Below are 55,032 nucleotides of genomic sequence, written 5' to 3'. Positions count from 1 at the left end.
CGGCGTCACGACCCGGTTCGTGGACACCCTCGACGTGGACGCCTACGAGGCGGCCATCGACGACGACACCGCGTTCGTCCACCTCGAAACCATCGGCAACCCGGCGCTCGTGACGCCCGACATCGAGGCCATCGCGGAGGTCGCCCACGACCACGGGACGCCGCTGTTCGTCGACAACACGTTCGCGACGCCCTACCTCTGCAACCCCATCGAACACGGCGCTGACCTCGTCTGGGAGTCGACGACGAAGTGGATTCACGGGGCCGGCACGACCATCGGCGGCATCCTCGTCGACGGCGGCAGCTTCCCGTGGGACGAGTACGCCGACGACTACCCCGAAATCGCCAAGCCGAACCCGGCGTACCACGGCGTCAACTTCGACGAGACGTTCGGCCCCGCCGGCTTCACCTACGCCGCCATCGCCCGCGGCCTGCGCGACCTCGGCAACGCCCAGTCGCCGTTCGACGCGTGGCAGACGCTCGAAAAGCTCGAATCGCTCCCGCTTCGGATGCACGCCCACTGCGAGAACGCGCAGGCCGTCGCGGAGTTCTTAGACGACCACGAGAAGGTGTCGTGGGTGAACTACCCCGGCCTCGACTCCCACGAGACCCACGAGGAGGCGTCGAAGTACCTCGACGGCGGCTACGGCGGCATGATTACCTTCGGCCTCACCGACGGCTACGAGGCCGCCAAGGGCACCGTCAACAACGTCGAACTCGCGTCGCTCCTCGCCAACGTCGGCGACGCGAAGACGCTCGTCATCCACCCGGCGTCCACGACGCACCAGCAACTCACCGACGACGAGCAGGCCGCCGCGGGCGTCACGCCCGACATGGTCCGCCTGTCTGTCGGCATCGAGGACGTAGACGACATCGTCGACGACCTCGACCAGGCGATTCGCGCCGCGTCGAACTGAGCGGGCTTCGGCGTCGCCCGAGCGACCGACCGCCGTCACTTTTGTGCCTGCGCCAGTAGGTAACTCCGTGGTAGAAGCACTCCTCTTCGTCGGTCTCCTGGTGGCAGTGTTCGTCGGGTTCAACATCGGCGGCTCGTCCACGGGGGTCGCGTTCGGCCCCGCGGTCGGGAGCGACGTTCTCGGGAAACTCGCCGCCGCGGCCCTGATGACCGGGTTCGCGCTCCTCGGTGGGTGGACCCTCGGCCGAGAAGTCGTCGCCAAGATGGGCGGCGAAATCGTCCCGCAAAGCGAGTTCACCCTCGCGGCGAGCGTCGCCGTCCTCTTTTTCGTCGGCCTCGCGCTGTTGGTCTCGAACACCTTCGGCGTCCCCGCCTCCACGTCGATGACGGCGGTCGGGGCCATCGCGGGTCTCGGCCTCGCCCACGGGTCGCTCGACGCCGGCGTGATGCTCGAAATCATCTCGTGGTGGATCGTCGCGCCCGTCATCGCCTTCTGGATATGCGCGGTCATCGGGCGATACGTCTACCCCTACCTCGACGCGTGGCTCAAACTCGACCGAAGCCCCGGCGCGCTCGTCGCGCTCGACCGCGACGGCGGCTTCCCGCGGCCGCGACTCGGCCCGAACACGACCTACCGCGAGTTCGGCAGCACCGTCCTCGTCGTCGTCGTCGCCTGTTACATGGCGTTCTCCGCGGGCGCGTCGAACGTCGCCAACGCGGTCGCCCCGCTCGTCGGCAACGGCGCGCTCGAGATGAACACGGGCATCCTCGTCGCCGGCGGCGCTATCGGCCTCGGCGCGTTCACCATCGCTCGCCGGACGCTCGACACCGTCGGCAACGACCTCACGCAACTGCCCATCCTCGCGGCGCTCATCGTCGAGACGGTGAGCGCGTCGCTCATCTCCTTCCTGTCGGCTATCGGTATCCCCGCCAGCCTCGCCGTGAGCGCGACGATGTGCATCGTCGGCCTCGGCTGGGGTCGGGCGACTCGAACCGTCACGCTCGGTGAGGCCCTGAGCGGCGGCGAGTCCCCGCAGGTGTCGGTCAACGCGCTCACCGTCGAGCGAGAGGACGAGGTGCCGAAGATGGGCGAGGAAGCGCCGGACGAACTCTCTGCGCAGGACCTGTTCGACCCCGGCACGACCGGGCGCGTCATCTTCTTCTGGATGCTCACGCCCTCGCTTTCGGCCATCGCGTCGTACGCGCTGTTCTCCGCCGGCATTGTCTGACCCGTGCACCCGTCGCACCCGTCATTCTGCAACCATCACGGTCAAAAATGTAATAAACGGGCGGTCGCCGCCGGAACGCGGGCCGAATTCGGCGCACGGAACAGCAAAGTCTAATGGGGTGGCCTTCGAATCCTCTGTCGATGCCCACGGTAACCTACCTCAACTACGAAGTTCTCGACGACAACGGCTGGGACCTCGACGACGACGACCTCTTCGAAGAGGCGGCTGACGCCGGTCTCGACGCCGAAGACTACGGTGAGATGGAAGTGAACCAGGGCGAGTACATCCTGGAAGCCGCCGAGGCGCAGGGCTACGACTGGCCCTTCAGCTGCCGCGCAGGTGCCTGTGCGAACTGTGCAGCCATCGTGAAGGAGGGCGAAATCGACATGGACATGCAGCAGATTCTCTCCGACGAGGAAGTCAACGAGAAGAACGTCCGCCTCACCTGCATCGGTTCGCCTATCGAGGACGAGGTCAAGATCGTCTACAACGCGAAGCACCTCGACTACCTGCAGAACCGCGTCATCTAAGGCGCTCACCCGCACATTTCTTTCGACGCGCCGACCCGTGACCGGTGGGTCCGCCATTTATCCGCGCAGTGAGCCGCGAGCCGACAGCGATTTGTCCCGCGGCGCGGTCGCTCCACCCGTGTCGAGGTTCGCGACCGCCGTCCGTGCGTTTCGACCCGACCGCTCGCTCCCCAGCGAAGCATCCGAACTCGGTCGAATCGGGCTGTTTCTCGCCTGTCTCGCAGTCGCGAGCGCGGCCAGCTACTGGGTGTCGCTCAGACTTCTCGGCGTCCCGGTAGTCGGCGCGCTCGCGTCGCCGAACGTCGCCGGCCTCGCGGTTCCGACGCTCGTCTACGCGCGCTATCGCGGTGTCCCGCCGTCGTTCGGTCTCCCCGAGCGCTCCCGCATCACCGACGCGCCGGCGGCGGCTCTCGCGCCGGGACTCGCCGTCGTCGCCGCGAGCGCACTCCTCGCGGTCGGCTTCGACGCCTCGCTCGCCGCGCTCGTCGGGTGGACGTACCACCCCGAGGCGTCAGTTGGAGCGGCGGCAGCACGGGCCGCCGAAGACGTGGTTCTCTCCGGTCTCGGCTTCGGGTTCCTCGTCGCGGCCGTGTTCGACCTCGCCTCGTCGCGGGTCGGACTCGCGCCCGCTCGGGCGGCCGTCGCTGCGGCCGCGCTCGCGACGTTCTTTCAGTCGGTGCTTCGGGACGCCGCCTTCACGCTGGTCGTCTTCCCGAAACCGTGGCGCGTCACCGTCCTCGGCCTGCTCCTCGTCGCGACCGTCTGCGGCTGTGTCGCGGTCGGCGTGACGTACCGAAGCGCGGCCGAGCGCTCGCTTCGGCCCGTCTCGCGACCGACGCTCGCCCCCGTGTTCGCCTTCGGACTGCTCGGCCTCGTTGTCTTCGGGACCGTCTTCGTCGACGTTCCCGGCGGCGTCGAACACGTCCTGTGGGCGCTCGCGTTCGGACTCGCCGCCGTCGGCTACCAGCGCTCGCGGTCGGTGTGGGTCCCCGCGGCCGCGCTGGCGCTGTTTTCGATTTCGGTTCGGCTCGTCGGCTTCGTCGAACTCGCGGCGTTCTGACCCGCCGCCGGGGTCGGTTTCAGGATTGATACCCGTCCCGAACACCTAACTCCCCTGCCCCCAGTCTCCGGGTATGTTCGGTATCGGCACGCTCCCCGACCTCCTGCGGTTGGCGGTACTCCCCGTCCTCGCGTGGACCGCGGTACGCGACGTTCGCACGCGGCGCGTCCCCAACGTCGTCTGGTATCCGCTGGCCGCGCTGGGTATCGCTCTGCTCGCGTGGGAACTGCTCGGCCACTTTCCGCCCGAGACCGTCTTCGACCGGCTCTACCTGATTCGCGTCGGCGTGAGCGTCTGTCTCGTCGTCCCGCTTTCGTATCTGTTCTGGCGGCTCGGCGGCTTCGGCGGCGCGGACGCGAAGGCGCTCATGGTGTTCGCCATCCTGCTCCCGACGTTCCCCAGCTACACCCTCGCCGGGACGGAGTTCCCGCTGGCCACCACCCGCCTCGGCGTCTTCTCGATGACGGTTCTCACGAACACGGTCATCGTCGGCCTCGCCTACCCGCTTTACCTTGCCGCCCGGAACCTCGCGGACGGCGAGTTCGAGTTCCCCATCTCGTTCGTCGGCCGCCGCGTCTCCGTGTCGTCGCTCCCGACGGCCCACGGCCGCCTGTTCGAGTCGCCCGAGGGCGTCACGCGGAACGGCCTCGACCTCGACGCGCTCCGGATGTACCTCCGCTGGCGCGGCCTGACGCTCGCGGACCTGCGTTCGAACCCGGAGGACCTCCGCGACCCCGACGGCATCGGCGAGACGTTCGACCCGACCGACGGCGCGGTCCACCGCGCGGCCACCGACGGCGGCGCGTCGGCGGATTTCGACGGCGACGGCGAGACCGCGGACGCCGCCGGCGGAGACGCCCCCGGAGACGACGGCCGCGAAGCCGACTCTGGCGGGTCGTTCGACGACCCGTGGGGCGCGGCCCAGTTCCTCGACAGCATCGAGGGCAGCGCCTACGGCACGTCGCCGGAGAAACTCCGCGGCGGACTGGACCTCGTGACGACCCGCGAGTCGGTGTGGATTTCGCCGGGCATCCCGTTTCTCGTCCCCATGTTCGTCGGCCTCGTCGTCGCGTTCGTCTACGGCGACGTGCTCTTCGGCGTCCTCGGCGCGCTCGGTATCGTCTGAGTCGCTGCGGAGTCGGCGTCGGGCGCGCCTTCCGCGCGGCGACGCACAAGAGATAACCCCCGCCGCCGCGTGGCCCGAATCATGACCGTCGATGTCGACTTCGGCGAGGACGGCCTCGTCCCCGCCGTGGCGCAGGACGCCGACTCCGGAGAGGTGCTCATGCTGGCGTACGTCTCGCCGGAGGCGCTCGACCGAACCGTCGAGACGGGCCGGGCGCACTACTACTCGCGGAGCCGCGACGAACTCTGGGAGAAGGGGGCTTCGAGCGGCCACACACAGGAGGTTCGGGAGATCCGCGTCGACTGCGACGCCGACACCCTGCTGTATCTCGTCGACCAGAACGTCGGCGCGTGCCACACCGGCCACCGGTCGTGTTTCTACCGCACCGTCGAGGGCGACCACGTCGGCGAGCGCGTCTTCGACCCCGACGCGGTCTACGACGACGAGTGACCGATGCGAGCCGACCGATGACGACACCGACCGGCGCGGCGACCACGGCGACCCGTGGCGACCGACCCATGACCGCGGTCGCGGGCCGATGGTGAACGTCAGTCCGATTTCGCTGGTCGCCATCGTCGTGGGGCTGAGCTGTTTCGCCCTCGGCGGCCGACTGCTCAAGAGCGCCGCGGCCGCCCGCCGGGTCGCCCGCTCGGACGACCCGGAGTTCGTCCTCGACCCGACCCGCGAGGACCCGCCGGACGACGACCTCGACGGCGACGACCTCGAACGCGGCTTCATGCTTCTGGTGTTCGGGGCGCTGGCGCTTTTGTTCGCGGCGATTAGCCTGTGAGCGGCGCGCGAAAAGAGATTCTTTTTCGTCGGTTCTGTCGCCGAGTTACAGCGTCGCGACCGCGCTTCGGAGCGCGTCGGCGGCGTCTTCGGCGAGTTCGGTCGCGCGCTCCTCGGAGCGGCCTTCGGCGTAGACGCGGACTTTCGGCTCGGTCCCGGAGGGGCGGACGAGCACCCACGCGTCGCCGTAGTCGAGGCGGTAGCCGTCGGTCGTGTTCGGGGTCGCGTCGGCCGATTCGGCGTAGTCGGCGGCGGCGTTGAGCATCGCCGTCAACTCGGCTTCCTCGTCGTATTCGAGGTTGATGCGGACGTTGTAGTAGTCCTCGTAGGGCGCGACGAGTTCGCTCGCGGGGCGCTCGGCGACGAGTTCGAGGAACTTCGCCGCGATGTACGCGCCGTCGCGGACGAGGCGGTAGTTGGGGTAGAACACTCCTCCGTTCCCCTCGCCCGCGACGGGGACGTTCCGACCCTCGCGCCAGAGCTCGCGGATGCGGGTGATGAGGTTCGTCGCGCCGATGGGCGTGAGTTCGAGGTCGGCACCGACCTCCTCGCAGACGTCGACGAGGCGCTGGGAGACGTTCACGGCGGAGACGGTCGCGTCGCCCGGTTCGAGGGCGGCGGCCGCGAGGGCGGCCAGCGACGCCTCGCCGGAGATGCACTCGCCGCGCTCGTTCACGAAGACGGCCCGGTCGGCGTCGCCGTCGTGGGCGATTCCCACGTCGGCGTCGGTCGCGCGGACGAGGCGTTCGAGGTCGCGGAGGTTCTCGGGGACCGGCTCGGACTGGCGACCGGGGAAGTGGCCGTCGGGCTGGGCGTTGACCGTGCGGACCTCGCAGCCGAGTTCGCGGAGGAAGTCGGGCGTGACGAGCGACCCGGCGCCGTGGCCGGGGTCGAGCGCGACCGTGAGGTTCGCGGCGGCGATTTTCTCGCGGTCGACGTTGGCGAGGAGGTCCTCGCGGTAGTCGTCGTTCGCGGTCTCGACCGACCGGACGCTCCCGACGGCGTCCCACTCGGTCACGTCGAACTCCTCGGCGAGGATGTGGTCTTCGATGCGCTCTAGCTCCTCGACGGCGAGTTCGACGCCGTCGTCGCCGACGAGTTTGACGCCGTTGAACTCCGGGGGGTTGTGCGAGGCCGTGATGACGACGCCCGGAACGGCCTGATTCTCGCAGTAGCGGACCGCCGCGGGGGTGGGGACGACGCCGAGGTCGTCCACGTCGACGCCGACGCTCGCCAGCCCGGACTCGGCGGCGTTGACGAACATCTCGCCCGTGGTTCGGGTGTCCCGTGCGATGGCGACCCGGCCGGTGTTCCAGACCGTGCCGGCGGCCTTGGCGACGCGGAGGACGAACTCCGGGGTGAGGCTCTCACCCACCACGCCGCGGGTGCCGCTGGAACCGAAGAGTTTCATTGAGTGTGTGTGAACCCCGGCGCGACAAAGCCGTTCCGAACTGTTGGTTCGCTCGTTACGTTCCTCGGTGAACCCGGGTCGCCGTATCCGGTGCGTTTACGCACGCCGCTCGCCCACGGTGACGTATGTTCCCGGAGTTCGAAGTCGTCCCCGCGGTCGACATGCAAGACGGCGAAGTCGTCCAGCTCGTGCAGGGCGAACGCGGCACCGAAAAGAGCTACGGCGACCCGGTCGAGGCCGCCCGCCGCTGGGTCGACGCCGGCGCGGAGACGCTCCACCTCGTCGACCTCGACGGCGCGTTCGAGGGCGAGCGGAAGAACGCCCCGGCGGTGGACGCCGTCCTCGACGCGGTCGACGTGCCGCTCCAACTCGGCGGCGGCATCCGCACCGCCGACGACGCCCGCGACCTCTTGGACCGCGGCGTCGACCGCGTCATCCTCGGCACCGCGGCCGTCGAGAACCCCGATATCGTCGCCGAACTCGCCGCCGACTACCCCGACGGCGTGATGGTCAGCCTCGACGCGAAAGACGGCGAAGTCGTCGTCTCCGGCTGGACCGAGGGCACCGGCCTCGACCCCGCCGAGGCGGCCGCCCGCTACGAGGAACTCGGCGCGGCGGCCATCCTCTTCACCGACGTGGACGTGGAGGGGCAGCTCGAAGGCGTCCACCTCGAGACGACCTCGGCCGTCGTCGACGCGGTCGACATCCCGGTCGTCGCCTCCGGCGGCGTCGCCTCGCTCGACGACGTGCGCGCGCTCCGCGAGGCGGGCGCGGCGGCGACCGTCGTCGGCACCGCGCTCTACGAGGGTCGATTCACGCTCGAAGAAGCGATGGAGGCGTAGTCGCGTCGCCGGCACGCCGAGGCGTGGTCGGGACGCCGCGCGCCGCTACGCGTCGAGATACGCGGCGACGGCCGCGGCGAGGCTCTCGACGGTCCCGTAGACGCCGACGGCGACGAACAGCGCGCCGATAATCGCCGTCACGGGGCACGAGGTCGCCAGGAACGGCCCGGCGAGGACGAGCATACTGACCGTCACCACGTCGCGTTTCGGACTGGCGGTCGCTCCGCGGCCCATCAGTCGCCCGCCCCCTGACGGGTCGACACTTTTCGCGTCGGTTCGCTCTCTATCACTTCAGACGCCCCCGCCGAGCACGACCGCGCTGACCGCGAGCGTCACCAGCGCGACGCCGAACGCGACAGCGACCCCGGACCGCGCGGTGAGCAGGAGTCCCCCGACGCAGATGGTGTACCCCACCACCAGCGCTCCCTTTCGCTGCATACTCCACCGTACGCGTCCGAACGCATGAACGCCCGTCAGACGCGCGTCTGACGCGTCGGCGGGGTGGCCCCGGTCGCTCGACGACGAGAATCCCTATATGCGCGGCCCGCCTCGAACGCGACATGAGCGACGCCGACCGACGCGCGGCCGTCTCCCGCGAGACGGCCGAGACGACCATCGACGTGACGCTGGCCATCGACGGCGACGGCGACGCGGTCGTCGACACCGGTATCGGATTTTTCGACCACATGCTGGAGGCCTTCGCCAAACACGGCCTGTTCGACCTGACGGTCCAGTGCGACGGCGACCTCCACATCGACGACCACCACACCGTCGAGGACGTGGCCATCGTCCTCGGCGAGGCGTTCACCGAAGCGCTCGGTGACAAGCGCGGCATCGTCCGCTACGCCGACCGCAAAGTCCCGCTCGACGAGGCCGTCGCCTCCGTCGTCGTCGACGTGTCGGGCCGCCCCTTCTTCGAGTTCTCGGGCGACTTTTCCCAACCGTACGTCGGCGAGTTCACCAGCCACATGGCCGAACACTTCGCCATGTCGCTGGCGATGAACGCCGGCCTCACGCTCCACGCGGGCGTCGAGGGCGACAACGCCCACCACGAGGTTGAGGCGCTGTTCAAGGCGCTCGCGCGCTCGCTCGACGACGCGACCCGCGTGGACCCGCGGCGCTCCGACACGCCGAGCACGAAAGGAAAACTGTAATCGCCGCCTGCTCCCTGATTCAGCGCGTTCGACCGCTCAGGGCCGCCGGAGCGTCCCCGAGTCGTCGACGAGCAGCCCGCGTTCGATTGCGTAGTCGAAGATGTCGGCCACCTCGTCGTCGTCGAGGTCGTACGCGCCGGACGCCAACGCCTCGACCTCCGCCCGCTCGACGGGGAACTCGCGGTTCTGGAGGATGCGGATGACCTTCCGGAACTTCGGCGGCTCCTCACCCCGGCCGGACTCGCCGTCGGGTCGGGGCTGCTCGTCGGCCGCCGACGCGGAGGGCTCGTTCTCGGTTTCGGTCTTGGCCTCGGCTTCGGTTTCGACCTCGGCTTCGTCGTCCACGCCGTCGTTGTCGTTCGCGTCGTCCCCCGGAGAACCAGCGTCGTCGCCCTCGTCGGGCGAGTCGTGGTCCGCCGGCTCCGGCGGCGTCGGCGCGGGGTCGACCGCGTTCACGTCGACGGAGGCGGCCTCGCCGCCCGACCCGCTCGTGGTTCGCTCCGGTGCCGCGGACGCGCCGGTCTCGGCCCGCGCGTCGTCGGCCACGTCCACGTCGGCGTCGACGCCGAGTCGGGAGAGAAGCGGCGCGATGACCTCGCTGAGGGTCTCCTCGCAGTGCTCGCAGAGGACGACGCGCCGCTGGTCGTCGGCCGGCGTCAACGCCGGCGGGAGTACCTCGAACACGCCGACGGCGTCGGTCCCACAGAAATCGCAGGTGCGTAGTTCGCGCATGGACGACCGGTCTCCGCGCCGACGGTTAAACCCATTCCCCGGACGCGGCGTCGGCGGCCCGCCGGCGGGGTCGCCGCCGAATCCCTCGGCCGCGGCGTCGCCGGTGACGGACCACTTAATGCATCCGCCCGCAAATCCCCCGACCAACGAATGTTCGACGAGATTATGGAGAAGTTCGAGGGCAGCCCGAGCCAGCAGGCTGTCATTCGGCTTCTCTTGGAACGGGGCTTTTCCGTCAACGACCAGGGACGGGTCGTCTCGGGCGGCATTGAGATACCGAACACCGGAATCGCCCGCGAGGCCGAGGTCGACCGGCGGGTCGTCGACTCGACGACCGACGCCATCCTCGACGACGAGGAGCTTCGACGAATCTTCCAGAACATCTCGTCGATTCCGAGCCTGATGGACCTCGCGCCGGTGCTCGACCTCTCCGTGCTCACCGTCGAGGTGGCCGACGCCGACGAGCCCGGCATCGTCGCCACCGTCACCTCGAAACTCGCTGACGCGGACATCTCGATTCGCCAGACGATAAGCGAGGACCCCGAGTTCACCGACGACCCGAAGCTCTACATCATCACCGACGAGCCGATTCCCGGCGACCTGCTCAACGACCTGTCGAACCTCGGCTTCGTCCGCCGAATCACCATCGCTTGAGCCCGCCCGTCGGCACCGCGGATATTCTGTCAACACGGCAATAAGATTCTTGTAACCTCCCGCGGTAGTTTTTCGCATGGTGTCCATGCGCAGTTGCATGTGCTGTGGTGAGCCGATTTCCGAGACGCGCCACCTCTGCGGCGTCTGCATCCAAAACGGGTGTACGTCGTACGCGGACGCCTGCGGCCAGTAGCGCGTCGATTCCGGTTCGAATCCCCGTCGCCGTCGCCGTCGCTCCCCGTTGGTCGCGTCGCTTGCCCTCCTCGCCGCCCGCGTCGGCGCGCCGACGACACGGTGCGAACGCTTTTCCACGCCGCGACGCCAACTCGGTGGCATGACCGACGCCTATCGAACCGTCGCCGGCCGGGGCGACGCCCGCTTCGAGGTCAACGGCTCGGAGTTCATCGGCTACGTCTCCCCCGCGGAGACGGTCGAGGAGGCGGAGGCGTTCGTCACCGAAATCGAGGAGCGCCACCCCGACGCGACCCACAACGTCCCCGCTTACCGGGTACCCGCGGGGTCGGCCTCGTCGTCGGTCCCCGGCGAGGGGAGCGTCATGCTCCGCGAGTACCAGAGCGACGACGGCGAGCCGAGCGGCTCGTCGGGGAAACCGGCGCTCAACGTCCTCGTCCAGCAGGACGTGCGCAACGTCGCCGCCGTCGTGACGCGCTACTACGGCGGCACCAACCTCGGCGTCGGCGGCCTCGCCCGCGCGTACTCCCGGGCCGTGAAAGAAGCGCTCGACGCGGCGGGCGTCGTCGAGGAGATTCCCCACGAGCGGTTCACCGTAACCGTCGAGTACGACGACTCGGGGAGCGTTCGCGGGCTGTTAGAAAGCGCGGGCGTCGAGTTCGAGGCCGCCTACGAGGCCGACGTGTCCTTCGAGGTTCGCGTCCCCGTCGAGGACGGCCCGGAGCTCCGCGACCGCATCCGGAGCGCGACCAGCGGCCGCGCGAACATCGAGTAGCACGGCCGTCGGTCCGATTCGACGACCCTCGGCGCGTCGGCGCTCTCTCCGTTTCCTTTTCGCCCCCGACCCGCGAGCCCGCGGGGCTTCGACCCGAAACGAAGGGGTTCGCGGACTCGGGTGTCGACCCCGCCGCACCCCTTGTAACAGTCTCTCACAGTAGTCTACGGGGGTTCGGTTCGGGACGTTCGACTCGAACGAAAACCCGCCGAGGGGAATCGTTTCTCGACCCGAAAAGAGGGGGTCTGCGAGGTCGTGGGAGACACGCCCCCGACCCGACGCCGTCAGTCGACGATTATCTCGGAATCCGTCGAGTCGTCCGACGACCGCTTGGGCGACATCTGTTCTTCGTACTGGGTGATCCAGTCCGCGAAACAGGTCGGACAGAGCCGCTGGTCGTCCACGGTCGAGCCGTCGACCTGTAACTGGACCGCACGAGCGAGGGCGTCTTCGACCGCTCGTCCACAGCCGTCGCACGGGTCGCTCATCGTCGGCACCCTCCGGCGGCGCGAGGTTCGTCCATGCGTCGGAGGTGCGCGGGCGGTAACTTAGTCGTTACCCGAATCCGGGCCGGCGGTCGTCGCGACCGCCCGCGAGCCGTGACGCGACGAGGCGGGGCGAGGCGGGACGAGACGAGACGAGACGAGACCGAGTTACGTCGTGCGGAACGCGCGGTCGCCGGCGTCGCCCAGACCGGGGACGATGTAGCCGTCGTCGTCGAGGTAGTCGTCGATGGCGACCGTCAGCAGGTCGACCTCCGGGAACTCGTTGTCGACGCGGAGCAGGCCGTCGGGCGCGGAGACGGCCGAGAGGACGAACAGCTTTTCGGGGTCGACGCCGGCGTTTTCGAGGATGTGGTCGAGGACCGAGCACATCGTCGAGCCGGTGGCGAGCATCGGGTCCGCCACGATGACGGTGTCTTTCTCCGTGATTTCGGGGAGCTTCACGTAGTCGATGGTGATGGGGAAGCCGCCGTCGTCGTCCATCCCCGCCTCCTCGTCGCGGCCGGCGGAGATGACGCCCTGCTTCGCCCGCGGGAACGCCTTGAGCAGCCCTTCCACGAACGGCGTCGCGGCGCGGAGCACGTTGATGATGACGACGTTGTCGAGCCCTTTCACGCGCTCGCCGGTCGTCTCCGCGAGCGGGGTCTGGATGGTGACGTACTCGGTCTCCATCGCGCCGTCGATTATCTCGTAGCCACAGATGCGGCCGAGTTTGACGAGGCCTTTCCGGAAGGCGACCTGCGTCGTCTCCACGTCCCGGAGGCGCGAGAGCGTGTCCTTCGCCAGCGCGTGCGTGATGAGGTACGCGTCGTCTCGGTCTTCGATGGGCATCTTACTGAGAAGGCGGTTTCCCGAAGGACATAAATGCGGCTATCGGCCGCCAGCGGTCGCCTGCGGGTAGTTCACGCGGAGAATGGGTCGGTGACCCATCCCGCGGTTTCAGTTCGTCACGAGGTACGTGACCGCCGTGAGCACGAGCGCCGCCGACGCGACGTTGACGACCGAGAAGGCCGCGAGGTCGAGGTACGACAGGCCGTAGACGACCACCGCCGCGAACACGGTCGAGAGGACGAGGTTCATCACGAACAGCACCCGCGGGTCGCCCTCGCCCCACTCTATCTCCTCGCCGCGCTTCTCGTCGTCGCCGCCGGCCCGCTCCGACTCGCCGCTCATCGTCGGCCCTCCGGGACCGCGCCCGCGGTCGGAACCGACTCGCGTTCCCGGGTCGGCTCCGCGAGTGCGACTTCCTCGCCGGGGTCGGTCGGGAAGTCGCCGGCGTCCGCGGACGCGCCGGGGTCGAGCAGGTGGGCGTCGAGCGCGGCCGCGAGTGCGTCTTCGTCCATCTCGCGGCCGATGAACACCAGTTCGGTCCGCCTGTCGCCGTGGTCGTCGTGCCAGTCGAAGTCGGGGTGGTTGCGGCGGTAGGCGTCCTGTTCGAACTCGGGTCGGGAGGCGACCCACGGGCCGGCGGCGGCGACGTACGCCGACGGCCCGGCCTGACTGTAAGTGTAGTGAACGTCCTCGGCTCCGGCGACCCACAGCGACCCCTTCGCGCGAACGACCGAGTCGGGGAGGTCGCCCAGCACCGCGGCCGCGCCGTCGGGGTCCAGCGGCGCGCGGCGGCGGTAGACGAACGACGTGACGCCGTAGGTCGCCTCGGCGTGGGGCGTTTCGTCGTGGTCGTGGTCGTGGTCTCCGTCCGTGTGGTCGTCGTGGTCGTGGTCGCCCTCGTCGCCGTCATCGTGGCCCGCTTCGCCCTCCAGCGTCGCCCGCCAGCCGACGGGCGCGTCGGGGTCGTGGCAGTCCGACAGGAGCAGGTCCACGTCCACGTCGCCGTGGTCCGTCTCCACCACGGTCGCGCCGGGGCGGAGCGCCTCGACCGCGTCGCGGACCGCCCCGAGCTCCGCGTCGGAGACGAGGTCGCGCTTGTTGAGGACGACGAGGTCGGCGCTCTCGACCTGTTCGACGAGGAGGTCCGACAGCGGGCGCACCGAGCCGTCTCCCTCCTCGGCGACGGTTCGGTCCGGGTCGCCGCCGCCGAAGGTGTCCGCGAACAGCCGCGAGTCGACGACCGTGGCGAGGCCGGCCACGTCGTAGCGGGCGGCCGCCCGCGAGGTGACGAACAGTCGAGCGACCGGGCCGGGCTCCGAGACGCCCGACGCTTCCACGACGAGGTGGTCGAACGACCGCTCGCGCGCGAGGCGGACGACCGCGGTTTCGAGGTCGTCTTGTAGCTCACAGCAGATGCAGCCGTTCGACAGTTCGGTCACGCCGCCGCCGACCGCGAGGTCGGACTCCTCGGCGACGAGTTCGGCGTCGACGTTCACGGAGCCCATGTCGTTGACGAGCACGGCGATGTCGCGGTCGCCGGCGTTCGTCAACAGGTGGTTGAGTAGCGTCGTCTTGCCCGCCCCGAGACTCCCGCCCAGCACCGTCACCGGAATCGTCTCCCCCGCGTTCATGAGCGGGGCTACCGGGGCCGCACATATGAAATCGCAGGTAACCAGCGCGGACGTTCGTGAACGATACCCTTTTGTCCGACAGCGGGCGAGTGTGTAAACTGATGACGCTCGCCGCGCGCATCGAATCCTTCCGCGAACTCGTCGAAGAGTGGCTCCGCGGCCTCTACCACGGGATGGTTTCGCACCCCGCCTACGAGAAGATAGAACAGCAGGCCGAGGACGACGAGGACGCGTTCATGCTCGCGTGCTTCCCCGACGCGTTCGGCATCCCCTCGCCCATCTCGTACTACACCGCCGAACTGCTCCCCTATCTCGAAGACGAGTTCGAGGCGTGGGAGCGGCGGATGTGGGACCGCGGGTCGCTCCTCGAACGCAAGGGCCACCAGTACCACTTCTAACATGCGCAAATTCGTCTTCTTCGGCGGCAAGGGCGGCGTGGGCAAGACGACGATGTCGAGCGCCTACGCGGTCAAGTGCGCCCGCGACGGCGTCCGGACGCTCCTCGTGTCGACCGACCCGGCCCACAGCACGAGCGACGTGTTCGACCAGTCCTTTACCGACGAGCCCGCGGCGGTCGCGGGCGAGTCGAACCTCGACGCGATGGAAATCGACCCCGAGACCGAGGTCCGTGAACATCTCATGGAGACGAAGCGGGCGATGGGCGACCAGGTCAGCCCGGCGATGGTCAACGAAATCGACCGGCAGATAGAGATGGCCCACCAGACGCCCGGCGCGTACGAATCGGCGCTGTTCGACCGCTTTATCGACGTGATGCGCTCGGCGGACGACTACGACCGGGTCGTCTTCGACACCTCACCGACCGGCGGGACGCTCCGACTGCTCTCCCTGCCGGAGTACCTCGACGGCTGGATTCAGCGACTCCTCCACAAGCGCAAGGAGTCGGTCAAACTGTTCGAACGCGCCGCCATCGGCAACAACGAGCCCCGGCGCATGATGGACGGCGACCCCATCATCGCCCGCCTCGAACAGCGCCGCGACGACTTCTCGTTCGCCAAGACGACGCTCCAGGACGACGCCGCCTTCTTCCTCGTCGTGAACCCCGACGAGCTATCGCTCCGCGAGACCGAGCGCGCCATCGACCAACTCGACTCTTACGGCCTCGACGTGCGCGGTCTCGCGGTCAACCGCCTCACGCCCGAACCCGACCCCGACGAGTCGGGCCGGGGGGCGACGTTCTTGCGCGAGCGAGTCAAGACAGAGCGCGAGCGACTCGACGACCTCCGCGAGAATTTTTCACCGCCGCTCGTCGCCGCCGTCGAGACGCGGGTCGCCGAGGTCAAAGGCGACTTCCTCGGCGAGGTCGCGGCCGAACTCGACATCGATACCGCGCTGGATACTCAGTAAGCTGTCACAACGAGCCGCGCGGCGGGAGTTTTCGACGTACCTCTCCGAACGAACCTGTCGTTCGAACACGATAGATGCCTATCTATCGTTACCGTTAAGGTAGGCATTTTCGTGTCTTCCAATGGGGCAGCGTACCATGGTACAAGTCATTTGGATGGTCGTCACGGTATTTGCGTTGTTTACCGTCGGGTATCTCGGTTACTCCCGATATCTCGCGCAGTTCGTCGAACTCGACGACAGTCGTGAGACGCCAGCGCACAAGTACGAAGACGGTCAAGAATACGTTCCGGCGAAAAAGCCGGTGTTACTGGGGCATCACTATTCGAGCATCGCGGGCGGCGCGCCGATTGTCGGGCCGATTACGGCGGGCGTGGTGTGGGGCTGGGTTCCCGCGCTCGCGTGGATTGCGCTCGGGAATCCGCTTCTCGGGAGCGTCCACGACTTCGTGTCGCTGTCGAGCAGCCTGCGACACGACGGGAAGTCTATCGGCTACATCATCGGCGAGTACGTCGGCGAGCGCGGCAAGAACATGCTGTTGTGGTTCGCGTTTCTCACCATCGTCCTCGTCGTCGCGGTGTTCGCCCTCGTGGTGGCCATCGTGTTCAACGCCTATCCCGAGGCGGCCACGGCGAGCCTGGTGTACATCGTCCTCGCGGTGCTGTTCGGCGTCTACCTCTATCAGCTGAATCTCCCGTTCCTGCTCGGGACGGGTGTGTTCGTCGCGGCGATGTTCGTCGGCGTCTACGCGGGGATTCAGTACCCGATTGCGCTGTTCGAGCCCGCGGCCCGCGCGCCCGCCGAGACGTTCGTCCTGTTCTCCGGCTCCGGCTCGTGGCTCCCGGGCGCGAGTTCGTTCAACGGGAACACCGCGGCGTGGGTCCCGATTATCCTCGTCTACGGGGCGGTCGCCAGTGCCCTCCCGGTGTGGGTGCTCCTGCAACCGCGCGACTACCTCTCGTCGTTCCTGCTGTACGCGGGCGTCGGCGGCGCGCTCGTCGCCATCGTCGCGGGCACGTTCTTCACGACCCCGACGCAGCCGCTCGTGACGAACCTCGAACCGTACTACGGCTTCATCGGTCGCTCCGGCGCGCCGCTGTTCCCGCTTCTGTTCATCACCATCGCCTGCGGGACCATCAGCGGGTTCCACTCGCTCGTCTCGTCGGGCACGACCTCGAAGCAGTTGAACAAGGAGTCCGACGCGCGCGTCATCGGCTACGGCGGCATGCTCGGTGAGGGCCTCCTCGCCACCGTCGCGCTGGCGACGGTCGCCATCATCGCGCCCGACGTGGGCGGCGGTATCGGCCTCGCGCTGCCGACGTTCGCCGCGGGCGGCGGCGTCATCCTGTCGAGCTTCGGCATCCCGACTGACTTCGGCGGGCCGTTCATGGCCCTCGTGCTGGTCAGCTTCCTCCTCACCTCGACCGACACCGCGGTTCGCCTCGGTCGCTACATGATGGAGGAAATCGTCGGGACGCCCGAGACGCCGGTCGAGGAGTTCGCGACCAATCGCTACGGCAACGCGTTCGTGCAGTCGCTGCCGGCGTACATCCTCATCACGAGCGGCTCGTGGCTGACGCTCTGGCAGCTGTTCGGGGGCGCGAACCAGCTGCTCGCCGCGCTGGCGCTCCTGACCGCGACCGTCTGGCTCGCCAACTGGGACGACTCCAAGCAGCTTCTCAGCACGGGCCTGCCGATGGCTCTCATGACGACCATCACGTCGCTGGGCCTGCTGTGGCTCGCGTTCCACGACAACGTCTACGCGAAGTTCATGAACCCCGAGTGGATGGCCTCGGCGGGCACCTTTGCGATGGTGGCCGCAGTCGTCCAAATCGTCCTCGCGCTGGTGCTCGTCTATCTGGCGCTGTCGCTGGCGAAAATCGGCTACGACAACATCAAAGACGCCCGGAGTTCGGGCGGCGGTGGCGGTCGCGGCGGTCGGCCGCAGCCGAGCGACGACTGACGCGCGACCGTTCGCCGTTCCGACGCCGCTTTTTCACCGACGCAGCTTCCCGAGGAGTCGGTCCAACAGCCCGTCGGATGCGGCCGGCGACCCGTCGCTCCAGAGCGTGAACGCGGCGACCGAGTCGGCGTTGCGGCTCGCCGCGGCGTCCTCGTCGCTCGGCGCGACGACGGCGAGGTTCACCTCGTAGTGGCCGTAGTAGCCGAACTTCAGGAGCGTCCGGTCCGCGAAGTCGGACACGAACGCCCGAACTTCCTCCGGCACCGCGTCGGCGACGAGCACGAAGGTGAACTCCGTCCCGTAGTGCTCCTCGTCGGGTTCTATCCACTCGTCGGCGAGCGCGTGGCCCAGTTCGACGAGCCGTTCGAGTTCGGCGACGGTGGCCGCGTCGACCCGCCGCGCGAACATGTACTCCATCGCGTGGTGGTTGGCGTAGTTGATAGACCGGTGGAGGAACTGCTTTTGGCTCTCCATCCGCATCGAGCCGAACAGGTCGAACCGCTCGCCGCGGACGGCGTACTCCCGCTGCAAGTCGTAGTTGTACATGAGCCGCTCGGCCGCCCGGTCGAGGTACTCGTCGTCCCACTCGGGGCGGTCGAGGGCGGACTCCGTGGCCGACGCATCCGACTCCTCCGGCCCATCCGGGTCTCCCGCCCCTTCGGCGTCCTCGGGTTCGACGCTCCTCATTCCTCGTCGGAGTCGTAGGGCACGGCATCGCCCGACACGGCCGGCGAGCCGAGCGCGAGCAGTTCGACCGGCTCCGCGGCGTCCTCGGGGTTGTACGCCCGGTGGGGGCTCTCGGGGTCGGCGACGAACAGGCCGTGGGCGTCGACTTCGAACGTCTCGTCCGGCGTCTCGACGAACAGCGTGCCCGAGAGGACGTAGAACGCCTCCTCCTGTTCTGTGTGGTAGTGGTACGAAAGCGGCACCTGCTCGCCGGGGGCGGCCCGGAAGCGGTTGAGCGCGACGGTCTCCAAGCCGGCCTCGCCGCCGATGCGGCGGAGTTCGCACGGGCGGTCGTCGGCGGGCTCGACGGCGGTTGCGTCCACGACGCGATATCCCATGAGACGGAGCAACACGTTCGACCGTATAAGCCCGTCGCGACCCGCCCGGAAACCAAGGTTTATTCGTGAAGGTTCCGAAGCGCGGCGCATGGCAGACTCGACCCGCGAGGGGTGCGGTCGGTGTTCGATGACGACCGTCGTGGACGCCACCGCCGACGAGTCTCGCGACCCGCTCGGCGACGACCGAATCGAACTCGACGAGGCGGCGCTTCGGGCCGCGTCGCCGGGGGCGTGGCTCGGTCGGCTGTCGGCTCGCCTCGACGCGGCCGCCGAGCGCTTCGTCTACGGCGACCGCTAGACGTTCTCACCCGTGTGCGAACCCGTCCCCTCGCAGAGTTTATACCGTCTGGCACGTACTCCCGTCAACGACAATGGAAGAGAGCATCTCCGGGTTCAAACGCCGTGGCACCTGGGACGAGGTCGTCGAACACGGGGAGCGAATCACCCGCGCGCTCCGCGACGCCGACGTCGACAGCACCGCCTTCGACGACTGGGACGAGTGGCGACCCAAGTCCCACGAGCGACTCGGTGAGGACGTAAACGAGAAGACGGCCCAGCAGGCCAGCGTCGGCGAGGGCGAAGGCGAGAAGGCGGGCAAGACGCCCAACGACGACCTCAAGACGGCGGGCGAGAAGCTGTCTCGGTCCTACGAGCGGGTCGAGGAGGGCGACAACGAGGGAGCCGTCGAGTCGTGGCAGGACTCCATCAACTACGTCGCCCGCGCGGCCGACTCCGCCGGGCGGAAGGCGCTGCGGAAGGTCGAGGACACGGTCTACCGCAACGTGATGACCCAGTTGGCTCCGTACTACTTCGACAACGAACTCGTGAGCGCGAACATCCAGCGGGTCGGCCGCGGCTCCGGCGACGAGCGGTTCGTCTTCGAGGTGAACGTCAACGACGACGAGCTGAAGTCGATGGTGTCGGAGACGCTGCGCGACTTCGAGGACGAAATCGACCGCTGGCACATCGACACGCCGAAAGAGACCGAGGTCGCGGAGGCCGTCGAGGGCGTGGAGGTGCCGACGACCGACGAGGAACACCGGTCTAACTGGACGACGAACTGAGCCGGATCCGGGTTCGGCTCGACTCGCCGCCCGCCGCCCGCCGTCGGCACGCGCTTCCGTCGGCACTCGCCGCCATCGACAATACTGATACCGCTCGCCCGCGACCCTCCGGTATGCCCGAGCCGCTCCGAGTCGAGTCCGGCGAACTGACCGCAGACGAAATCCTCGACGCGCTCCGCGAGGGTCGCCGCGTCGTCGTCCAAGCGGAACTGCTCGGCGGCGTCCACGAGGTGACGCTCCGCCACGACGGGACGGTCTTTTACTGCGACACGCCGACGACGCTCCACAAACACGAGGACGAAGACGGGATGCGCGCCTGCGTGCTGAAGATGGGCTACGCGAAAGAGTAGCGTCGGTGCGGTTCCCGGCCGCGGCGGCCGCTCGCTCGCCTGTAAGTGAGGGTTTAATCCGACGCACGGCGAACAGGTGTGCATGGCCGACGCACCGGACATGGGCGAACTGATGGAGACCGAGGACCCGAACTTCGGACAGGTCCTCGCGTGCGTCTTCGGCATCCAGAGCCACGAGAGCCGGACGTATCTCGCACTACTCGACAACCCCGGAAGCACCGTCGCGGAGCTGGCGGAGGTGCTCGACCGCGACCGCAGCAACGTCAACCGCTCTTTGACGACGCTCCTCGACAAGGGCCTCACCGAGCGCAAGCGCCGCCTGCTCGACCCCGGCGGCTACGTCTACCAGTACACGGCCACCCCGCTCCCCGAGGCCAAGGAGATGATGCACGCCGCGCTCGACGAGTGGGCGGAGGACGTTCACGCCCGCATCGACGCCTTCGGCGAGTCGTAGGTTCTTCGTCGTCTTCGAAGCCTCTCGGCCGACCGCGTTCTCGGTGCGCCTGTCGCCCGGCAGGTGCCGCCCAAACCCGCCCGCTTTTGTCCCTCTGGTGCCACCGCCCGAGCAATGAGCCTCGAACTCACGGCACCCGCCCCCGAGGAGCCATCCGTCGCCGACGACGGCACCTGGCTCGAATGTATCGCGTGCGGCGCGCAGTTCGCGCCGTTCGAGGACGTTCGGTACACCTGCGACGACTGCGACGGCCTCCTCGAAGTCCGCTACGCGTCCCCGCCGACGTGGGACGACTTCGAGGGCCGCGGCGTCTGGCGCTACAACGCCGCGCTCCCCTTCGAAGAGGGCGTCTCGCTCCCCGAGGGCGCGACGCCCCTCCACGAGGTCCCGCGCCTCGAAGCCGACGTGGGCGTCGAGACGCTCCGCGTCAAACACGAGGGGATGAACCCCACCGGCTCGTTCAAGGACCGCGGCATGACCGTCGGCGTCCGCGTGGCGAAGGAACTCGGCGTCGGCCGCCTCGCCTGCGCCTCGACCGGCAACACCTCCGCGGCGCTCGCCGCCTACGGCGCGCGCGGCGGGATGGAGACGCTCGTGTTGCTCCCCGCCGGGAAGGTCGCCGCCGGGAAAATCGCGCAGGCGTCGCTCCACGACGCGCGCATCCTCGAAGTCGACGGCAACTTCGACTCCTGTCTCGACATCGTCCAGGACCTCGCCGCCCGCGGCGAGGCGTACCTCCTCAACTCGCTGAACCCCTTCCGACTGGAGGGCCAGAAGACCATCGGCCTCGAAATCTTAGAGGAGTTCCACGAGGACTACGGCAGCTACCCGGACCGCATCGTCCTCCCCGTCGGCAACGCGGGCAACACCTCCGCGCTCTACAAGGCGTTCCGCGAACTCGTCCAGTCGGGCGCGCTCGACGCCGACGACGTGCCGAAACTGACCGGCGTGCAGGCCGAGGGTGCGGCCCCGATGGTCGAGGCCGTCGAGAACGGCTGGGACGACACCCAGCGCTGGGAGAACGTCGAGACGCGCGCGACCGCCATCCGCATCGGCAACCCGGTCAACGCGCCGAAGGCGCTCCCCGGCATCCGCGAGACCGACGGCACGGCCGTCGCCGTCTCCGACGAGGAAATCACCGCGGCGCAGCGCGACCTCGCGGCCGAGGGCGTCGGCGTCGAACCCGCCTCCGCCGCCTCCGTCGCCGGCCTCCGAAAGCTCCGCGCCGAGGGCGTCGTCGACGCGGACGAACAGGTCGTCTGTCTCACGACGGGCCACCTGCTGAAGGACCCCGACGCGGCGTTCGAAGCGGGCGACGACCCCGAACCGGTCCCGAACGACACCGAAGCGGTCCTCGAACACCTCGCCGAGTAGGCGCGCCGCCGGGCCCCGTGCCGACCGTGGCTGACCGTCGCTGACGGCCGCACACGACGGCGCTCGCCGCGGTCCGACCGCCGGCGATGACGCGCGTCGGGTGCGCGTCTGACACATTCTTTTCATTCTGTGGTACGTCGTGGCACACGATGTCGCTCAGCAGTATGCCGACCGGGACCGTCAGCCGGGACGGGGCCGGTTCGAGAACGTACCCGCCGGACGGAATCGACAACGGGCCGTCCGAAACCGCGTCTTCGGCCTCCGCAGCCCCCGCGTCTTCGGCCACGTCCACCAACGAATCCACGGCCTCGTCAGCGCCCTCGTCCTCGCCCGCATCCTCACCCGCGTCCGCGACTCCGTCAGCACAGGCGTCCACGGCCTCGCAGTCGCGCGGCCGTCAGCAGTCGCGCGGTCGCCGCCCGTCGCCCCCCGACGACGCGCGGGGCCGAGACGCCCTCCAGCGCGAGAACGAGGCGCTTCGGCGCGCGAACGCTCGGCTCAACGCCCGACTCGACAGCGCCGAAACGAACCAACAGGAGATAATCGACCGCTACGAACGGTTGCTGGCCGAGCGTCGGGACGGGAGCCGAAAACAGACCCGCGGTCGCTCGGCCCGGCGAAACGACCGGTCGCGCCGCTCGGGAGTCGAATCGAACGCGGCCGACGCGGTGCGGTCCGCCGTCGGGCGCGTGGTCGAGGGCGTCGCGTCGGCGCTCGGCCGACGGTAGCTCGTCTCGTTTTTCAGAAGATTCGGGTCGGCCGCTTCAGAGCGTGATGAGGTCGACGTCGATGATGCGGTCGTCGGCGAGGAGCTTTTCGCGGACGCTTTCGGGCACGTCGTCGTCGAGGTTGTAGACGGTCAGCGCCTCGCCGCCGGCCTTCGCGCGGCGGGCGTTGAACATCCCGGCGATGTTCACGTCGTTCTCGCCGAGGACGGTCCCGATGAAGCCGATGACTCCCGGCTTGTCGTAGTTGCGGGCGACGAGCATCTGGCCGTACGGGATGGCGTCCAGCCGGTAGCCGTTGATGCGGACGATGCGCGGGTCCTCGCCGGTGAACAGCGTCCCCGAGACGGTCATCTCCTCGTCGCCGTTGCGGACGGTGACGGTCACGAGGCTCTGGAAGTCGTCGGACTGGCGGGACTTCGACTCGACGACCTCGATGCCGCGCTCCTCTGCGACCTGCGGGGCGTTGACGGCGTTGACCTGCCATTCGAGCGGCGCGAAGACGCCCTTCAGCGCGGAGGCCGTGACGAGTTCGATATCCTCGGCGGCGATGTCGCCGGTGTAGGTGACCTCGACTTCGTTGAGGCGCCCGCCCAGCAGTTGGGCGGCGATTTTGCCGGCGGTCTCGGCGAGGCCGATGTACGGCTGGATGCGCGGGAAGGCGCTCTCGTCGACCGAGGGCGCGTTGAGCGCGTTGATGACGGGTTCGTCGCGGAACGCGGCGACCACTTGGTCGGCCGTCGAGACGGCGACGTTCTCCTGTGCGGCCGAGGTGGACGCGCCGAGGTGCGGCGTGACGACCACGTCGTCGACGGACAGAAGCGGGTTGTCGGGCGAGACGGGCTCGTCTGCGAACACGTCGACCGCGGCTCCGTCGATGACGCCGGCGTCGACGGCCTCGGCGAGGGCGGCCTCGTCGACCACGCCGCCGCGGGCGCAGTTGATGAGGTAGCCGCTGCCCATCGTTTCGAGTTCGTCGGTGGAGATGAGCCCCTCCGTCTCGGGGGTCAGCGGCGTGTGGACGGTGAGGAAGTCGGCGCGAGAGAGACAGGCGTCGAACTCGACGAGTTCGGCACCGAGCTGGTCGGCGCGCTCCTCCCCGATGTAGGGGTCGAAGGCCACGATGTCCATCCCGAGCGACGAGAACTTCTTTGCGACCTCCTGGCCGACGCGGCCGAGGCCGACGACGCCGAGGGTCTTGCCGTTGACCTCGTTGCCGAGGTAGTCGGACTTGGCCCACTCGCCGTCCTTCAGGCGGGCGTGAGCCTGCGGAATCGAGCGCGCGGCGGCGAAGCCCATCGCGACCGTGTGCTCGGCGGCGGCGCGGACGTTCCCCTCGGGCGCGTTGGCGACGATGACGCCGTGTTGGGTCGCGGCGTCGATGTCGATGTTGTCGACGCCGATGCCGGCGCGTCCGACGATGACGAGGTCGGGTGCCGCCTCGAACACCTCGGCGGTCACCTGCGTTCCGGAGCGGACGATGAGCCCGTTCGCGTCGGAGACGGCTTCGAGCAGCGCGTCACCTTCGACGTCGTACGCGGTCTCTACCTCGTAACCGGCCTCGCGTAACCGGTCCAGACCCGCGTCGGCGATCGGGTCCGTGACGAGTACCTTCATGCGCGTAGGGTCTGACCCGTGCGGGTTAAGGGTTGTCACAACGGCCGATATCGTGACATTGAGACTGTCTCGCATGGGTTGGCGTCTCAACACGTTCGCCCACTAGTATTATCTGCGCGAGTCCGATAGATTCAGTAGATGGTCTTCCGTCCCGAGAACGCTTCGCCGGCGACGCAACCGCCCGAGGTGTCGCTTCCGGACTCCGGGTCCGTGCTCATCGCCGGCCCGACGATGACGCGGAAGCGGCGGCTCATGCTCTCGATGCTCGCGCCCGGCGAGCGTACCGACGCGGGGACGGTCGTCGTGACGACGAAAAAGCCCGCCCCGAGCATCGCACGGGAGCTGTCGTACATCAGCGGGTCGCCCCCGGAGCAGTTCGAGGTCATCGACACGACGAGCGTCGCAGACCTCCTCGATGACCGCGCCGACGCGGGAAACCTCCGGTACGTCTCCAGCCCCGGCGACCTGACCGGCATCGGCATCCACCTGACCGAGTCGCTCCGGGAGCACTACGAGGCGAGTCGGTCGGCCCGCGTCGGGCTGCACGTCCTCTCGACGCTCGTGATGTACACCGACCTCAAGCGGCTGTTCCAGTTCCTCCACGTCATCACGGGCCGCATCTCCGCGGCCGGGTTCACGGGCGTCTTCACGCTCGACACCGGCTTCGTCGACGAGCGCGAACTCGCGCTCCTCAAACAGCCGTTCGACGGCTTCGTCGAGACGCGCGACACCGACGGCGACCCCGAGTTCCGGGTCCGCGGCCTCGACGACGGCCCGCGGTCGTGGACGCCGCTTCGAATCTGAGCGGGTTCCGGAGGCGGCCGGCGAGCCTTCTCACGACAGGTGCGTCACCGCGAGGTCGACCAGCGGCGAGTTCGCCCGGTCGAACGTCGCGATGGCCCCCGACCACTCGTCGTGCGGATAGATGGCGACGACGACCTCGTCGAACCACCGGATGACGGCGTTCAACTCCCCGTAGTCATCGAGTTCGGGTTCGTTGACTGGCTCGCCGAGCGCCTTCATCACGAGCGTCTTCACGCGCTCGGTGCGCGCGTCCGGTTCGAGCGCCTCGTCGATATCGCCGCGGAGGTAGAGCAGTTCGAACGCCTCGCCGTCGTACTGGCCGACCGCGCGCACCTCGGCCTCGTCGAGGTCGTGCAGGCTTCGGACGAACTGTCGGAGCGGACTGTCTCCTTCCTCGCCGAAGTCCTCGGCAAGGTCGGCTTCGACGTCGCTGAGCGTCTCGTGTTCGGCGTCGTGGAGGTCGTCCATACGTGTTGTCAGGGAGACGATGGATAAATAGCTGTGCGCGGCGTCGCCGCGGTTTCCCGGCGGTCGGCTCGCCAGCGTCCCTCCCGCGCCGCATAACTGCCGACGCGGAAGCTTTGAAACCCCGCGGCGACGACGGGCAGATATGCGCATCATCGCCTTCGACTTCGACGGCACGCTCTCGGACTCCGAGATGACGGTCCTCCTCGGCAAGAAGAACGGCACGGCCGACGAGATGGCCGACATCACCGAGCGAGCCATGAACGACGAGCTGAGCTACGCGGAGAGCCTCCGGTCGCGCGCCCGCCTCCTCGAAGGTCTCGAAGAGGAACTCGCAGAGGAGGCCTACGGCGAGGTGGCACTCCGCCCCGGCGCGGCCGACCTCATCCAGCGCCTCCGCGACTACGGCCACCACGTCGCCATCTTCACCGGCGGCTTCGAACGCGGCGTCGAGCGCGCGCTCGAAAAGGAAGGCGTCGAAGTCGACGACATCGTCTCGAACCGCCTGCCCGTGAAGGGCGGCCGACTCACCGGCGACGTGGAAGGGTCGCTTATCGAGGGCACGAAGGACACGGCGCTGGAGACTCACGCCGCCGAACTCGACGTACCCATGGACCGAACGGTCGCGGTCGGCGACGGCGCGAACGACCTCCCGATGCTCGAAGTCGCCGGCCTCTCGGTCGGCTTCGTCCCCAAGGACGCGGTCCGCCCGGCCTGCGACGCCGTCGTCGCCTCCATGGACCGACTCGGAAAGCTCTTCGAGAGCCACGGGATTCTCGACGCCGACGAGTAGACTGCTTGTGGTCTGCTAACACTTATCATATCTCGGCCCGTAGCGCCGCGCATGGCAATCAGCGACGTCAACACGCCCGAACTCTGGGTGGCGGGCTTCGCCTTCGTGGTTCTCGCGGTCGCCGCCCTGTTCGAAGGCGTCGTCCTCCTCGATGTCCGCACACTCGGCGTCGACGAGTCGCTTCCCGCGGCCGTGGCAGTCGTGGGGACGATGCTGGCGCTGTGGTGGTTCGACGACGGGTGAGCGCGACCGCGACTGCGACCGCGACCCAGACAGGACAGAACAGAACTGAACCGACGCTGAACTGCTCTTTTTGCGACCGTGCGAACCCCGGAGCGACGCGACCGAACGGGGACAACGATTAAGTCGATGTGTAAAGTATACTTTACTGTAAAGCGAACTTTCCACCCGGCTTCCCGCGACCGGCGCTTTACACAGCACTATGTCACAAGTCCAACGCTCACCGACGCCTCGGCTCTCCAGACAACGGCGGTACCGGCGCCTGCTGTTCGGTTCCATCGGAGCGGGCGTCCTCGCCTCCCTCGTCCTCCGATTCCTCGACTACCCCGTCCTCGGGGAAGCCGTCTACTGGCTCGGCATCGTCGCCGCGCTCGCCGTCTGGCGCGGCACCGACGTCGCGCTGTTCGACGAGCGCGACCGCTCGCTCGAACGGCGGGCGAGTCAGCTCACCATGACCGTCGCCGCGGTGGTTCTCGTCCTCGGCGCGTCCGCCGCCCGACTCGGTGCGACGCTCGAGCTGTTCGAGGTCTCGCCGTTCCTCTCGGGCGCGCTGTACGGCTACGTCGGGCTGTTCGGGCTCTTCGCCCTGTGCTACCTCTGGGTCCGCGCTCGGACATGAAAAACGGGCTCCGAACGCGCCGCGAGGCCGCCGACCTCAGCCAAGGCGAACTCGCAGAGGCGGTCGGCGTCACCCGACAGACCATCAACGCCATCGAGCGCGAGCGGTACGACCCGTCGCTCGAACTGGCGTTCAAGCTGGCGGCGTACTTCGACTGCCGCGTCGAGGACCTCTTCGACCCGGAACTCGATGCCGACCTGACCGCCTAAAAAATCAGCTCGCCGTTTTTCGGACGCTTCCTCACCGATTCAGGGTGTGAATCGCCTGTCCGAGCGCGTTCTCGGCGGCCTCCATGACCGCTTCCGCGAGCGTCGGGTGGGTGTGGATGGTCGAGGCCACGTCTTCGAGCGTCGCGCCCATCTCGATGGCGAACGCGAGTTCGGCGATGAGTTCGGAGGCCTCGGGGCCGACGATTTGCGCCCCGAGGACGAAGCCGGACTCCTCGCCGGCGACGACGCGGACGAAGCCGTCGGCGTGGTTCGTCGTCAGCGCGCGGCCGGACGCCCGGAAGGGCATCTGCCCGACGATGGGCGTGAAGCCGGCCTCCTCGGCGTCGGCCTCGGTCATGCCGACCGTGCCGATTTCGGGGTCGGTGAACACCGCGGCGGGGACGGCCTGACTGTCGAAGGCGACCGGTTCGCCGGCGACGTGCTCGGCGGCGACGATGCCCTCCTTCGAGGCGACGTGCGCGAGCATCGGCGTGTCCTCGACCACGTCGCCGACGGCGTAGATGTGCTCCACGTCGGTGCGGCGGCGGTCGTCGACCGAGAGGAATCCGCGGTCGTCGGCTTCGAGACCGGCGTTCTCGATGTCCATCGTGTCGGTGACGGGCGAGCGCCCGACGGCGACGAGCACCTTGTCGGCGCGGTACTCGTTTTCCTCGCCGTCTTCGGTCTCGGTCGTCACCATGATGCCGTCGTCCTCCTCGCGCCAGCCGCTGGCTCCCTCGCCGAAGTGCATGTCGATGCCGAGCTCTTCGGCGCGCTTGCGGACGACGCGGGCCACGTCGGACTCGTAGCCCGGCAGGATGTCGTCGAGCATCTCGACGACGGTCACGTTCGCGCCGAGTTTCGCGAACGTCGTGGACAGCTCCATCCCGATGTAGCCGCCGCCGACGACGACCAGTCGCTCCGGGACGGTGTCGGCTTCGAGGGCGTCGCGCGACGACCACACCGGCTCGTCCCCGAAGTCGAAGCCGGGAATCTGGATGACGCGCGAGCCGGTGGCGATGATGCAGTGTTCGAACTCGATGGTCTCCGAGCCCTGCCCCTCGCCGCCGTGGGCGATGCGGACGGCGTGTTCGTCCTTGAAGCGGGCGGTTCCCTCGACGAGGTTGACGCCGTTCGCCTTACAGAGCTTCTCGACGCCGCCGGTGAGTTGGTCGACGACGCCGCTCTTCCAGTCGCGCAGTTGCGACATGTCCACGACGGGGTCGGCGTGGATGCCCATCTCCTCGGCGTTGCCCGCCTCGTGGGCGAGGTTCGCCCCCGTGATGAGCGCCTTCGAGGGGATACAGCCGTAGTTGAGGCAGGTGCCCCCGTAGGCGTCCTTCTCGACCAGCGTCGTGTCGATGCCGTTCTGTGCGGCGCGGATGGCGGCGACGTAGCCGCCGGGTCCCGCGCCGATGACGAGCAGTTCGGTTCCGGTTGCGATGTCTCCGACGACCATTATTCTAACACCAGCAGTTTGGGGTCTTCGAGCAGTTCTTTCACGCGGTTCGTGAACCGAGCGCCCTGCGCGCCGTCGACGACGCGGTGGTCGAACGACAGCGAGAGAGTGAGGACGTTTCGCGGCACGACCTCACCGTCGACGACCCGGGGCTTTTCTTTGATGGCTCCGAGCGCAAGAATCGCCACCTCGGGGTAGTTGATAATCGGCGTGGCGTACTCGCCGCCGATGCCGCCGACGTTGGTGATGGTGAAGGTGCCGCCGCGCATCTCCTCGGGCGCGATTTTGCGGTTGCGGGCCTTCTCGACCTTCTCGTTCATCTCGTCGGCGAGTTCGAGCATCCCCTTGCGGTCCGCGTCGTGGACGACGGGGACGAGCAGACCGGCGTCGGTCGCGGCCGCGACGCCGATGTTGTACTCGTCGCGCAGGACGATTTCCTCGTTTTCCTCGTCGAGCTGCGAGTTGAGGTACGGGAAGTCCTTCAGCGCCGCGACGACGGCCTTCATCACGAACGGCATGTAGGTCAGCCGCGAGCCGCGCTCCTCGGCGACGGGCTTGAGCTGTTCGCGCAGTTCGACGAGTTCCGTCACGTCCACCTCGTCGTGGTGGGTGACGTGCGGCGCGGTGTACTTCGACCGCTGCATCTGGTCGCCGATGGCCTTGCGGACGCCCTTGTAGGGGACGCGCTCGCCGGCACCGGGGCCGGCCTCGGGCGGTGCGGGTTCACTCGCCGCGTCGCCCGTCGCCTCGGCGGTCGCGGTTCCGGCGTCGGCCTCGGCGGACACCGCCTCGGCGTCCGCGGCCTGCGCCTCGCGCTGTGCTTGGGCGTACTCCTGGACGGCCTCGGGCGAGACGAACGCCTCGCCGTCGCGCATCTCCGTCGCGGGGACCGCGTCGATGTCGACGCCCTCCTCTTTGGCCAGCGCGCGGGTCGCGGGCGCGGCGAGCGTCTGCTCGCGGTCGGCGCTCTCGGCCGGCGCGGACGAGGAGGCGGACGCGGACGTTCCCTCGTCGCGCTTCGCGGTCGCGGACTTCCCGTTGGTCTGGACGGTCCGCGGGCCGCTGGGTTCGTCGTCGCCGTCGCCGTCGTCGTCCGCGGCGGCGCGAACGTCGCCTTCGGTCACGCGGCCGCTCGGGCCGCTGCCGTCGACGGCGTCGAGGTCGACGCCGAGTTCGCGGGCGAGGCGGCGGACGCTCGGCGGGGCGAACACGCGCCCGCCGGAACCCGACTCGTCGTCGCTAGCGCCGTCGGCGTCGTCGCTCTCGGCCGACTCAGACCCGGCCGCTTCGGCGTCCGCGTCGGCGGCCTCGGCGGCCTCCTCGTCGTCGCCATTCTCCTGAATGGTGATGATGACGTCGCCGACGGGGACGACCTCGCCCTCCTCGGCGAGGAGTTCCTTCACCGTCCCGTCGAACGGCGAGGGCACGTCGACGAGCGCCTTGTCGGTCTCGACCTCCGCGAGCACCTGGTCTTCGGTTACCTCGTCGCCCGGCGCGACGTGCCACGTTACGAGTTCGCCTTCCGCGACGCCTTCACCGACGTCGGGGAGTTTGAATTCCTTGAGCGCCATCGTTCAGAAGTTCACCGCCTCACGAATACCTTCTTCGACGCGGGCGACCGACGGGAGGTAGTAGTCCTCCAGCGCGTACAGCGGGTACGGCACGTCGTAGCCCGCGACGCGCTTGACCGGCGCTTCCTGATAGAGCAGCGCCTCCTCCTGAACCGTCGCCGTGATTTCGGCGCCGAGGCCGCCGTTCTTCGGGGCCTCGTGGACGACCACCGCGCGGCCGGTCTTCTTGAACGACTCCACGATGGTCTCGCGGTCGAGCGGCGAGATGGTTCGGATGTCCACGACCTCGGCGTCGATACCCTCTTCTTCGAGGTTCTCGACGGCCTCCAGCGTCGGGCGCGTCATCGCGCCGAAGGTGAACACGGACACGTCCGTGCCCTCGCGGCGAACCGCGGCCTCGCCGATGGGGACCGTGTAGTCGTCTTCCGGGACCTCGCCGCGGAACGCCCGGTAGATGAGCTTCGGCTCCATGAAGATGACCGGGTCGGGGTCGCGGATGGCGGAGATGAGCAGTCCCTTCGTGTCGTACGGCGTCGAGGGGATGACGACCTTCAGGCCGGCCTCGTGCGCGTAGAACATCTCCTTGGACTCCGAGTGCGACTCGGGGGCGCGGATGCCGCCGCCGTAGGGCGCGCGGAGCACCATGGGGAGCGTGTAGCGGCCGCGGGTGCGGTTGCGGAACCGCCCCATGTGGCTCACGATTTGGTCGAATCCGGGGTACATGAAGCCGGAGAACTGAATCTCGGGGACCGGCTTCAGCCCCATCGCGGCCATGCCGATGGCCGTGCCGACGATGCCCGATTCGGCCAGCGGCGTGTCGATGACGCGGTCGTCTCCGAACTCGTCCCAGAGGCCCTCCGTGGCCCGGAAGACGCCGCCGTTCTTGCCGACGTCCTCGCCCATGACGAGCACCTCGTCGTCGAGGTTCATCTCGGTGTAGAGACCGTCCCGTACCGCCTGCACGATGGTGAGGTTCTGACTGCTCATTCTCTGAGGAATCCTTCGTCGCCGAACTTCTCGCGGAGCGCTTCGAACTCCTCGTACTGTGCCTGAATCTCCGGGGTCCGCTCGGCGTAGGCGTAGTTGAACATCTCGCTCGGGTCCGGCCGCGGGTCGGACTCGGCCGCCTCGATGGCGTCCGCGACCCGTCCTTTCACGTCTTCTTCGATGGCCTCGACGGCCTCGTCGTCGATGCGGCCCGTCTCGCGGAGGAACGCCTCCAGCCGCGGGATGGGGTCTTTCGCCTTCCACTTCTCGACTTCCTCGTCGTCGCGGTAGACGGTCGGGTCGTCGGCGGTCGTGTGCGCGCCGAAGCGGTACTGGACCGCCTCGATGAGCGTCGGGCGGCCCTCGCCCTCGCCGGGGTTCTTCGCCTTGTCGAGCGCCGCCTTCGTCACGGAGTAGACCGCGAGCGGGTCCATCCCGTCGACCTGCACGCCGTCGATGCCGTAGGCGGTCGCCTTCTGCGCCAGCGTCTCGGAGGCGGTCTGTCGCTCCCGCGGCACCGAGATGGCCCACTGGTTGTTGTTACAGAAGAAGACGTTCGGGGTGTCGAAGACGCCCGCGAAGTTCAGCCCCTCGTGGAAGTCGCCCTCGGAGGTCGCGCCGTCACCGAAGTAACAGATGACGGCCGTGTCGTCCTCGCCGCGGAGCTTCTTCGCCCACGCCGCGCCGGTCGCGTGGGGAATCTGCGAAGCGATGGGGACCGCGGGCGGGAAGAGGTTCACGCCCTCGGGCATCTCGTTGCCCTTCTCGTGGCCCATCCAGTACAGAAGCGTCTGCTTCAGCGGAAGCCCCCGGAGCAGCGACGCGCCGTGTTCGCGATAGCTCGGGACCATCCAGTCCTGTTCGTCGAGCGCGATTGCGCTCCCGATTTGTGCGCCCTCCTGTCCCGACAGCGGCGGATACGTCCCCATCCGCCCCTGTCGCTGGAGACTCACCGCCCGCGTGTCGAAGTGCCGGGCGAGACGCATGTATCGGTACATCTCGACGAGCGTCTCGTCGTCGATGTCGGGAACCTCGCCGACGACGGTCCCGTCCTCGTCGAGCACTCGTACCTGGTCCTGCGGGTCGCGTTGAAGCACGCTCACGGGAGAACCCTCCTGTTCATGGCAAAATCGACACCCGCCGGCGTTATATTGTTTTCGTATATAATTTACTTTGACTCGGAATATTGCGTCTCGCGTCGTGCTATGTCAACTCACACGGGGTAAAATTGGACATTTTCGCTTCTAAACGATTCTTCCTGACGTTCATTCGTGTGAACCCACACATCACCGAGAGATAATCGGAAATATCGGCAGCGTTGCAGGTCCGCTTCGGGGCGGGCGTGGAGTCGGACCGGATGTCGGACCCGGATGGCTGAGTCGGGCGGACGCGAGGGGTGGCGACCGCGGCCTACTGTCCGGCGGCCGCGCGGGCGGCCTGCCGCGCCTCCTCGACGCTCGACCCCTCGCGGAGGAGCGCGTCCACGAACAGTTCGCCGGCCTTGTACGACGACCGGACCATCGGGCCGGACGCGCAGTAGAGGAAGCCCAGTTCGTCTTCTGCGACGCGCCGCCACGTCTCGAAGGCGTCGGGGTGGACGTACTCGAACACGTCGAGGTGGCTCCGGGAGGGCTGGAGGTACTGGCCGAAGGTGACGATGTCAACGTCGGCCTCGCGGAGGTCCGAGAGGGTCTGGTAGACCTCGTGGGCGTGCTCGCCGAGGCCGAGCATGACCGAGGTCTTCGTGTGGATGTCGGACTCGTCTGTCACCTGCTGGAGCACCGAAAGCGACTGCTCGTAGCCGGCGCGGCGGTCCCGAATCGGCCACTGGAGGCGCTCGACGGTCTCGATGTTGTGGGCGATGACGTCGGGTCCGGCGTCGATTATCTTCCGGACGTGCTCGGGGTCGCCCTGGAAGTCGGGAATCAGCACCTCGACGAGCACCTCGGGGTCGCGGCGCTTGATTTCGCGGATGGTCTCCGCGAAGTGGGCCGCGCCCTGGTCCGGCAGGTCGTCGCGGTCCACGGAGGTCAACACGACGTAGTCGAGGCCGATTTCGGTCACCGCGTCGGCGACGTTCGCCGGTTCGTCGGGGTCCAGCGGCTCCATCCCGCCTGTCGTCACGTCGCAGAAGTTACACCCGCGCGAACACCGGTCGCCCATGAGCATGAACGTGGCCGTCCCGGGGCCGTCGCGGCCGCTCCAGCACTCCCCGAGGTTCGGGCAGTTCGCCTCCTCGCAGACGGTGTTGAGGTTCCGGTCCCGGAGCGTCGATTTGATATCGGTGAAGCGCCGGCCCGATGGCGGTCGCATCTTCAACCAGTCTGGCTTCCGCCGCGTGCGCATAGGCAGTTCTTGCGAGGCGACGGGCAAAAACGTGAGGATTGGTCCGCCGTCTGTCGGGTTGGCGGCGGGATCGCTCGCCGGAGGCGACCGAACCCGCGTCGCCACGATACCGTTCGGTCGAACAATGGTCTACGGTAGCACACGTTGTTCAGAATAGTTCAAACGAACAGTTCTATCACGGAAAGCGAAACGTCCACCTCGGATACATCACGACTTTCCATCAAACAGCACGTACGACCGTGCTAGATATATCACATAACTGAAAAACTTATATTCGAGTAAATACTTCTCTCGAGTATGAACTGGAAACACCGCCGCGACATGACGAAGGCCGAATCGAAGAAGCACGAGGCCACCGCGGGGACGAACTGGTCGTTCATCGCCGCGCTCGCCGGCGCCGCGTAAGCGGGCCTGCGCCTCGGGCCCCGAACCAATCCTCACCACCCTACCACTCACCAACCTCGGCCCTCCACCCACCACACCCCGCCGCGTTCCGCCGGAACGCCCCACCACCCACCAACCTCAGCCCCTCCGTGTTCCGCTCGTTCGACGCTCCCGAGTCGCCGCGCCGGATGGAGAAACGCCTTTCCCCACGGACGACTCGGCTTCGTGTATGACGCTCGTCTTCGTCTCGTCCCCGACGCCAGCGCGCACCCGGAGGTGCGCCCAGTGAAAGTCGCCGAGGCGGTCCCCGAGTTCGCAGACGCCTTCGGGTTCGAGGAGTTCAACCGGATGCAGCGCGAGGCGCTGCCCGCCATCCTCGACACCGACCACAACGTCGTCGCCTCCGCGCCCACCGCCAGCGGGAAGACGGCGCTCGCCGAACTCGCCATCTGCCGGACCCTCCGCGACGAGGGGACGGCGCTTTTCATCGCGCCGCTCCGCGCGCTCACCACCGAGAAGGAGACAGAGTGGGAGCGCTTCGAGGACCTCGGTTACTCCGTCTACGTCGTTACCGGCGAGCGCGACCTGAATCCCCGCCGGGCCGCCCGCGCCGACATCCTCGTGATGACGCCCGAGAAGACCGACTCCGCGACCCGGAAACACGACTCCGCGCGCTACTCGTTCATCGAGGACGTCGACTGCGTCGTCATCGACGAGGTCCACCTGCTGGATTCGGAGACCCGCGGCGGCGTCCTCGAAGTCACCGTCTCGCGGATGCGCCGCATCTGCGACCCCCGAATCGTCGCGCTGTCTGCGACCATGCCCAACATCGACGACGTGGCGGCGTGGCTCGACGCGCCGGACGAGACCACCTTCGAGTTCGGTGACGACTATCGCCCCGTCGACCTCCACGCGGGCGTCAAGACCTACACCCACGGCGAGAACTCCTTCGCCGACAAGTACCGCCGACTGTACCGGGCGTTCGACCTCGCGGAGCCGCACATCCGCGACGGCGGCCAGTCGCTCGTCTTCGTCTCCTCGCGGCAGGACGCCGTCCGCGCGGCCGCCAAGGCCCGCGACGAACTCGCAAAGCGCGACGTACCCATCGGCGCGCGCGGCGACTACGACTTCCACAACGAGGCGAAGGAACTGAGCAACGACTCGCTCGCCAAGGGCGTCTTGGACGGCGTCGGCTTCCACCACGCCGGCCTCTCGCGGGACGACCGCGAGGCCGTCGAGGAGTGGTTCAAGGAGGGCAAGATTCAGCTCCTGTTTTCGACCTCCACGCTCGCGTGGGGCGTGAACCTCCCCGCGCGCTGCGTCGTCATCCGCGACACGAAACACCACGACCCGCTCGAAGGCGAGGTGGACATCTCCCCGCTCGACATCCTCCAGATGCTCGGCCGCGCGGGCCGCCCCGGCTACGACGACGTCGGCTACGGCTGGGTCGTCTGCGACCGCTCGGACCAGAACAAGTACCGCCGCCTGCTCCGCGAGGGCAAGGAAATCGAGTCGCGCCTCGCAGAAGACCTCGATTCGCACCTCAACGCCGAAATCGCCATGGGGACCATCCGCGACCTCGACGACGTCATGTCGTGGCTGGAGACGACGTTCTACTACCGGCGGGCGCAGTCGAACCCGGCGGCCTACGATTTCGAAGACCTCCGCGAGCGCGTCCGCGACGTGCTCGACCGCCTCGTCTCCCGCGGCTTCGTCGAGATGGACGACGACCTCTCCATCGACGCGACCCCGCTCGGGCGACTCACCTCGAAGTACTATCTCCGACTCGGGACCGCCTCGCGCTTCGCGGACCTCGCGGAACGGGACCGCATCACCGCCGACGACGTCCTCGAAACCGTCGCGGGCGCGGCCGACTTCCGACAGGTGTCGGCGCGCCAGTCCGAGGTGGACGCCGTCGACTCGGTGCTGACGGGCGTCTCGACCACGCTCGAAGACGGCCCGAAGAAGGTGCTCGCCATCCTCCACGCCAGCATGGCGAACTCGACGCCGAGCGAACTCCGGAGCGACGCGTGGGTCATCAAGCAGAACGCGCTCCGACTCCTCTCGGCGCTCCGGGAGTTCCTCGACACCTTCGCGGACGCCCGCGCGGCAAACCTCGCAAGGCGCGTCGAGGCCCGCGTCGACAACGGCGTCAGCAGCGACGCCGCGGCGCTCACGGCCGTCGACGGCATCGGTCCCGGTCGCGCGCGAAAGCTCGCCACCGGCGGCCTCTCGACCCCGGCAGACGTGGTCGACGCCGGCGTGAAGGAACTCACTCGCGCGGGCCTCTCGCAGGGCGTCGCCGAGCGCGTCATCGAGAGCGCGAAGGACCTCCCCGCGCCCGACATCGACTGGGGCGAGTTCCCCGAGTCGGTCGCCCGCGGCGAGAGCGACATGCACGACATCCGCGTTCGAAACGACGGCGGCGGCGGTTCCGTCGGCATCCGCGTCACCGTCAACGACGTTGAGATGTCGACGAAGACGTGCTACCTCTCCGACGAGGTGACCGTCCCCGTCGGCGTCTTCGGCGCGACGGACGACGAACTGGAGTTCGTCGTGGAGGTCGCGTTCCCCGACCTGCCGCTGCTCCCGATTCGGGAGTCGCGGACGGTTCGGGTCGAATAGAAAAGCGCGGCGGCAGCCGCGTTCGGTCGGGGTTCGGTCGTTTGTAATCTCGTCTCGGTCGCCTCTCGCTTACTCCTCGCCCAACAGCGCCGCCCGCAACTCCGCCGGCCCGTCGACGATTCTATCCGCCCGCGAGAGGTCGAGGTCGGCGTTCTGCCCGCCGCGGTAGGCGATGGTGTACGCGCCGGACCGCACGGCCGCCTCGATGCCGTTTATCGAATCCTCGATGACGACGCACTCCTCGGGGGCGACGCCGAACTCGGCGGCGGCGTGCTCGTAGATGTGGGGTTCGGGCTTCCCCGGTTTGTCGATGTCGTCGGCCGAGAGCACGAGGTCAAGCGGGTCGAGGTCGAATCGCTCGCGGACGGTCGAAATCCAGTCCTGCGGGGCCGACGAGACGATTGCGAGTTTCTTGCCCGCCGCGCGGAGGTCCGAAAACAGCTCCTCCGCGCCGTCCATCAGGACGACGTGTTCGCCGTAGACGCTCTCTGAGTTCTCGTGGTACGCCGCGACGAACTCGTCTTTCGTGACGGTCGTCCCGTACTCCGCGTCGAGGTAGTCGTATATCTCGCGGAAGTTCATCCCCGTTATCTCCTCGTGGTCGGGGTCGCCGGACTCGATGGCGTCGGCGAACACCCACTCGTCCTCGAAGGCGTGCCAGTACTGCTCGGAATCGACTAACACTCCGTCCATGTCGAACAGCACGACGTTCGCGTCCATGATTCGCCCTCGGCCGCGACCGACCAAAGAGCTTCGTGCCGCGGCATGCCCGGTGAACCCTCGCACGTAGGTTCAAATCGGAACCGGCGACCACCCCGCCGCATGGATTCGATACGCGTCTTCGCCGGCGACTGCACCGTCAGCTTCGAAGGCTCCCGCGACCGCACCCAGCGCGGCCGGGTCGTCGTCGTGGCCAAGCCCGACAGAACCGTCCTCGTCCACGACGCCGGGGGCTACCAGCCCGTCGCGTGGCTGACCCGCGCCGACTCGCTGACCGTCGAGTCGGGACCGGGGTCGTTCGGCCTCGTGGCCCGCGCGGGCGACCAGACCCTCACCGTCGACTCGAACGACGTGACCGGCCGCGCCGAGTACCCCGCGAGCGACGCGGGTGTCCCGGTCGGCTCGCATCCCGACACTGGCGACCCGCTCGTCAGGACCAACGGCTCCGTCGTCGCCCTCGACTCGGGGACCGAGTATCGCCTCCCTGCGGGCGCGACCGTCCTCGACGAGACGTGCGACGACTGCGGCCTGCCGCTGATGCGCGTCGAGCGCGGCGCGCCGTTCGAGGTGTGCATCGACCGCCGGTGCGACCCGCTGGACGACCACGTGAAAGACCGGTTCGACGGCGAGTGGTCGTGTCCGGACTGCGGGTCGCCGCTCCGAATCCTCCGGCGGAGCGGTCGCCTGCTCGCCGGCTGCGACGCCTATCCCGACTGCGAGACGGCCTTCTCGCTCCCCGCGGGCGTCGTCGGAGACGACTGCGACTGCGGCCTGCCGACGTTCGAGACGGGTCGCGGCCGGCGGTGTCTCGACTCGACCTGCGAGGGTCGATGAGTCGAGACGAGGGGCGGCGAGCGTGGCCCCGTCGCTGGCGACACGGCCGGCCGCGAGGGGTGCGTCCGGGGTCGGGGCCGCGACCGCGACGAACCGGTGGCGGCGACGGCCGCCGCTCCGACGCCCCCGCGGGCCGCGCCGCCGGCATCGCAGGCCCTTTGTCGTCGCCGCGCCCCGATTCTGGTATGCAAGGACGCCTCGAAGACGGCGTCGTCCATCTCCCGGGCGACGCTCGACAGCGGTTCCACGACTCCCGCGGCTACGGGAGACCCACCGGCGGCGACGACCTCGAGGTCGCGCCCGTCGAGGCCGCCCACCTGCTCTCGCGGGACGACATCGACGGCGTGGACGGGATGGGCCTGCGCGAACTCCTCGCGCGCACCGGGACCACCCTCGATTTCGTCGTCTACAAAGACCTCCGCGACCGCGGGTTCTACCTCTCGCCCGCCCGCGAGGGGTGGCCGGGCGTCGCGGACGCCGCGGGCGCTGACTTCCTCGTCTACCCCCGCGGGAAGGGGCCGTGGGACGGCGAGGTCGAACACCGCGTCCGCGTCGTCGGCGAGCGCGAGAGCATCCCCGTCTCGTCGCTCGGAGAGGTGGTGCTCGCCATCGTCGACGAGGACGGCGACCTGACCTACTTCGACACCGAGGGCGACTCCCCCGAGGGGACGGCCGCGGAGGACCTCCCGGCCGACCTCGACGCGGAACTCCTCTCGGACCGCGCGCTCGTCTGGGACGGCGTCGACCGCCTCTACCAGCGCGGCTTCTTCGGTCAGCGGCTGTACGGCAGAAACGCCGACAGCGGCCCGCTCCAACTGTCGCTGCTGGAAGCCGCCTACCTCGCCCGCGCCGACGCGCTCGCCATCGACGAGGCCGACGTTGTCTCCCGCGGCCGCGACGTGGAGGGCGACCGGTTCGACCGTCGACTCGCGGTGTACGCCGCGCTCAGGGAGGCCAAGACGGTCCCGAAGAGCGGCTTCAAGTTCGGCTCGGACTTCCGCGTCTACACCGAGTTCGAGTCGGTCGACGACCTCTCGCACTCCGAGTTCCTCGTGCGCGTGGTCGCGCCCGACCACACGTTCGTCCCGCGGGACCTCTCGCTCGACGTGCGCCTCGCCGGCGGTGTCCGCAAGCGAATGGTTTTTGCGCTGACCGACGACAACGGAGAGATAGACTGGCTTTCGGTCAGTCGGCTCACGCCATGACAGACGACGAACCCGCGGAGCGCATCCGCACCGATGGAGGCACAGCAGAGGGGAAAGACGAAGTTGCCCTCGACCCGTGGGGCTCGTCGACCGTCTCCGACTACCGGAAGCTGTTCGAGGAGTTCGGCATCGAGGAGTTCGACGAGGTGCTCGACGAGGTGCCGAACCCGCACTACCTGATGCGCCGCGGGGTCATCTTCGGCCACCGCGACTACCGGCCCGTCCTCGACGCCATGCGCAACGGCGACGACTTCGCCGTCCTCTCGGGGTTCATGCCGACGGGCGACCCCCACATCGGCCACAAGCTCGTCTTCGACGAGATAATCTGGCATCAACAGCAGGGCGGCGACGCCTACGGCCTCATCGCGGACATGGAGGCGCACTCCGCCCGCGGCATCCCGTGGGACGAAATCAACGAGCACAGCCGCGACTACCTGCTGTCGCTCATCGCGCTCGGGTTCGACCCCGAGGCGGGCGAACTCTACCGGCAGTCGGACAACGACCGCCTCCAGCGGCTCGCGTTCGAACTCGGCGGGAAGGCCAACTTCTCGGAGTTCCAGTCCATCTACGGCTTCGACGGCGAGACCAACGTCTCGCACATGCAGTCGGTCGTCACGCAGATGGCCGACATCCTCTACCCGCAGTTGGACGACCCCAAGCCGACGGTCATCCCGGTCGGCCCCGACCAGGACCCCCACGTCCGGTTCGCCCGCGACCTCGCCACCCGGATGCGATTCTTCAAGGTGACGGAGGCGTTCGCGAGCTTCGAACTCGACGACGCCGAGCGCCCGCTCGTCGCGGCAGCCCACGACGCCCGCGAGGCGTACGCCGAGGACGCCGACATGCCGCGGTGCGGCGAGGCGGCCGACTGGCTCGACGACGCCGACCTCGACGCGGCGGGCGTGCTCGTCTCCGAGTCGGTCCGCGACTCTGCGGTCGAGAAGCTCGAAAACGCCGGGATGGAACCGCTCCGCCCGCGGATTCGCTTCTTCGCCCGACAGGCGACCGACGAGGCGTTCGAGGCGCTCATCGAGGAGATTGACGGCGAAAAGCGGCGGTACGACCAGCACATCGACGCGTTCGACATGGGCGTCGACGAGGCCGAGGAACTCGCCCGCGAGGTCGAAGCCAACCACGGCGGCTACGGCTTCATCCCGCCGTCGTCCATCTACCACCGCTTCATGACCGGCCTCACCGGCGGCAAGATGTCGTCGTCGATTCCGGCGAGCCACATTTCGCTGCTCGACGCGCCCGAGGAGGGTTACGACAAGGTCAAGTCCGCCACGACCGGCGGCCGCGACACGGCCGAACAGCAGCGCGAACTCGGCGGCGAGGCCGACAAATGTCCGGTGTACGAGCTGTACGCCTACCTGCTGACGGGCGACGACGACGAACTCGCAAAGGAGGTCTACGACGAGTGCCTCGGCGGCGAGCGCCTCTGCGGCGGCTGTAAGGAGCAGGCGGCGACGATGATGCGCGAGTTCCTCGAAGACCACCACGAAAAGCGCGAGGAGGCCGAGGAACTCCTCGACTCGCTGGATATCGACCTCGAGACGGAGCGACGGGGCGTGGCCGCCGAACATCAGTGAGGCGGCAACACTACCGACCGCTCACAACCCCACTTCTTCTCCCACGCCGCGGGCGTTCGACTTCTCGTAGAGGTACTCGGCGGTCGCGGCGTCGAGCACCGCCGACCCGACGCTCTCGACCACCAGAATCTCGTCGTCGCTCTCGCGGCCGGCGTCGCCCTCGAAGACGGCCGAGAGCGGAAGCAGGTCGGATTCGTCGATGCCGGCCCCGCGAACGTCACCGATGTCGGCCACTTCCTCGGGCACGTCGGCGAACACCCGCGCGGCTCGCTCGAACGTCTCGGCGTCGAGTTCGCGCGTCTCGGGCGTGTAGGCTCCGACGGCGACGACGAGCGTTCCGGGGTCGAGCCACGAGCCGTCGAAGACGGGCGTCTCGCTGGTCGTCGCGGTGACGACGACGTTCGCGCCGGAGACGGCCGCTTCGGGGGTATCGACGGCCTCGGCGGGGATGCCGTCCTCGCGGAGGTCGGCGGCGCACGCCTCGCGGGAGTCGCTCGGGGAGTAGACGTTCACCGACTCGACTGCGGAGCCGACGGCGATAGCGCGGCTCTGCCAGCGGGCCTGCGCGCCCGCGCCGAGGACGCCCAGGCCGACCGGGTCGGTCCCGAGGGACTCCGCGGCGAGCCCGCCGATACAGCCCGTCCGGGCGCTGGTAATCGTCGTCCCGTCGAGGAGCGCGAGCGGGAGACCGGTCGTCGCGTCGGTGAGGACGACCTGCGCGTTCACCGTCGGAAGGCCGTGAGCGCAGTTTTCCGGGTGGACGGCCGCGAGCTTCGTCGCGTACACCTCGCGGCCGTGGATGTACGCCGGCATGGTGAGGCCGGTGCCGAGCGGGCCGTCCTGCTCCGTCGGTTCCGAACCCGAGCGCGTTTCCGTTCCCGCGCCCGCGACGCCGTTTCCGTTCGTCCCGTCCCGGACTCTGTCGATGTCGATACCCACCGGAAAGTGCGGCCGTGGCGGGCGTTCGACCTCGCCGCGGCCCTGCTTGACGAACGCCTCCTCGACGACCGGAAACAGCTCCGCGAGCGAGAGTAACTCGCCGACGGCGTCGGCGGAGAGAATACGGACCATACCCGAACTACTCTCCGCGGCCGCGTGAAAACAGTGTCCCTCGACAGTATGTGACAGACACACTCATGTCGGTGGCGAATCAGACACGACCATGCACGTCCTCATCGTCGGCGGCGGGGTCGTCGGACTCGCCTGCGCCCACGCGCTGGCCGGTCGCGGGGCCGAGGTCACCGTCTGCGAGGCGGGGACGCTCGGCGGCGGTAGCACGGGTCGCGCGGCGGGCGGCATCCGAACGCAGTTTTCGACGCGCGTGAACGTCGACCTCTCGCTCGCAAGCGTCCCAGTCTGGGAGTCCTTCGCGGACGAGTTCGGCGTCGACATCGACTACCGGCGTTCGGGCTACCTCTTTCTCGCCCGGACCGAGGCGACCGCCGCGGCGTTCCGCGAAAACGTCGCCATGCAGACCGACGCGGGCGCGCCGAGTCGCGTCCTCTCGCCCGCGGAGGCCGCCGAGTACCTCCCGGAGCTCCGAACCGAGTCGTTCGTCGCGGCGACGTTCTCGGCGGCCGACGGCGTCGCAGACCCGCACTCCGCGGTGCAGGGCTACTCGGACGCGGTCCGCGCCGCCGGCGTCGACGTTCGGACGAAGACGCCCGTGACCGACCTCGCTCGCGTCGGTGACGGCGGTGGCTCGGTCGATGCGGGAGCCACTCCCGACGCCGGCGGCTGGCGCGCCGAGACGCCGGACGGTTCCATCGACGCCGACGCCGTGGTCGTCGCGGCGGGCGCGTGGTCCGCCCGGGTCGCGGCGCTCGTGGGGGTTGACCTCCCACTCGCGCCGCGCCGCCGCCAGATAGCCGTCGTGGAACCCGAGGGCGACCTCCCCGCGGACGCCCCGCTCACCATCGACCTCGACACGGGGGCGTACTTCCGGCCGGAACGGGAGGGGACCGCCATCGTCGGCGGGCACTTCTCGGCGTCGGACCCCGACGTGGACCCCGACCGATTCGACGAGTCGATGGACGTGGAGTGGGCGGTCGAGGCGACCGAGCGGGCCGACGACGCCGCGGCTTACTTCGGCCCGGAGACGCGGATTCGGAACGGTTGGGCCGGGCTGTACGCCGTGACGCCCGATCACCACGCGATTCTGGACGAGGCGGCCCCCGGTCTCGTCGTCGCCGCGGGCTTTTCGGGCCACGGCTTCCAGCACGCGCCCGCGACCGGCGAGGCCGTCGCCGACCTGTGTCTCGGCGAGGACGCCTGCGAGGTGGACGTGTCGGCGCTGTCGCTCGACCGGTTCAAGTCGGGCGAGACGCTCCGCGAGCGGAACGTCGCGTAGGAGCGCTCGTCGGGCGGCGCGGCGCCGACGCGGAACGTTTTTACTCGGCACTCACAATCGGTCGCATATGGTATCCGAACCCAAGCGCGGGGCGCGAGCGAGCGAACCGACCACCGACGGGTTCGGAGTTTTCTTTCTGACCGCCTGAGGTCGGCGGACTCCGGCCGGGCGTCACCGCGCCCGCCGGACGAAACCGACCCCGCCGGTCAGCCCCGCCAGCGCGGCGAGGCTTCGAAACTGCTAACCGACCACCAGACGGCTAACGCCACAACGAACCAGATGCGACTTCCGGAATCACAGGTCGCGGTGTTGAACGCCGCGAGCGCCACGGACGAACGAACGATTGCACAGCTCGCGGAGGCGACAGACCAGAAGCCCGAGACGGTGACGGGCGCGGTCTTCGACCTCCGCGACGAGGGACTCGTCTCGGTCGCAGAGACCACGGCGGAGTCCGTCGAACTGACAGACGAGGGCGTCGAGTACGCCGACGAGGGCCTCCCCGAGGTCCGGCTCTACCGCGCCGCGCTCGACGCGGGCGACGGCGACGCGGTCCCGATGGGACAGGTCATCGGCGCGTCCTCCCTCGGCGGCCCGCAGGTCGACATCGCGCTGTCGAACTTCGCGCGCAAGGGCTACGGACACATCGACTCGGGCGAACTCGCGCCCGACGCGGACGCCGACCCCGACGCCGACGAGGAGGCCGCCGCGCTCGCGGCCCTCTCCGCGGGCGAGTCCGTCGACGGCGACGTGCTCGACCAACTCGAATCGCGGAACCTCGTGGTCCGCCACGAGCGCACCATCCGCGCCGTCACCCTCACAGACGAGGGCGTCACGGCGCTGATGGAGGGCGTCGAGGCGGCCGAGACGGTCGACCGCCTCACCCCCGAGATGCTCACCTCCGGCGAGTGGGAGGACGTGGAGTTCACCGAGTACAACGTCGAGGCCGACGCGCCCGAGGCCCGCGGCGGCAAGAAGCACATCCTCCGGCAGACCGCCGACCGCGTGAAGGACGTGCTCACCGGCATGGGCTTCGCCGAGATGGAAGGCCCGCACGCCGACGCGGACTTCTGGATTAACGACTGCCTGTTCATGCCGCAGGACCACCCGGCGCGCACCCACTGGGACCGCTTCGCCCTCGACGTGCCGCCGATGGAGGACATCCCCGAGGACCTCATCGACCGCGTCCGCGACGCCCACTTGGAGGGCGTCGGCGACGACGGCGACGGCTACCACTCGCCGTGGTCCGAGGACTTCGCTCGGGCTATCGCGCTCCGCGGCCACACCACGTCGCTGTCGATGCGCTACCTCTCGGGTCACGAGGTCGGGGAGTTAGAGCCGCCGCAACGGTACTTCTCGGTCGAGAAGGTGTACCGCAACGACACGCTCGACCCGACGCATCTCTTGGAGTTCTACCAAATCGAGGGCTGGGTGATGGCCGAGGACCTCTCGGTGCGCGACCTGATGGGCACCTTCGAGGAGTTCTACTCCCACTTCGGCATCACGGACATCCAGTTCAAGCCGCACTACAACCCCTACACGGAGCCGTCGTTCGAGCTGTTCGGCCGACACCCCGAGACGGGCGAACTCATCGAAATCGGTAACTCCGGCATGTTCCGCGAGGAGGTGCTTCGTCCCCTCGGCGTCGAGTGCGACGTGATGGCGTGGGGCCTCGCCTTAGAGCGCCTGCTGATGCTCATGTACGGCTTCGACGACATCCGCGACGTGCACGGAACGCTCTGCGACCTCGACCTGCTCCGCGAGACGGAGGTGCTCAAGTAATGCCCGTAGTCGACGTTCAACCCGACGAACTGCGCCGCCTGACCGGCCACGAAGACAAGTCCGACGAGGAGTTCAAAGACGACCTGTTCGCGCTCGGACTGGAGTTCGAGGGCGTCACCGACGACGGGGCGTTCCAACTGGAGTTCGGTCCCGACCGCCTCGACCGCCTGTCGGTCGAAGGCGTCGCCCGCTCGCTTCGCTACCAGTACGGCGACGCCCGCGGCGTCTCCGTGCCGAACACGAACGAACCCGACTGGACGTTCGTCGTCGACGACGACGTGCCCGACGAGCGCCCCTACGTCACGGGCGCGGTCGTCCGCGGGGTCGACTTGGACGACGCGGCGCTCGACTCGCTCATCCAGTTGCAGGAGAAACTCCACGCGACGATGGGCCGCAAGCGCGCCAAGGGAGCCATCGGCATCCACGACCTCACGATGCTGAAAGGCGACGTGCTCTCGGAGAACGCCTCCGGCAACTCCATCACGTACACCGGTATCGAACCCGACGGCGACACGTTCGTCGCGCTCGACTCCAACGACGAACTCACGCCCGCCGAGGTGCTCGAACAGCACGCGACGGGTCGGAAGTACGCCGACCTCGTGAGCGAATACGACCGCTACCCGGCCATCTACGACGAAATCGGACTGTTTTCGTTCCCGCCGGTCATCAACGGCCGCCGGACCGAGGTTTCGACGGACTCCCGCGACCTGCTCGTCGAACTCACCGGCACCGACCAGTGGACCATCGACCGGATGTGCAACATCATCTGCTACGCGCTGGCCGCCCGCGGGGCGACCATCGAGGACGTCGAGGTCCAGTACGAGACGGGCACCGTCACGAAGCCCGACTTCGAAGTCGAGACGAAACACGTCTCCCACGACCGCATCGAGACGGTCCTCGGCGTCGAGTTGGAGCTGGACGAGGTTATCGACCTGTTCGAGCGCTCCGGCCTCGACGCGAACGCCGAACTGGGCGAAGAAACCGTCTACGAGGTCTCCATTCCGCCGTACCGCGTCGATGTGCTCCACCCGCTCGACCTCGTCGACGACGTGGGCCGCGCCTACGGCTTCAACGAGCTCGAACCGCGCTACCCCGACGTGGGGACGGTCGGCCAGCGCCACGAGCGCTCCCGGCTCGAAGACGCCGTCCGCACCTCGCTCGTCGGCCTCGGCTTCGAGGACCTGCTCAACTTCCACATGATTTCGGAGGAGGAGAACTACGAGCGCATGGACGTCGAGGTCGGTTCCGAGTATCTCGGCGGCGGCGAACCCGCCTCCATCACCGAACCGTACAGCGAGGACTACACCATGCTCCGGACGTGGGTGTTGCCCTCGCTGACGATGGTGCTGGAGAACAACACCCACCGGGCGTACCCGCAGGACCTCGCGGAAATCGGCCACGTGGCCCACCGCGACGACGACGAGAACACCCGCGTCGCCGAGGCCCGCCACGTCGCGGCCGTCCTCGCCCGTCACGACGCGACCTACGAGGACGCGAAGGCCCGCCTCGCGGCGCTCTGCCGCGACTTCGACGCGGACCTGGAGACGCCCGCGACCGACCACCCGTCGTTCATCGACGGCCGCACCGCCGCGGTCGTCATCGACGGCGAGGAAGTCGGCGTCGTCGGGGAACTCCACCCGAAGGCCATCGTCGAGCACGACCTCGAACTGCCGGTCGCGGCGTTCGAGTTCGACCTGTCGTCGCTGGCGTAGAGCTTCCGGCGGTTGTTTTTGGTCCAGATTTTTGCGCGACGAGCGATGCGAGTCGCGGAAAAAGGTGGGAGCTTCGACCTGTCGGCGCTGGCGTAGTCGTTTAGCGATTATTTTTGGTCCGGATTTTTGAGAGTCCACGAACCGAGATTTGATAACTTCGGGTAATTCCAAGCCTTCAGTAATTCTTTTCATGCATTTGGTCAGAACGCGATAGAAACCTTTAGGACGCGAGTCGTCGCTTTTTCTGTATGAACGATAATGATGTTCGTCGCGAGACGCTGGCGGTGACCCACGGCGAGCGCGGGCAGGCCCCGGCCCCGGGCGTCGAGGACGTCGTCGTTCCGGTCCACCTCTCGTCGACCTACGCGGTGCCGAGCATCGACCCCGACGCGGACTTGGAGACGCTCGACCCCGACGCGGGCGAGTACCTCTACTCGCGGCTGTCGAATCCGACGCGGAACGCGCTGGAACACCGGCTCGCGGCGCTCGAAGGTGCGGACCACGCGCTGGCGTTCGTCTCCGGCACGGCGGCCATCGCGGCGACGATGACCGCGGTGGTCCGGCCGGGCGACCACATCGTCGCGTTCGAGGACCTCTACGGCGGGACGAAGACGATGCTCACCCGGCTGTTCGCCGACCGGCTGAACGTGGACGTGTCGTTCGTGGACGCCACCGACCCCGAGAACGTCGCGGCCGCGATGCGCGAGGAGACGGCGCTCGTCTGGATGGAGACGCCGACGAACCCGCTCATGCACCTCTGCGACATCGAGGCCATCGCGGCCATCGCCGACGAGGGCGACGCGGTCTTCGGCGTGGACAACACGTTCCTCAGCCCGCAGTTCCAGAACCCGCTGTCGCTCGGGGCCGACGTGGTCGTCCACAGCACCACGAAGTACCTCAACGGCCATTCGGACTCCATCGGCGGCGCGGTCGTCACCGACCGCGAGGACGTACTGGAGGAGCTCACGTTCCTCCAGCGCGTCGGGATGGGGTCGATGCTCTCACCGTTCGACTCCTACCTGACGCTCCGGGGCATCAAGACGCTCCCCCTGCGGATGCGCCAGCACGAGACCAACGCGATGGAAATCGCCGAATTCCTCGACTCCCACGAGGCGGTGACGCGGGTGCTGTATCCGGGGCTGGAGTCCCATCCGCAGCACGACCTCGCGGCCCGCCAGCAGTCCGGCTTCGGCGGCGTGTTGTCGTTCGAACTCGACACCGACCTCGACGGGACCGCCGAGTTCCTCGGCGCACTCCGGGAGTTCCCGCTGGCGGTCAGCCTCGGCGGCGTCGAGAGCCTCATCGAGCATCCGGCGACGATGACGCACTCGCCGCTCTCGCAGACCGAACGCGACGCGCTCGGCATCTCCGATTCGCTGTTGCGGCTGTCGGTGGGCGTCGAGCACGTCGACGACCTGCGCTCGGACCTCGCGTCGGCGCTGTCGGTCCTCTGAGGAGTCCGGGGCTCGCACGGCCGAATTCCGTCCCCTCGGGCACTTAACCGAGGCGTTTAACAGTCCGCCCGGTTGTAGGTACGCCAACGCAATGCCGAGCGGAGAATACGACCCGGAAACCGTCGAGGCGAAGTGGCAAGAGAGGTGGGTCGACGAAGACCTGTACGCGTACCCGGAGCGTGCGGTAGACCCCGACACCGTCTTCTCCATCGACTCACCGCCGCCGACGGTGTCCGGAAGCTTGCATTGGGGCCACGTCTACGGCTTCACCCTCCAGGACTTCGTCGCCCGGTTCAACCGGATGCGCGGCGACGAGGTGTACTTCCCGTTCGGTTACGACGACAACGGCATCGCGTCGGAGCTCCTGACCGAGGACCAACTCGGCATCAAACACCAGGACTACGAGCGACGCGAGTTCCAGAAGCTCTGCCGCGAGGTCACGGCGGAGTACGAAAGCGAGTTCACGGAGAAGATGCAGAACCTCGGTATCTCCATCGACTGGGACCAGACGTACCAGACGATTTCGCCCGAGGTCCAGCGCGTCTCGCAGCTCTCTTTCGTCGACCTCTACGAGAAGGGCCGGCAGTACCGCCAGCGTGCGCCCGCCATCTGGTGTCCCGAGTGCGAGACCGCTATCTCGCAGGTCGAGACCGAAGACGACGAACAGGGCTCGCACTTCCACGACATCGAGTTCGGCGTGGCCGATTCCGAGGAGTCGTTCGTCATCTCCACGACGCGGCCCGAACTGCTCCCCGCCTGCGTCGCCGTCTTCGTCCACCCCGACGACGACGACAACGCGCACCTCGTCGGCCAGGAAGCCGAGATTCCGCTGTTCGGCCAGCGAGTCCCCATCCTCGAAGACGAGCGCGTCGACCTCGAAACGGGCACGGGCCTCGTCATGTGCTGTACCTTCGGTGACCAGACCGACATCGAGTGGTATCAGGCCCACGACCTGCCGCTCCGCGTCGCCATCGACGAGTCCGGCACGATGACCGAGGAGGCCGACGACTACGCCGGGCTCTCCGCCGACGAGGCGCGGGAGGCCATCGTCTCCGACCTCGACGACGCCGGGGCGCTCCTCGACAAGCGCGCCATCACGCACACGGTCAACGTCCACGAGCGCTGCGGCACGAGCGTCGAGTTCCTCGTCAAGGACCAGTGGTACATCAAACTGCTCGACAAGCGCGAGGAGTACCTCGAAGCCGGCGAGCAGATGGACTGGTACCCCGAGAAGATGTTCACGCGGTACAAGAACTGGATAGAGGGGCTCCAGTGGGACTGGGCCATCTCGCGGCAGCGCTCCTCGGGGATTCCGTTCCCCGTCTGGTACTGCGAGGACTGCGAGCACGTCGTCGTGGCCGACCGCGAAGACCTGCCGGTCGACCCGCTTTCCGACGACCCGCCGGTCGACGCCTGTCCCGAGTGCGGCCACGACGAGTTCGCCGCCGAGGACGACGTGTTCGACACCTGGGCCACTTCGTCGCTCACGCCCCTCATCAACGCCGGGTGGGACTGGAACCCCGAGACGGAGGCGATGGAACTCGACCGGCCCGAACTCTACCCGTTCGATATGCGCCCGCAGGGCCACGACATCATCTCCTTCTGGCTGTTCCACACGGTCGTCAAGTGCTACGAGCACACCGGCGAGGTCCCGTTCGACAGCGTCATGATAAACGGGATGGTCCTCGACGAGAACCGCGAGAAGATGTCGAAGTCCGTCGGCAACGTCGTCTCGCCGGACGAGGTTCTAGAGAAGTTCCCGGTCGACGCCGCCCGCTACTGGGCCGCCGGGAGCGCCGTCGGCGACGACCTCCCGTATCAGGAGAAGGGTCTCGTCGCGGGCGAGAAGCTCATGCGGAAGCTCTGGAACGCCTCGAAGCTCGTCGAGAGCCTCACCGAGGACGCGCCCGCCGAGTTCGACCACGACGACCTGAAGGCCATCGACCGCTGGCTGCTCGCGTCGCTCGACCGCGAACTCGAGTTCGTCACGGAGAAACTGGAGAACCGCGAGTTCTCGAAGGCGCGCGACCGCCTGCGCAGTTTCTTCTGGCACACGTTCTGCGACGACTACCTCGAAATCGCCAAACAGCGCGTCCGCGAGGGCGACGACCCCTCGGCGGCGTACACGCTCCAGACCGCCCACAAGCGGTTCCTGGCCTGCTTCGCGCCCATCCTCGCGCACGTCACGGAGGAACTCTGGCGCGACATGTACGACGAGGCGAGCGTCCACGACCAGTCGTGGCCCGAACCGCTCGGCCTCGACGCCGACGTGGCGGCCGGCGAGACGGCGATGGCCGTCGTCGGCGCGCTCCGTAAGTACAAAAGCGACAACCAGCTCTCGATGAACGCCCCGGTCGACCTCGTGCAGGTGTACGGCGACATCCACGGCTTCGAGGAGGACGTGAGCGGCGTCATGCACATCGAGGAACTCGAACTGCTCGACGAGGAGCCCGAAATCGAGTCGGTCGTGACCGGCGTCGACCTCGACTACTCGCTCGTCGGCCCCGAGTACGGCGCGCAGGTCCCGGACATCGAGGCCGCGCTCGAAAGCGACGACTACGAGGTCGAAGACGGCGTGATGCACGTCGCGGGCGTCGAACTCGACCCCGAGATGTTCACCATCGAGGAGTCCCGCGAGTACGTCGGCGACGGCGACATGCTCGAAGCCGGCGACGCCATCGTCATCGTCCAGCACGCCGACTGAGGGGTCGTTCGGTCGGCTTCGTTCGCTCTTTTCTCGGTACCCGGTCGCCCAGCCCGCGGCTCGTCAGCCGTCGCGGCTCGGCACTGGTGTCTCGCTCTCGGCCTCGGTTTCGGCTTCTGTCTCGGTCCCAGCTTCCGTCTCCGCCTCCGACTCAGCTTCAGCCTCAGTTTCGCCGCCGCCGTCGAAGGCGGCCAGCACCGCGGCCGCGTCTTGGACGTGGGGAACCGTCATCGGGTGGTTCGCGTTCGCGTCGTCGGTGCGGACCTCCTCGGGGTCGGGGACCGTGAGTTGCACGTCCGGTGTCGTGTCCACGTCGGTCTCGAACCGCACCGTCTCCGTGCCGAACAGGCGGTCGACGGCGTGGGTGGACACGCCGACCTCGGTGACCGCGTCGCGTTCGAGGCGGGCTTGCGGCTCGTCTAACAGCGCGTCGTGGGCGACGAGTACGTCGCCGTAGCACCGGAACTCGACGGGGCCGGTTTCGAGATAGCGGGAGACTCCCCGGAGGGTCCCGAACGCGGCGGCGAGGGCGAGCGGCGCGAGCGCGAACGTCCACGCGCCGAAGAAGACGAGCGCGGCGGCGACGCCGTAGCACCACAGCACGCCGCTGGTGACCGTGTACCGGAGGCTCTGGTAGACCGCATCGGTGAGGGCGACCGCGCGGGCGGGCGCGGTTCGATAGGTCGGCGCTCCCGTCGGCTCCTCGACCGGAATCGGTTCTATCTCGGTCTCTTCGCTGCCGTAGAGGCGGTAGAAGACGCCTCGCGTTTCGCTCCGTTCGAGCTGGAGCGCGCGGAGGTCGTAGAGGAGTTTCAGGCCGACGAGAACCACGAGGAACACGTCGTTTTCGAGTTCGACCGCGAACGGCCCGAAGACGAACATCAGCAGTCCGGCGGCGAACAGGAACTTGAACGGGGGAAGCAACACCGACCGCGCGGAGTGGTCGCGGTAGCCGCCCGCGGCGAAGTATTTGGTAACCGTTTCGACACCCCGCCCGACGAACACGCCCGCGCCGCCCAGCAGGATTTGTCCGGCGACCTCGTCGGTGACGACCGGGTCGGTCAGGCCGAAGGCGACGAAGGCGACGGCGAGTTCGAGCGGGACGAGCAGGAACGCCGCGATGAGGAGCGTCGGGACGTTCCGAAGATAGCCCGGCGGGAGCGGTCCGGGCAGCGAAACCGACCCTCGTTTGGCCTGCAACGGGCCGAACAGCCGGTCCCCGTCGCCGATGGCGTTGTTGGGGCGCTTGGCCGCGAAGGGTATCTTCACGAGCGTCCACCACAGCACGGCGGCGATTTCGGCGACGAACACGCCGAAGAGCGCGGCCGGTGCCCAACCGAGAAACAGGACGCCGAGCGGCGCGACGGCGTTCGAGACGAGAACCGCGAGCACGCCGGAGACACGAGTGGAGGGCGGGCGCACGATTTGTCAAGCGACCGGGCGGAAAATCAGTCTTCGGTTCGGAACCGAGACGCGGGCGGTCGGTTCTCGCGGTGAGCGGTCGTCGCGGGCGAACGTTACAGTCCCGACCCGACGGCGTCGGCCACGTCGTCGAAGCCGTCGCGGTCGAGCAGGTCGAGGAGGCCGCGGTTGATGTCGCGAGCGATAGACGGCCCCTCGTACACCATACCCGTGTAGAGTTGGACCATCTCGGCCCCGGCGCGAATCTTCCGATAGGCGCTTTCGGCGTCCGAAACGCCGCCGACGCCCACCACGGGCACGTCGGTCCGCTCGGCGATGAAGCGAATCATGTTCGTGGCCTCGGCCTCGATGGGTTTCCCGGAGAGGCCGCCGCGTTCTGCTCGGTTCGGGTTCCGAAGAGTGTCGGGCCGCGAGGTGGTCGTGTTGCTGGCGATAACGCCGTCGAGCCCGAGGTCGTCGACGACTTCGAGCGCGTCCTCCACGGCGGGGTCCGGGAGGTCCGGCGAGAGTTTCACGAGCAGCGGGTCGGCACCGACGTCGACGAGCGTCCCGAGAATCGCTTCGAGGGAGTCGCGGTTCTGCAAGTCGCGGAACCCCTCGCTGTTGGGACACGAGACGTTGACGACGAAGTAGTCCGCGCCGTCGGCAACGCGCTCGTAGGTGTACCGGTAGTCCTCGGGGGCCTCCTCGGTGGGCGTCACCTCCGAGAGCGCGAGGTTGACACCGACCGGGATATCGGGGTGCGGTCCGGCGGCGAGGCGCTCTCCGACCGCGTCCGCGCCCTCGTTGTTGAGGCCCATACGGTTGATGAGCGCCTCGTCTTCGGGGAGGCGGAACATCCGCGGGCGCGGGTTTCCGGGCTGCGGCTCCGCGGTGACGCCGCCGACCTCGACGTGGCCGAAACCGAGCGCCGAGAGGACGGTGGGTATCTCGGCGTTCTTGTCGAAGCCGGCCGCGACGCCGACCGGGTTCGGGAAGTCGAGGCCGAACGCGCGCGTGGCGAGCCGGGCGTCGTCGACGCGGTAGCGCCGCTCCAAGAGCGGTTCGGCGGGCGTGCCGCGCGCGGCCGCGAGCAGGCCGTGAATGGTCCGGTGGGCGGTCTCGGGCGGGAGCGAAAACAGGAGCGGTTTGGCGAGTCGGTAGGGGTTCATTGCTGTCTGTCGGGCCGTCCGCTGGGGGCGAGTCGGTTCGAGACGATACGGGTCACGCGCTTAGAAGTCGTGTTCGACCTGGTCTGGGTCCGCTTTCTGGATGATGATTTTGCCGTCCCGAACGCGGACGAACACCTCGTCTCCGATCTCCATCCCGGCGACCGCGAGTTCGTCTTCGTGGAGGTTGACGTGGACGTTGTGGTACTCGCCGTTCTCGTCTTTGGCGCCACTCGGACTGAGCTTCTTTTTCCGGACCATCTGGGGGTCTATCCGTTGGTTCGCCGCAGGGGATACATAAGTGTTGTCTCCGTCTCTCTGTGGAGTGGTGATTTTCGCCGCAACCGGATCGTCTCGCATCGAAACTCGTCGCCACCTCGGTGGGGTCGGCGGCCCGGCAAATCGGTCGAGTTTATAAGTATCACGGCGTCGTCGGTCGAAATCCGGCGATATATTTATCATGTGCCATGTGGTTCATTGCCATAGAGGTGGAAAATCATGGTACGCGAGGACGGTAAGCGAAACTTCGTGCTCCGAGAGGAGGACGGTACAGAGACGAGTGTGTTTTCGGGCAGCATGCCGAGACAGGCGGCGCTCAAGGCGGCCCGACGACTCGACCCCGCCGGCTCCGAGGACGACGCGAAGTCGGACGCGGTCGAGATTCGACTCCGGGAGAAAGGGACTGATAAAGTCCACATCTTCGACGCGTGGGCGTGGAACAGCAGCGCCCCCGAGGACAAGCCCGGCTGGATGGAGGGGAAGATTACCAAAGGAAACGTTTCCAAGAAGGGAATCGAGCACCTCGACGAGTAATCCGACCGACGTTCACATTCTTATCGTGCGCACGCACGTGTAGCATCCGAGTCGTAGTGCAGTCGATACGCCTTTCAGATAGCGCCGCCAGCGTCTGCTTGCGCGACCGACACCCGGTCAGACCGCACGTGCGACGCGGGGGATGACCGACCGGCCTCCAGTCGCGCGATATCTATCCCTTCGAGACTCATCGCTCTCCCCGACAGTCTGTCATCATTTTATGAGTAACCCCGCCATGAAACCGCATGACGAAGCGCCATCGGTTCGACGGCCTTTTATGTATCCCGGGCATTCGGATTAATGCGAAGAAGCGCACGGGGGTACTCCCCCTGAAAGCTTCCACCGAACGCCCCTGACCCCAAGGTCGTCAGGCGCTCGCCGGGATGACACACCTTCCCGGGGGTCGCCACGATACGACGGCCTTAAGTGGTCCAAGGCATTTCGGATGAATGC

The 55,032-nt window shown here is 68.1% G+C and carries 57 protein-coding genes (1 of these 57 only partly in view); 35 read left to right on the top strand and 22 right to left on the bottom strand.

The genetic code is table 11. The features are described 5' to 3' along the window. The 7 genes from DVK03_RS00285 to DVK03_RS00255 form a co-directional block, all read left to right on the top strand. Nucleotides 1–916, top strand: partial view of an O-acetylhomoserine aminocarboxypropyltransferase/cysteine synthase family protein gene (locus tag DVK03_RS00285; protein ID WP_115801949.1) — the 3' portion only. The gene continues 377 nt to the left of window position 1, outside the view; only the last 916 of its 1,293 coding nucleotides appear in the window; the start codon falls outside the window, past its left edge; the stop codon is at nt 914–916. A 106-nt stretch (nt 917–1,022) separates the two neighbouring features. After that, nucleotides 1,023–2,144, top strand: a complete 1,122-nt coding sequence (locus DVK03_RS00280) for an inorganic phosphate transporter (RefSeq protein ID WP_006600870.1) — start codon at nt 1,023–1,025, stop codon at nt 2,142–2,144. 140 nt (nt 2,145–2,284) lie between these two features. After that, nucleotides 2,285–2,674: a ferredoxin Fer gene (fer, locus tag DVK03_RS00275; protein ID WP_004065944.1), complete on the top strand. Its 390-nt coding sequence runs from the start codon at nt 2,285–2,287 to the stop codon at nt 2,672–2,674. Nucleotides 2,675–2,792: 118 nt separating this feature from the next. Next, complete coding sequence (locus tag DVK03_RS00270) at nt 2,793–3,734, top strand: hypothetical protein (RefSeq protein WP_115801948.1); 942 nt, start codon at nt 2,793–2,795, stop codon at nt 3,732–3,734. A 73-nt stretch (nt 3,735–3,807) separates the two neighbouring features. Beyond that, a complete protein-coding gene (locus DVK03_RS00265) occupies nt 3,808–4,860 on the top strand; it encodes an A24 family peptidase (RefSeq protein ID WP_115801947.1) in 1,053 nt (350 codons plus the stop codon). Nucleotides 4,861–4,941: 81 nt separating this feature from the next. Beyond that, nucleotides 4,942–5,310, top strand: coding sequence for a phosphoribosyl-AMP cyclohydrolase (gene hisI, locus DVK03_RS00260; RefSeq protein WP_115801946.1), 369 nt, complete (start codon nt 4,942–4,944; stop codon nt 5,308–5,310). Between the two features lie 88 nt (nt 5,311–5,398). Continuing rightward, entirely contained in the window at nt 5,399–5,650 is a 252-nt protein-coding gene (locus DVK03_RS00255) for a hypothetical protein (protein WP_115801945.1), read from the top strand. A 45-nt stretch (nt 5,651–5,695) separates the two neighbouring features. Here DVK03_RS00255 and glmM read toward each other — a convergent pair whose 3' ends face one another. Beyond that, nucleotides 5,696–7,060 (bottom strand): phosphoglucosamine mutase, encoded by a 1,365-nt coding sequence (gene glmM, locus DVK03_RS00250; RefSeq protein ID WP_004065950.1) that lies wholly within the window; start codon nt 7,058–7,060, stop codon nt 5,696–5,698. Between the two features lie 125 nt (nt 7,061–7,185). Between glmM and hisA the strand changes: the two genes are divergently transcribed. Then, a complete protein-coding gene (gene hisA / locus DVK03_RS00245) occupies nt 7,186–7,902 on the top strand; it encodes a 1-(5-phosphoribosyl)-5-[(5-phosphoribosylamino)methylideneamino]imidazole-4-carboxamide isomerase (protein WP_004065951.1) in 717 nt (238 codons plus the stop codon). Between the two features lie 45 nt (nt 7,903–7,947). Here hisA and DVK03_RS00240 read toward each other — a convergent pair whose 3' ends face one another. Both DVK03_RS00240 and DVK03_RS20200 read right to left on the bottom strand, forming a co-directional pair. Then, complete coding sequence (locus tag DVK03_RS00240; protein ID WP_115801944.1) at nt 7,948–8,136, bottom strand: hypothetical protein; 189 nt, start codon at nt 8,134–8,136, stop codon at nt 7,948–7,950. 57 nt (nt 8,137–8,193) lie between these two features. Next, nucleotides 8,194–8,340, bottom strand: coding sequence for a hypothetical protein (locus tag DVK03_RS20200; protein ID WP_223173856.1), 147 nt, complete (start codon nt 8,338–8,340; stop codon nt 8,194–8,196). 122 nt (nt 8,341–8,462) lie between these two features. On the opposite strand from DVK03_RS20200, the gene hisB reads away from it, so the two are divergent. After that, complete coding sequence (hisB, locus tag DVK03_RS00230; RefSeq protein WP_004044873.1) at nt 8,463–9,056, top strand: imidazoleglycerol-phosphate dehydratase HisB; 594 nt, start codon at nt 8,463–8,465, stop codon at nt 9,054–9,056. Nucleotides 9,057–9,092: 36 nt separating this feature from the next. Here the strand turns inward: hisB and DVK03_RS00225 are convergent, their stop codons facing one another. After that, complete coding sequence (locus DVK03_RS00225) at nt 9,093–9,788, bottom strand: hypothetical protein (RefSeq protein WP_004065955.1); 696 nt, start codon at nt 9,786–9,788, stop codon at nt 9,093–9,095. Nucleotides 9,789–9,938: 150 nt separating this feature from the next. On the opposite strand from DVK03_RS00225, the gene DVK03_RS00220 reads away from it, so the two are divergent. Continuing rightward, nucleotides 9,939–10,442: an ACT domain-containing protein gene (locus tag DVK03_RS00220; RefSeq protein WP_004044870.1), complete on the top strand. Its 504-nt coding sequence runs from the start codon at nt 9,939–9,941 to the stop codon at nt 10,440–10,442. Nucleotides 10,443–10,776: 334 nt separating this feature from the next. Beyond that, complete coding sequence (locus DVK03_RS00215; protein WP_115801943.1) at nt 10,777–11,409, top strand: YigZ family protein; 633 nt, start codon at nt 10,777–10,779, stop codon at nt 11,407–11,409. A gap of 284 nt (nt 11,410–11,693) precedes the next feature. Here DVK03_RS00215 and DVK03_RS00210 read toward each other — a convergent pair whose 3' ends face one another. From DVK03_RS00210 to DVK03_RS00195, 4 genes are all read right to left on the bottom strand, one after another. Further along, the gene (locus DVK03_RS00210; protein WP_004044866.1) at nt 11,694–11,897 is read right to left on the bottom strand and encodes a hypothetical protein; all 204 of its coding nucleotides are present in this window, start codon (nt 11,895–11,897) and stop codon (nt 11,694–11,696) included. 165 nt (nt 11,898–12,062) lie between these two features. Continuing rightward, nucleotides 12,063–12,743: a uracil phosphoribosyltransferase gene (gene upp, locus DVK03_RS00205; protein WP_004044864.1), complete on the bottom strand. Its 681-nt coding sequence runs from the start codon at nt 12,741–12,743 to the stop codon at nt 12,063–12,065. Between the two features lie 108 nt (nt 12,744–12,851). Next, entirely contained in the window at nt 12,852–13,085 is a 234-nt protein-coding gene (locus DVK03_RS00200) for a hypothetical protein (RefSeq protein WP_115801942.1), read from the bottom strand. Then, nucleotides 13,082–14,374 carry a GTP-binding protein gene (locus DVK03_RS00195; protein ID WP_115801941.1) on the bottom strand — a complete coding sequence of 431 codons (1,293 nt, stop codon included), beginning with the start codon at nt 14,372–14,374 and terminating at the stop codon, nt 13,082–13,084. Before DVK03_RS00195 ends, DVK03_RS00200 begins: the two co-directional genes overlap by 4 nt. A gap of 101 nt (nt 14,375–14,475) precedes the next feature. On the opposite strand from DVK03_RS00195, the gene DVK03_RS00190 reads away from it, so the two are divergent. The 3 genes from DVK03_RS00190 (at nt 14,476) to DVK03_RS00180 (ending at nt 17,699) form a co-directional block, all read left to right on the top strand. Further along, nucleotides 14,476–14,772 carry a hypothetical protein gene (locus DVK03_RS00190; RefSeq protein WP_115801940.1) on the top strand — a complete coding sequence of 99 codons (297 nt, stop codon included), beginning with the start codon at nt 14,476–14,478 and terminating at the stop codon, nt 14,770–14,772. 1 nt (nt 14,773) lies between these two features. Then, entirely contained in the window at nt 14,774–15,739 is a 966-nt protein-coding gene (locus tag DVK03_RS00185; protein WP_115801939.1) for a TRC40/GET3/ArsA family transport-energizing ATPase, read from the top strand. Nucleotides 15,740–15,875: 136 nt separating this feature from the next. Next, entirely contained in the window at nt 15,876–17,699 is a 1,824-nt protein-coding gene (locus tag DVK03_RS00180; protein WP_115801938.1) for a carbon starvation protein A, read from the top strand. Nucleotides 17,700–17,732: 33 nt separating this feature from the next. Here the strand turns inward: DVK03_RS00180 and DVK03_RS00175 are convergent, their stop codons facing one another. Both DVK03_RS00175 and DVK03_RS00170 read right to left on the bottom strand, forming a co-directional pair. After that, nucleotides 17,733–18,386, bottom strand: coding sequence for a hypothetical protein (locus tag DVK03_RS00175; RefSeq protein ID WP_115801937.1), 654 nt, complete (start codon nt 18,384–18,386; stop codon nt 17,733–17,735). Next, entirely contained in the window at nt 18,383–18,763 is a 381-nt protein-coding gene (locus DVK03_RS00170; RefSeq protein ID WP_115801936.1) for a cupin domain-containing protein, read from the bottom strand. The genes DVK03_RS00175 and DVK03_RS00170 overlap by 4 nt, the downstream gene beginning before the upstream one ends. Before the next feature lie 88 nt (nt 18,764–18,851). Between DVK03_RS00170 and DVK03_RS00165 the strand changes: the two genes are divergently transcribed. From DVK03_RS00165 to DVK03_RS00140, 6 genes are all read left to right on the top strand, one after another. Next, nucleotides 18,852–19,061, top strand: a complete 210-nt coding sequence (locus tag DVK03_RS00165; protein ID WP_006600884.1) for a hypothetical protein — start codon at nt 18,852–18,854, stop codon at nt 19,059–19,061. A 73-nt stretch (nt 19,062–19,134) separates the two neighbouring features. Continuing rightward, entirely contained in the window at nt 19,135–19,827 is a 693-nt protein-coding gene (locus tag DVK03_RS00160; RefSeq protein ID WP_004065968.1) for a DUF5828 family protein, read from the top strand. Between the two features lie 113 nt (nt 19,828–19,940). Then, nucleotides 19,941–20,177 (top strand): hypothetical protein, encoded by a 237-nt coding sequence (locus DVK03_RS00155; RefSeq protein WP_004044839.1) that lies wholly within the window; start codon nt 19,941–19,943, stop codon nt 20,175–20,177. 82 nt (nt 20,178–20,259) lie between these two features. Beyond that, on the top strand, nt 20,260–20,631 hold the full coding sequence (locus DVK03_RS00150) for a helix-turn-helix domain-containing protein (RefSeq protein ID WP_004044838.1): 372 nt from the start codon (nt 20,260–20,262) through the stop codon (nt 20,629–20,631). 114 nt (nt 20,632–20,745) lie between these two features. Next, nucleotides 20,746–22,005, top strand: coding sequence for a threonine synthase (gene thrC / locus DVK03_RS00145; protein ID WP_115801935.1), 1,260 nt, complete (start codon nt 20,746–20,748; stop codon nt 22,003–22,005). A 149-nt stretch (nt 22,006–22,154) separates the two neighbouring features. Further along, nucleotides 22,155–22,733 carry a hypothetical protein gene (locus tag DVK03_RS00140; RefSeq protein WP_115801934.1) on the top strand — a complete coding sequence of 193 codons (579 nt, stop codon included), beginning with the start codon at nt 22,155–22,157 and terminating at the stop codon, nt 22,731–22,733. 36 nt (nt 22,734–22,769) lie between these two features. Here DVK03_RS00140 and serA read toward each other — a convergent pair whose 3' ends face one another. Beyond that, nucleotides 22,770–24,347 (bottom strand): phosphoglycerate dehydrogenase, encoded by a 1,578-nt coding sequence (gene serA / locus DVK03_RS00135; protein WP_006600886.1) that lies wholly within the window; start codon nt 24,345–24,347, stop codon nt 22,770–22,772. Between the two features lie 138 nt (nt 24,348–24,485). Here serA and DVK03_RS00130 point away from each other — a divergent pair, with 138 nt between their 5' ends. Beyond that, a complete protein-coding gene (locus DVK03_RS00130) occupies nt 24,486–25,151 on the top strand; it encodes a hypothetical protein (protein WP_115801933.1) in 666 nt (221 codons plus the stop codon). Nucleotides 25,152–25,181: 30 nt separating this feature from the next. On the opposite strand, the gene DVK03_RS00125 is transcribed toward DVK03_RS00130, so the two are convergent. Continuing rightward, nucleotides 25,182–25,619, bottom strand: a complete 438-nt coding sequence (locus DVK03_RS00125) for a hypothetical protein (protein WP_115801932.1) — start codon at nt 25,617–25,619, stop codon at nt 25,182–25,184. A gap of 142 nt (nt 25,620–25,761) precedes the next feature. Between DVK03_RS00125 and serB the strand changes: the two genes are divergently transcribed. The 4 genes from serB to DVK03_RS00105 all read left to right on the top strand — a co-directional run bounded on the left by serB (nt 25,762) and on the right by DVK03_RS00105 (nt 27,477). Continuing rightward, complete coding sequence (gene serB / locus DVK03_RS00120; RefSeq protein WP_004065980.1) at nt 25,762–26,409, top strand: phosphoserine phosphatase SerB; 648 nt, start codon at nt 25,762–25,764, stop codon at nt 26,407–26,409. A gap of 51 nt (nt 26,410–26,460) precedes the next feature. Then, entirely contained in the window at nt 26,461–26,652 is a 192-nt protein-coding gene (locus tag DVK03_RS00115) for a hypothetical protein (RefSeq protein WP_004044830.1), read from the top strand. Nucleotides 26,653–26,851: 199 nt separating this feature from the next. Then, nucleotides 26,852–27,268 carry a DUF2178 domain-containing protein gene (locus DVK03_RS00110; RefSeq protein WP_004065985.1) on the top strand — a complete coding sequence of 139 codons (417 nt, stop codon included), beginning with the start codon at nt 26,852–26,854 and terminating at the stop codon, nt 27,266–27,268. Continuing rightward, nucleotides 27,265–27,477 (top strand): helix-turn-helix transcriptional regulator, encoded by a 213-nt coding sequence (locus DVK03_RS00105; RefSeq protein ID WP_004044826.1) that lies wholly within the window; start codon nt 27,265–27,267, stop codon nt 27,475–27,477. The genes DVK03_RS00110 and DVK03_RS00105 overlap by 4 nt, the downstream gene beginning before the upstream one ends. 31 nt (nt 27,478–27,508) lie before the next feature. Here the strand turns inward: DVK03_RS00105 and lpdA are convergent, their stop codons facing one another. The 5 genes from lpdA to lipA form a co-directional block, all read right to left on the bottom strand. Then, nucleotides 27,509–28,936 carry a dihydrolipoyl dehydrogenase gene (lpdA, locus tag DVK03_RS00100; RefSeq protein ID WP_115801931.1) on the bottom strand — a complete coding sequence of 476 codons (1,428 nt, stop codon included), beginning with the start codon at nt 28,934–28,936 and terminating at the stop codon, nt 27,509–27,511. Continuing rightward, complete coding sequence (locus DVK03_RS00095; RefSeq protein WP_115801930.1) at nt 28,936–30,507, bottom strand: dihydrolipoamide acetyltransferase family protein; 1,572 nt, start codon at nt 30,505–30,507, stop codon at nt 28,936–28,938. The genes lpdA and DVK03_RS00095 overlap by 1 nt, the downstream gene beginning before the upstream one ends. 3 nt (nt 30,508–30,510) lie before the next feature. Continuing rightward, nucleotides 30,511–31,494, bottom strand: a complete 984-nt coding sequence (locus DVK03_RS00090; RefSeq protein WP_004044820.1) for an alpha-ketoacid dehydrogenase subunit beta — start codon at nt 31,492–31,494, stop codon at nt 30,511–30,513. Next, nucleotides 31,491–32,597: a pyruvate dehydrogenase (acetyl-transferring) E1 component subunit alpha gene (gene pdhA, locus DVK03_RS00085; protein WP_004065991.1), complete on the bottom strand. Its 1,107-nt coding sequence runs from the start codon at nt 32,595–32,597 to the stop codon at nt 31,491–31,493. The genes DVK03_RS00090 and pdhA overlap by 4 nt, the downstream gene beginning before the upstream one ends. A gap of 307 nt (nt 32,598–32,904) precedes the next feature. Then, complete coding sequence (gene lipA, locus DVK03_RS00080) at nt 32,905–33,840, bottom strand: lipoyl synthase (RefSeq protein ID WP_049896178.1); 936 nt, start codon at nt 33,838–33,840, stop codon at nt 32,905–32,907. Between the two features lie 669 nt (nt 33,841–34,509). Here lipA and DVK03_RS00075 point away from each other — a divergent pair. Next, nucleotides 34,510–36,849 carry a DEAD/DEAH box helicase gene (locus DVK03_RS00075; protein WP_115801929.1) on the top strand — a complete coding sequence of 780 codons (2,340 nt, stop codon included), beginning with the start codon at nt 34,510–34,512 and terminating at the stop codon, nt 36,847–36,849. Nucleotides 36,850–36,918: 69 nt separating this feature from the next. Here the strand turns inward: DVK03_RS00075 and DVK03_RS00070 are convergent, their stop codons facing one another. Beyond that, the gene (locus DVK03_RS00070; protein ID WP_115801928.1) at nt 36,919–37,569 is read right to left on the bottom strand and encodes an HAD family phosphatase; all 651 of its coding nucleotides are present in this window, start codon (nt 37,567–37,569) and stop codon (nt 36,919–36,921) included. Nucleotides 37,570–37,671: 102 nt separating this feature from the next. Between DVK03_RS00070 and DVK03_RS00065 the strand changes: the two genes are divergently transcribed. The 3 genes from DVK03_RS00065 (at nt 37,672) to DVK03_RS00055 (ending at nt 41,197) form a co-directional block, all read left to right on the top strand. Next, nucleotides 37,672–38,403, top strand: a complete 732-nt coding sequence (locus DVK03_RS00065; protein WP_006600892.1) for an Sjogren's syndrome/scleroderma autoantigen 1 family protein — start codon at nt 37,672–37,674, stop codon at nt 38,401–38,403. A 185-nt stretch (nt 38,404–38,588) separates the two neighbouring features. Next, nucleotides 38,589–39,608, top strand: coding sequence for a tRNA-intron lyase (gene endA, locus DVK03_RS00060; protein ID WP_004066002.1), 1,020 nt, complete (start codon nt 38,589–38,591; stop codon nt 39,606–39,608). Further along, entirely contained in the window at nt 39,605–41,197 is a 1,593-nt protein-coding gene (locus DVK03_RS00055; RefSeq protein WP_008606012.1) for a tryptophan--tRNA ligase, read from the top strand. Before endA ends, DVK03_RS00055 begins: the two co-directional genes overlap by 4 nt. A gap of 21 nt (nt 41,198–41,218) precedes the next feature. On the opposite strand, the gene DVK03_RS00050 is transcribed toward DVK03_RS00055, so the two are convergent. Continuing rightward, on the bottom strand, nt 41,219–42,268 hold the full coding sequence (locus DVK03_RS00050; protein WP_115801927.1) for an ornithine cyclodeaminase family protein: 1,050 nt from the start codon (nt 42,266–42,268) through the stop codon (nt 41,219–41,221). A 91-nt stretch (nt 42,269–42,359) separates the two neighbouring features. On the opposite strand from DVK03_RS00050, the gene DVK03_RS00045 reads away from it, so the two are divergent. The 5 genes from DVK03_RS00045 (at nt 42,360) to DVK03_RS00025 (ending at nt 51,196) form a co-directional block, all read left to right on the top strand. Then, nucleotides 42,360–43,547 (top strand): FAD-binding oxidoreductase, encoded by a 1,188-nt coding sequence (locus tag DVK03_RS00045; protein ID WP_115801926.1) that lies wholly within the window; start codon nt 42,360–42,362, stop codon nt 43,545–43,547. A gap of 279 nt (nt 43,548–43,826) precedes the next feature. Continuing rightward, nucleotides 43,827–45,326 carry a phenylalanine--tRNA ligase subunit alpha gene (locus tag DVK03_RS00040; RefSeq protein WP_115801925.1) on the top strand — a complete coding sequence of 500 codons (1,500 nt, stop codon included), beginning with the start codon at nt 43,827–43,829 and terminating at the stop codon, nt 45,324–45,326. After that, entirely contained in the window at nt 45,326–47,038 is a 1,713-nt protein-coding gene (gene pheT / locus DVK03_RS00035; RefSeq protein WP_115801924.1) for a phenylalanine--tRNA ligase subunit beta, read from the top strand. The genes DVK03_RS00040 and pheT overlap by 1 nt, the downstream gene beginning before the upstream one ends. 248 nt (nt 47,039–47,286) lie before the next feature. Continuing rightward, nucleotides 47,287–48,492, top strand: a complete 1,206-nt coding sequence (locus tag DVK03_RS00030) for a PLP-dependent aspartate aminotransferase family protein (RefSeq protein WP_115801923.1) — start codon at nt 47,287–47,289, stop codon at nt 48,490–48,492. 91 nt (nt 48,493–48,583) lie between these two features. Further along, the gene (locus DVK03_RS00025) at nt 48,584–51,196 is read left to right on the top strand and encodes a valine--tRNA ligase (RefSeq protein WP_115801922.1); all 2,613 of its coding nucleotides are present in this window, start codon (nt 48,584–48,586) and stop codon (nt 51,194–51,196) included. A 63-nt stretch (nt 51,197–51,259) separates the two neighbouring features. Here the strand turns inward: DVK03_RS00025 and DVK03_RS00020 are convergent, their stop codons facing one another. From DVK03_RS00020 to DVK03_RS00010, 3 genes are all read right to left on the bottom strand, one after another. After that, nucleotides 51,260–52,618, bottom strand: a complete 1,359-nt coding sequence (locus DVK03_RS00020) for a DUF6498-containing protein (protein ID WP_255409726.1) — start codon at nt 52,616–52,618, stop codon at nt 51,260–51,262. A 95-nt stretch (nt 52,619–52,713) separates the two neighbouring features. After that, nucleotides 52,714–53,769, bottom strand: coding sequence for a quinone-dependent dihydroorotate dehydrogenase (locus DVK03_RS00015; protein WP_115801920.1), 1,056 nt, complete (start codon nt 53,767–53,769; stop codon nt 52,714–52,716). Between the two features lie 60 nt (nt 53,770–53,829). Continuing rightward, nucleotides 53,830–54,027, bottom strand: a complete 198-nt coding sequence (locus DVK03_RS00010) for a hypothetical protein (RefSeq protein ID WP_004044784.1) — start codon at nt 54,025–54,027, stop codon at nt 53,830–53,832. 237 nt (nt 54,028–54,264) lie between these two features. Between DVK03_RS00010 and DVK03_RS00005 the strand changes: the two genes are divergently transcribed. After that, nucleotides 54,265–54,579: a non-histone chromosomal MC1 family protein gene (locus DVK03_RS00005; protein WP_004044781.1), complete on the top strand. Its 315-nt coding sequence runs from the start codon at nt 54,265–54,267 to the stop codon at nt 54,577–54,579. The last annotated feature ends 453 nt before the right edge of the window (nt 54,580–55,032 follow it).

Source organism: Haloferax sp. Atlit-109R (assembly GCF_003665865.1).
Lineage (GTDB): Archaea > Halobacteriota > Halobacteria > Halobacteriales > Haloferacaceae > Haloferax > Haloferax volcanii.
The sequence above is the reverse complement of the archived record's forward strand: the minus strand, read 5'-3'. Positions and strand labels throughout refer to the sequence as shown.

Bases quoted from the DNA above. Each gene is read 5' to 3' on its own strand.
- DVK03_RS00255 (WP_115801945.1), top strand. From the start codon at position 5,399: ATGGTGAACGTCAGTCCGATTTCGCTGGTCGCCATCGTCGTGGGGCTG.
- DVK03_RS00065 (WP_006600892.1), top strand. From the start codon at position 37,672: ATGGATTCGATACGCGTCTTCGCCGGCGACTGCACCGTCAGCTTCGAA.
- serB (WP_004065980.1), top strand. From the start codon at position 25,762: ATGCGCATCATCGCCTTCGACTTCGACGGCACGCTCTCGGACTCCGAG.
- DVK03_RS00090 (WP_004044820.1), bottom strand. From the start codon at position 31,494: ATGAGCAGTCAGAACCTCACCATCGTGCAGGCGGTACGGGACGGTCTC.
- DVK03_RS00010 (WP_004044784.1), bottom strand. From the start codon at position 54,027: ATGGTCCGGAAAAAGAAGCTCAGTCCGAGTGGCGCCAAAGACGAGAAC.
- DVK03_RS00125 (WP_115801932.1), bottom strand. From the start codon at position 25,619: ATGGACGACCTCCACGACGCCGAACACGAGACGCTCAGCGACGTCGAA.
- DVK03_RS00005 (WP_004044781.1), top strand. From the start codon at position 54,265: ATGGTACGCGAGGACGGTAAGCGAAACTTCGTGCTCCGAGAGGAGGAC.
- pheT (WP_115801924.1), top strand. From the start codon at position 45,326: ATGCCCGTAGTCGACGTTCAACCCGACGAACTGCGCCGCCTGACCGGC.
- glmM (WP_004065950.1), bottom strand. From the start codon at position 7,060: ATGAAACTCTTCGGTTCCAGCGGCACCCGCGGCGTGGTGGGTGAGAGC.
- DVK03_RS00045 (WP_115801926.1), top strand. From the start codon at position 42,360: ATGCACGTCCTCATCGTCGGCGGCGGGGTCGTCGGACTCGCCTGCGCC.
- DVK03_RS00070 (WP_115801928.1), bottom strand. From the start codon at position 37,569: ATGGACGCGAACGTCGTGCTGTTCGACATGGACGGAGTGTTAGTCGAT.
- serA (WP_006600886.1), bottom strand. From the start codon at position 24,347: ATGAAGGTACTCGTCACGGACCCGATCGCCGACGCGGGTCTGGACCGG.
- DVK03_RS00025 (WP_115801922.1), top strand. From the start codon at position 48,584: ATGCCGAGCGGAGAATACGACCCGGAAACCGTCGAGGCGAAGTGGCAA.
- hisA (WP_004065951.1), top strand. From the start codon at position 7,186: ATGTTCCCGGAGTTCGAAGTCGTCCCCGCGGTCGACATGCAAGACGGC.
- DVK03_RS00030 (WP_115801923.1), top strand. From the start codon at position 47,287: ATGAACGATAATGATGTTCGTCGCGAGACGCTGGCGGTGACCCACGGC.
- DVK03_RS00155 (WP_004044839.1), top strand. From the start codon at position 19,941: ATGCCCGAGCCGCTCCGAGTCGAGTCCGGCGAACTGACCGCAGACGAA.
- DVK03_RS00200 (WP_115801942.1), bottom strand. From the start codon at position 13,085: ATGAGCGGCGAGTCGGAGCGGGCCGGCGGCGACGACGAGAAGCGCGGC.
- hisI (WP_115801946.1), top strand. From the start codon at position 4,942: ATGACCGTCGATGTCGACTTCGGCGAGGACGGCCTCGTCCCCGCCGTG.
- DVK03_RS00150 (WP_004044838.1), top strand. From the start codon at position 20,260: ATGGCCGACGCACCGGACATGGGCGAACTGATGGAGACCGAGGACCCG.
- hisB (WP_004044873.1), top strand. From the start codon at position 8,463: ATGAGCGACGCCGACCGACGCGCGGCCGTCTCCCGCGAGACGGCCGAG.
- DVK03_RS00210 (WP_004044866.1), bottom strand. From the start codon at position 11,897: ATGAGCGACCCGTGCGACGGCTGTGGACGAGCGGTCGAAGACGCCCTC.
- DVK03_RS00240 (WP_115801944.1), bottom strand. From the start codon at position 8,136: ATGGGCCGCGGAGCGACCGCCAGTCCGAAACGCGACGTGGTGACGGTC.
- DVK03_RS00105 (WP_004044826.1), top strand. From the start codon at position 27,265: ATGAAAAACGGGCTCCGAACGCGCCGCGAGGCCGCCGACCTCAGCCAA.
- DVK03_RS00265 (WP_115801947.1), top strand. From the start codon at position 3,808: ATGTTCGGTATCGGCACGCTCCCCGACCTCCTGCGGTTGGCGGTACTC.
- DVK03_RS00170 (WP_115801936.1), bottom strand. From the start codon at position 18,763: ATGGGATATCGCGTCGTGGACGCAACCGCCGTCGAGCCCGCCGACGAC.
- lipA (WP_049896178.1), bottom strand. From the start codon at position 33,840: ATGCGCACGCGGCGGAAGCCAGACTGGTTGAAGATGCGACCGCCATCG.
- fer (WP_004065944.1), top strand. From the start codon at position 2,285: ATGCCCACGGTAACCTACCTCAACTACGAAGTTCTCGACGACAACGGC.
- DVK03_RS00175 (WP_115801937.1), bottom strand. From the start codon at position 18,386: ATGAGGAGCGTCGAACCCGAGGACGCCGAAGGGGCGGGAGACCCGGAT.
- DVK03_RS00050 (WP_115801927.1), bottom strand. From the start codon at position 42,268: ATGGTCCGTATTCTCTCCGCCGACGCCGTCGGCGAGTTACTCTCGCTC.
- thrC (WP_115801935.1), top strand. From the start codon at position 20,746: ATGAGCCTCGAACTCACGGCACCCGCCCCCGAGGAGCCATCCGTCGCC.
- DVK03_RS00220 (WP_004044870.1), top strand. From the start codon at position 9,939: ATGTTCGACGAGATTATGGAGAAGTTCGAGGGCAGCCCGAGCCAGCAG.
- DVK03_RS00115 (WP_004044830.1), top strand. From the start codon at position 26,461: ATGGCAATCAGCGACGTCAACACGCCCGAACTCTGGGTGGCGGGCTTC.
- DVK03_RS00110 (WP_004065985.1), top strand. From the start codon at position 26,852: ATGTCACAAGTCCAACGCTCACCGACGCCTCGGCTCTCCAGACAACGG.
- DVK03_RS00140 (WP_115801934.1), top strand. From the start codon at position 22,155: ATGTCGCTCAGCAGTATGCCGACCGGGACCGTCAGCCGGGACGGGGCC.
- DVK03_RS00180 (WP_115801938.1), top strand. From the start codon at position 15,876: ATGGTACAAGTCATTTGGATGGTCGTCACGGTATTTGCGTTGTTTACC.
- DVK03_RS00040 (WP_115801925.1), top strand. From the start codon at position 43,827: ATGCGACTTCCGGAATCACAGGTCGCGGTGTTGAACGCCGCGAGCGCC.
- DVK03_RS00160 (WP_004065968.1), top strand. From the start codon at position 19,135: ATGGAAGAGAGCATCTCCGGGTTCAAACGCCGTGGCACCTGGGACGAG.
- upp (WP_004044864.1), bottom strand. From the start codon at position 12,743: ATGCCCATCGAAGACCGAGACGACGCGTACCTCATCACGCACGCGCTG.
- DVK03_RS00095 (WP_115801930.1), bottom strand. From the start codon at position 30,507: ATGGCGCTCAAGGAATTCAAACTCCCCGACGTCGGTGAAGGCGTCGCG.
- endA (WP_004066002.1), top strand. From the start codon at position 38,589: ATGCAAGGACGCCTCGAAGACGGCGTCGTCCATCTCCCGGGCGACGCT.
- DVK03_RS00185 (WP_115801939.1), top strand. From the start codon at position 14,774: ATGCGCAAATTCGTCTTCTTCGGCGGCAAGGGCGGCGTGGGCAAGACG.
- DVK03_RS00055 (WP_008606012.1), top strand. From the start codon at position 39,605: ATGACAGACGACGAACCCGCGGAGCGCATCCGCACCGATGGAGGCACA.
- DVK03_RS00225 (WP_004065955.1), bottom strand. From the start codon at position 9,788: ATGCGCGAACTACGCACCTGCGATTTCTGTGGGACCGACGCCGTCGGC.
- lpdA (WP_115801931.1), bottom strand. From the start codon at position 28,936: ATGGTCGTCGGAGACATCGCAACCGGAACCGAACTGCTCGTCATCGGC.
- DVK03_RS00195 (WP_115801941.1), bottom strand. From the start codon at position 14,374: ATGAACGCGGGGGAGACGATTCCGGTGACGGTGCTGGGCGGGAGTCTC.
- DVK03_RS20200 (WP_223173856.1), bottom strand. From the start codon at position 8,340: ATGCAGCGAAAGGGAGCGCTGGTGGTGGGGTACACCATCTGCGTCGGG.
- DVK03_RS00215 (WP_115801943.1), top strand. From the start codon at position 10,777: ATGACCGACGCCTATCGAACCGTCGCCGGCCGGGGCGACGCCCGCTTC.
- DVK03_RS00015 (WP_115801920.1), bottom strand. From the start codon at position 53,769: ATGAACCCCTACCGACTCGCCAAACCGCTCCTGTTTTCGCTCCCGCCC.
- DVK03_RS00165 (WP_006600884.1), top strand. From the start codon at position 18,852: ATGGCAGACTCGACCCGCGAGGGGTGCGGTCGGTGTTCGATGACGACC.
- DVK03_RS00190 (WP_115801940.1), top strand. From the start codon at position 14,476: ATGACGCTCGCCGCGCGCATCGAATCCTTCCGCGAACTCGTCGAAGAG.
- DVK03_RS00130 (WP_115801933.1), top strand. From the start codon at position 24,486: ATGGTCTTCCGTCCCGAGAACGCTTCGCCGGCGACGCAACCGCCCGAG.